The organism is Streptomyces sp. NPDC089424 (assembly GCF_044749345.1).
Lineage (GTDB): Bacteria > Actinomycetota > Actinomycetes > Streptomycetales > Streptomycetaceae > Streptomyces.
Map to the genome: position 1 here is coordinate 575,101 of NZ_JBIVHU010000002.1, position 57,671 is coordinate 632,771.

At 71.8% G+C, this 57,671-nt stretch carries 47 protein-coding genes (2 of these 47 only partly in view); 26 read left to right on the forward strand and 21 right to left on the reverse strand.

Annotation, left to right across the window (positions count from 1 at the left end; genetic code table 11):
• The 7 genes from ACIP2X_RS10225 to ACIP2X_RS10255 all read right to left on the reverse strand — a co-directional run.
• Positions 1 to 95 carry the start of a GNAT family N-acetyltransferase gene (locus tag ACIP2X_RS10225; protein ID WP_401670035.1) on the reverse strand. The gene continues 388 nt to the left of window position 1, outside the view, so the window shows 95 of its 483 coding nt (coding positions 1–95); the start codon lies at positions 93 to 95; the stop codon falls past the left edge of the window.
• Positions 96 to 147: 52 nt separating this feature from the next.
• Positions 148 to 840: an ABC transporter ATP-binding protein gene (locus ACIP2X_RS10230; protein ID WP_401670037.1), complete on the reverse strand. Its 693-nt coding sequence runs from the start codon at positions 838 to 840 to the stop codon at positions 148 to 150.
• Between the two features lie 44 nt (positions 841 to 884).
• Entirely contained in the window at positions 885 to 1,214 is a 330-nt protein-coding gene (locus ACIP2X_RS10235) for an STAS domain-containing protein (protein ID WP_401670040.1), read from the reverse strand.
• Positions 1,215 to 1,249: 35 nt separating this feature from the next.
• Positions 1,250 to 2,341, reverse strand: a complete 1,092-nt coding sequence (locus ACIP2X_RS10240) for a B12-binding domain-containing protein (RefSeq protein WP_401670043.1) — start codon at positions 2,339 to 2,341, stop codon at positions 1,250 to 1,252.
• The gene (locus tag ACIP2X_RS10245; RefSeq protein WP_401670045.1) at positions 2,338 to 4,008 is read right to left on the reverse strand and encodes a PP2C family protein-serine/threonine phosphatase; all 1,671 of its coding nucleotides are present in this window, start codon (positions 4,006 to 4,008) and stop codon (positions 2,338 to 2,340) included. The genes ACIP2X_RS10240 and ACIP2X_RS10245 overlap by 4 nt, the downstream gene beginning before the upstream one ends.
• Positions 4,009 to 4,171: 163 nt before the next feature.
• Positions 4,172 to 5,296 carry a spore photoproduct lyase family protein gene (locus ACIP2X_RS10250; protein ID WP_401672278.1) on the reverse strand — a complete coding sequence of 375 codons (1,125 nt, stop codon included), beginning with the start codon at positions 5,294 to 5,296 and terminating at the stop codon, positions 4,172 to 4,174.
• A gap of 77 nt (positions 5,297 to 5,373) precedes the next feature.
• Positions 5,374 to 6,885 carry a cryptochrome/photolyase family protein gene (locus tag ACIP2X_RS10255; RefSeq protein ID WP_401670047.1) on the reverse strand — a complete coding sequence of 504 codons (1,512 nt, stop codon included), beginning with the start codon at positions 6,883 to 6,885 and terminating at the stop codon, positions 5,374 to 5,376.
• 194 nt (positions 6,886 to 7,079) lie between these two features.
• Between ACIP2X_RS10255 and ACIP2X_RS10260 the strand changes: the two genes are divergently transcribed.
• The 3 genes from ACIP2X_RS10260 (at position 7,080) to ACIP2X_RS10270 (ending at position 10,641) form a co-directional block, all read left to right on the forward strand.
• A complete protein-coding gene (locus ACIP2X_RS10260) occupies positions 7,080 to 7,517 on the forward strand; it encodes an ATP-binding protein (protein ID WP_401670049.1) in 438 nt (145 codons plus the stop codon).
• Positions 7,518 to 7,709: 192 nt separating this feature from the next.
• Complete coding sequence (locus tag ACIP2X_RS10265) at positions 7,710 to 9,764, forward strand: SpoIIE family protein phosphatase (RefSeq protein ID WP_401670051.1); 2,055 nt, start codon at positions 7,710 to 7,712, stop codon at positions 9,762 to 9,764.
• Positions 9,765 to 9,945: 181 nt separating this feature from the next.
• Complete coding sequence (locus ACIP2X_RS10270) at positions 9,946 to 10,641, forward strand: YoaK family protein (RefSeq protein ID WP_401670054.1); 696 nt, start codon at positions 9,946 to 9,948, stop codon at positions 10,639 to 10,641.
• Positions 10,642 to 10,752: 111 nt separating this feature from the next.
• On the opposite strand, the gene ACIP2X_RS10275 is transcribed toward ACIP2X_RS10270, so the two are convergent.
• Positions 10,753 to 10,971: a hypothetical protein gene (locus tag ACIP2X_RS10275; protein ID WP_401670056.1), complete on the reverse strand. Its 219-nt coding sequence runs from the start codon at positions 10,969 to 10,971 to the stop codon at positions 10,753 to 10,755.
• A gap of 233 nt (positions 10,972 to 11,204) precedes the next feature.
• Between ACIP2X_RS10275 and ACIP2X_RS10280 the strand changes: the two genes are divergently transcribed.
• The 3 genes from ACIP2X_RS10280 to ACIP2X_RS10290 all read left to right on the forward strand — a co-directional run bounded on the left by ACIP2X_RS10280 (position 11,205) and on the right by ACIP2X_RS10290 (position 15,147).
• Positions 11,205 to 11,870 (forward strand): CBS domain-containing protein, encoded by a 666-nt coding sequence (locus tag ACIP2X_RS10280; protein ID WP_401670058.1) that lies wholly within the window; start codon positions 11,205 to 11,207, stop codon positions 11,868 to 11,870.
• A 135-nt stretch (positions 11,871 to 12,005) separates the two neighbouring features.
• Positions 12,006 to 12,614: a DJ-1/PfpI family protein gene (locus ACIP2X_RS10285; protein ID WP_401670060.1), complete on the forward strand. Its 609-nt coding sequence runs from the start codon at positions 12,006 to 12,008 to the stop codon at positions 12,612 to 12,614.
• Between the two features lie 142 nt (positions 12,615 to 12,756).
• Positions 12,757 to 15,147: a beta-L-arabinofuranosidase domain-containing protein gene (locus ACIP2X_RS10290; RefSeq protein WP_401670062.1), complete on the forward strand. Its 2,391-nt coding sequence runs from the start codon at positions 12,757 to 12,759 to the stop codon at positions 15,145 to 15,147.
• 15 nt (positions 15,148 to 15,162) lie between these two features.
• Here ACIP2X_RS10290 and ACIP2X_RS10295 read toward each other — a convergent pair whose 3' ends face one another.
• Positions 15,163 to 15,945 (reverse strand): NIPSNAP family protein, encoded by a 783-nt coding sequence (locus tag ACIP2X_RS10295; protein ID WP_401670065.1) that lies wholly within the window; start codon positions 15,943 to 15,945, stop codon positions 15,163 to 15,165.
• 134 nt (positions 15,946 to 16,079) lie between these two features.
• Between ACIP2X_RS10295 and ACIP2X_RS10300 the strand changes: the two genes are divergently transcribed.
• Positions 16,080 to 17,057, forward strand: coding sequence for a helix-turn-helix transcriptional regulator (locus tag ACIP2X_RS10300; protein ID WP_401670067.1), 978 nt, complete (start codon positions 16,080 to 16,082; stop codon positions 17,055 to 17,057).
• Here the strand turns inward: ACIP2X_RS10300 and ACIP2X_RS10305 are convergent, their stop codons facing one another.
• A complete protein-coding gene (locus tag ACIP2X_RS10305; RefSeq protein WP_401670070.1) occupies positions 17,058 to 17,837 on the reverse strand; it encodes an SDR family NAD(P)-dependent oxidoreductase in 780 nt (259 codons plus the stop codon). It lies immediately after the preceding gene.
• Between the two features lie 23 nt (positions 17,838 to 17,860).
• The gene (locus tag ACIP2X_RS10310; protein ID WP_401670073.1) at positions 17,861 to 20,041 is read right to left on the reverse strand and encodes a SpoIIE family protein phosphatase; all 2,181 of its coding nucleotides are present in this window, start codon (positions 20,039 to 20,041) and stop codon (positions 17,861 to 17,863) included.
• A 71-nt stretch (positions 20,042 to 20,112) separates the two neighbouring features.
• Between ACIP2X_RS10310 and ACIP2X_RS10315 the strand changes: the two genes are divergently transcribed.
• Positions 20,113 to 21,159, forward strand: a complete 1,047-nt coding sequence (locus ACIP2X_RS10315) for an AraC family transcriptional regulator (protein WP_401670075.1) — start codon at positions 20,113 to 20,115, stop codon at positions 21,157 to 21,159.
• Positions 21,160 to 21,686: 527 nt separating this feature from the next.
• Positions 21,687 to 22,997 (forward strand): MFS transporter, encoded by a 1,311-nt coding sequence (locus ACIP2X_RS10320; protein ID WP_401670078.1) that lies wholly within the window; start codon positions 21,687 to 21,689, stop codon positions 22,995 to 22,997.
• 9 nt (positions 22,998 to 23,006) lie between these two features.
• On the opposite strand, the gene ACIP2X_RS10325 is transcribed toward ACIP2X_RS10320, so the two are convergent.
• The 3 genes from ACIP2X_RS10325 to ACIP2X_RS10335 all read right to left on the reverse strand — a co-directional run bounded on the left by ACIP2X_RS10325 (position 23,007) and on the right by ACIP2X_RS10335 (position 26,064).
• Positions 23,007 to 24,170, reverse strand: coding sequence for a PP2C family protein-serine/threonine phosphatase (locus ACIP2X_RS10325; protein ID WP_401670081.1), 1,164 nt, complete (start codon positions 24,168 to 24,170; stop codon positions 23,007 to 23,009).
• Positions 24,171 to 24,647: 477 nt separating this feature from the next.
• Positions 24,648 to 25,346: a TIGR04222 domain-containing membrane protein gene (locus tag ACIP2X_RS10330; protein ID WP_401670083.1), complete on the reverse strand. Its 699-nt coding sequence runs from the start codon at positions 25,344 to 25,346 to the stop codon at positions 24,648 to 24,650.
• Between the two features lie 106 nt (positions 25,347 to 25,452).
• Complete coding sequence (locus ACIP2X_RS10335) at positions 25,453 to 26,064, reverse strand: MarR family winged helix-turn-helix transcriptional regulator (protein WP_401670086.1); 612 nt, start codon at positions 26,062 to 26,064, stop codon at positions 25,453 to 25,455.
• Between the two features lie 105 nt (positions 26,065 to 26,169).
• On the opposite strand from ACIP2X_RS10335, the gene ACIP2X_RS10340 reads away from it, so the two are divergent.
• From ACIP2X_RS10340 to ACIP2X_RS10350, 3 genes are all read left to right on the forward strand, one after another.
• The gene (locus tag ACIP2X_RS10340) at positions 26,170 to 26,712 is read left to right on the forward strand and encodes a carboxymuconolactone decarboxylase family protein (protein WP_401670089.1); all 543 of its coding nucleotides are present in this window, start codon (positions 26,170 to 26,172) and stop codon (positions 26,710 to 26,712) included.
• A gap of 164 nt (positions 26,713 to 26,876) precedes the next feature.
• Positions 26,877 to 27,554: a type 1 glutamine amidotransferase gene (locus tag ACIP2X_RS10345; protein ID WP_401670091.1), complete on the forward strand. Its 678-nt coding sequence runs from the start codon at positions 26,877 to 26,879 to the stop codon at positions 27,552 to 27,554.
• A gap of 164 nt (positions 27,555 to 27,718) precedes the next feature.
• Positions 27,719 to 31,468 carry a S8 family serine peptidase gene (locus ACIP2X_RS10350; protein ID WP_401670093.1) on the forward strand — a complete coding sequence of 1,250 codons (3,750 nt, stop codon included), beginning with the start codon at positions 27,719 to 27,721 and terminating at the stop codon, positions 31,466 to 31,468.
• A gap of 105 nt (positions 31,469 to 31,573) precedes the next feature.
• On the opposite strand, the gene ACIP2X_RS10355 is transcribed toward ACIP2X_RS10350, so the two are convergent.
• Positions 31,574 to 31,978 carry a PPOX class F420-dependent oxidoreductase gene (locus ACIP2X_RS10355; RefSeq protein WP_401670095.1) on the reverse strand — a complete coding sequence of 135 codons (405 nt, stop codon included), beginning with the start codon at positions 31,976 to 31,978 and terminating at the stop codon, positions 31,574 to 31,576.
• A gap of 216 nt (positions 31,979 to 32,194) precedes the next feature.
• Between ACIP2X_RS10355 and ACIP2X_RS10360 the strand changes: the two genes are divergently transcribed.
• On the forward strand, positions 32,195 to 32,821 hold the full coding sequence (locus ACIP2X_RS10360) for a hypothetical protein (RefSeq protein ID WP_401670098.1): 627 nt from the start codon (positions 32,195 to 32,197) through the stop codon (positions 32,819 to 32,821).
• Between the two features lie 62 nt (positions 32,822 to 32,883).
• Here the strand turns inward: ACIP2X_RS10360 and ACIP2X_RS10365 are convergent, their stop codons facing one another.
• Positions 32,884 to 34,557 (reverse strand): hypothetical protein, encoded by a 1,674-nt coding sequence (locus ACIP2X_RS10365; protein ID WP_401670101.1) that lies wholly within the window; start codon positions 34,555 to 34,557, stop codon positions 32,884 to 32,886.
• A 500-nt stretch (positions 34,558 to 35,057) separates the two neighbouring features.
• On the opposite strand from ACIP2X_RS10365, the gene ACIP2X_RS10370 reads away from it, so the two are divergent.
• Complete coding sequence (locus ACIP2X_RS10370; protein WP_401670103.1) at positions 35,058 to 37,163, forward strand: SpoIIE family protein phosphatase; 2,106 nt, start codon at positions 35,058 to 35,060, stop codon at positions 37,161 to 37,163.
• A 96-nt stretch (positions 37,164 to 37,259) separates the two neighbouring features.
• On the opposite strand, the gene ACIP2X_RS10375 is transcribed toward ACIP2X_RS10370, so the two are convergent.
• Both ACIP2X_RS10375 and ACIP2X_RS10380 read right to left on the reverse strand, forming a co-directional pair.
• Positions 37,260 to 37,751 carry a lamin tail domain-containing protein gene (locus ACIP2X_RS10375; RefSeq protein WP_401670105.1) on the reverse strand — a complete coding sequence of 164 codons (492 nt, stop codon included), beginning with the start codon at positions 37,749 to 37,751 and terminating at the stop codon, positions 37,260 to 37,262.
• 336 nt (positions 37,752 to 38,087) lie between these two features.
• Entirely contained in the window at positions 38,088 to 38,408 is a 321-nt protein-coding gene (locus ACIP2X_RS10380) for a cupin domain-containing protein (protein WP_401670107.1), read from the reverse strand.
• Between the two features lie 71 nt (positions 38,409 to 38,479).
• Here ACIP2X_RS10380 and ACIP2X_RS10385 point away from each other — a divergent pair, with 71 nt between their 5' ends.
• From ACIP2X_RS10385 to ACIP2X_RS10410, 6 genes are all read left to right on the forward strand, one after another.
• Complete coding sequence (locus tag ACIP2X_RS10385; RefSeq protein ID WP_401670109.1) at positions 38,480 to 39,451, forward strand: helix-turn-helix domain-containing protein; 972 nt, start codon at positions 38,480 to 38,482, stop codon at positions 39,449 to 39,451.
• Positions 39,452 to 39,793: 342 nt separating this feature from the next.
• Entirely contained in the window at positions 39,794 to 41,527 is a 1,734-nt protein-coding gene (locus ACIP2X_RS10390) for a sensor histidine kinase (protein ID WP_401670111.1), read from the forward strand.
• A 125-nt stretch (positions 41,528 to 41,652) separates the two neighbouring features.
• Complete coding sequence (locus tag ACIP2X_RS10395; RefSeq protein WP_401670113.1) at positions 41,653 to 42,072, forward strand: roadblock/LC7 domain-containing protein; 420 nt, start codon at positions 41,653 to 41,655, stop codon at positions 42,070 to 42,072.
• A complete protein-coding gene (locus ACIP2X_RS10400) occupies positions 42,069 to 42,425 on the forward strand; it encodes a DUF742 domain-containing protein (protein WP_401670116.1) in 357 nt (118 codons plus the stop codon). Before ACIP2X_RS10395 ends, ACIP2X_RS10400 begins: the two co-directional genes overlap by 4 nt.
• The gene (locus ACIP2X_RS10405; RefSeq protein WP_401670118.1) at positions 42,406 to 43,023 is read left to right on the forward strand and encodes a GTP-binding protein; all 618 of its coding nucleotides are present in this window, start codon (positions 42,406 to 42,408) and stop codon (positions 43,021 to 43,023) included. The genes ACIP2X_RS10400 and ACIP2X_RS10405 overlap by 20 nt, the downstream gene beginning before the upstream one ends.
• A complete protein-coding gene (locus ACIP2X_RS10410; protein WP_401670121.1) occupies positions 43,020 to 44,282 on the forward strand; it encodes a cytochrome P450 in 1,263 nt (420 codons plus the stop codon). The genes ACIP2X_RS10405 and ACIP2X_RS10410 overlap by 4 nt, the downstream gene beginning before the upstream one ends.
• A 77-nt stretch (positions 44,283 to 44,359) precedes the next feature.
• On the opposite strand, the gene ACIP2X_RS10415 is transcribed toward ACIP2X_RS10410, so the two are convergent.
• A complete protein-coding gene (locus ACIP2X_RS10415; protein ID WP_401670124.1) occupies positions 44,360 to 45,586 on the reverse strand; it encodes a cytochrome P450 in 1,227 nt (408 codons plus the stop codon).
• A gap of 251 nt (positions 45,587 to 45,837) precedes the next feature.
• Between ACIP2X_RS10415 and ACIP2X_RS10420 the strand changes: the two genes are divergently transcribed.
• Complete coding sequence (locus tag ACIP2X_RS10420) at positions 45,838 to 46,443, forward strand: hypothetical protein (protein ID WP_401670127.1); 606 nt, start codon at positions 45,838 to 45,840, stop codon at positions 46,441 to 46,443.
• A 15-nt stretch (positions 46,444 to 46,458) separates the two neighbouring features.
• Here ACIP2X_RS10420 and ACIP2X_RS10425 read toward each other — a convergent pair whose 3' ends face one another.
• Positions 46,459 to 51,675: a CHAT domain-containing protein gene (locus ACIP2X_RS10425; RefSeq protein ID WP_401670129.1), complete on the reverse strand. Its 5,217-nt coding sequence runs from the start codon at positions 51,673 to 51,675 to the stop codon at positions 46,459 to 46,461.
• 203 nt (positions 51,676 to 51,878) lie between these two features.
• Here ACIP2X_RS10425 and ACIP2X_RS10430 point away from each other — a divergent pair, with 203 nt between their 5' ends.
• From ACIP2X_RS10430 to ACIP2X_RS10450, 5 genes are all read left to right on the forward strand, one after another.
• Entirely contained in the window at positions 51,879 to 52,556 is a 678-nt protein-coding gene (locus tag ACIP2X_RS10430; RefSeq protein WP_401670132.1) for a DUF3168 domain-containing protein, read from the forward strand.
• Position 52,557: 1 nt separating this feature from the next.
• Positions 52,558 to 53,235, forward strand: a complete 678-nt coding sequence (locus ACIP2X_RS10435) for an RES family NAD+ phosphorylase (RefSeq protein WP_401670135.1) — start codon at positions 52,558 to 52,560, stop codon at positions 53,233 to 53,235.
• A 343-nt stretch (positions 53,236 to 53,578) separates the two neighbouring features.
• On the forward strand, positions 53,579 to 54,271 hold the full coding sequence (locus tag ACIP2X_RS10440; protein ID WP_401670137.1) for a VWA domain-containing protein: 693 nt from the start codon (positions 53,579 to 53,581) through the stop codon (positions 54,269 to 54,271).
• 338 nt (positions 54,272 to 54,609) lie between these two features.
• Positions 54,610 to 55,440, forward strand: a complete 831-nt coding sequence (locus tag ACIP2X_RS10445) for a protein phosphatase 2C domain-containing protein (protein WP_401670140.1) — start codon at positions 54,610 to 54,612, stop codon at positions 55,438 to 55,440.
• A 3-nt stretch (positions 55,441 to 55,443) separates the two neighbouring features.
• Entirely contained in the window at positions 55,444 to 57,120 is a 1,677-nt protein-coding gene (locus ACIP2X_RS10450; protein WP_401670142.1) for a hypothetical protein, read from the forward strand.
• Between the two features lie 191 nt (positions 57,121 to 57,311).
• On the opposite strand, the gene ACIP2X_RS10455 is transcribed toward ACIP2X_RS10450, so the two are convergent.
• Positions 57,312 to 57,671: the 3' portion of a VOC family protein gene (locus ACIP2X_RS10455; RefSeq protein WP_401670145.1), read on the reverse strand. It continues 69 nt past the right edge of the window; the window shows 360 of its 429 coding nt (coding positions 70–429); its start codon lies off the right edge, out of view; its stop codon occupies positions 57,312 to 57,314.

Sequence of the window (57,671 nt, forward strand, 5' to 3'; positions counted from 1 at the left end):
CAGGTGTCGATCGTGCGACGCGCGAGAGCCTGGAGCTCGTCCAGGTCGGCCCCGGTGGCGGGGCGGATGGTGGCGGGGTGCTGTCCGGTCGGCACGGTGATGTCCGATTCTTTCCGTGGTGAGGGCGGCTCCGGCTCTCCGTGCGCCCTAGGACTCGGCGATCTCGCCGTCCCGCAACTCCAGTACGCGGTCGGCCAGGTCGAGGAGTGTCGGGTCGTGGGTGGCGACGAGAGCGGTGATCTGCTCGCTGCGGACGACTGCGCGCAGCAGTTCCATCACCGAGTGCCCGGTCTCCGCGTCCAACTGGCCGGTCGGCTCGTCGGCGATCAGGATCGAGGGACTGTTGGCCAGGGCCCGGGCGATCGCGACGCGCTGGCGCTGGCCGCCCGACAACTCGCCGGGGCGCTGGGCGGCATGGTCGGCGAGTCCGACGAGTGCCAACAGCAGTTCGACGCGTTCACGCCGCTCGCGGGGGTCCGCCCTGCGAAGCCGCAGCGGGACGCCCACGTTCTCGGCCGCCGTGAGGATGGGGATGAGCCCGAAGGACTGGAAGACGAAGCCGATGCGCTCCCGGCGCAGCCCGAGGAGGGCGTCCTCGTCCTGGTCCTGGAGGCGCAGCCCGTCGACGGTGACGCGTCCGCTGTCCGGCTCGTCCAGCCCGCCGACGATGTTGAGCAGGGTGGTCTTGCCCGAGCCCGAGCGTCCCTTCAGAGCGACGAGTTCACCCCGGGGAACCTCGAAGGAGACGCCGCGCAGGGCGTGAACGGCCCCGGCGCCCCGCCCGTAGGACTTGTGCACGTCCGCAACCTGCAGCATGGCTCCGGCCACGGCCTGGCCCATCGCACCCCTCGTACGCTCCGGTGATCTCGCGGCGCGTCAGTATCTCACCCGGTCGCACCACCGACAACGCCTCGGGATTCCGGGGCCGCGGTGAGGTGCTCCAGGACATTGGTCATACGGAGCATCCGCTCCAGGACGTCCGGCCGGTTGTCGAGATGGAGCCGGGCGCCGAGGGCGCTGGTACGGCGGTGGACCATCAGCAGCGCGGACAGGCCTGTGGAGTCGAGCCAGGTCAGATCTCTGAAGTCGAGGCGTACGTCGCGCACGGGCCCGGCCTCGGCCAGCTGCTCGGCGACGGCCTCGGTCAGGTCACCGCTCGTGTCGTAGTCGAGTTCGCCGGCCACGCGCACGGTCAGGGTGTGCGGTGCGCGCACGACGCTGAGGGTGAATTCGGTGGGATGCAGGGAGGTCATACGCCGGTGCCGATGTCGTGAACGGGAGCCACGGTGTCAAGGCTCAGGAGAGCCCGGGCGCCCTCGTGGAGCAGGCGCTGGGTGCGGGGGAAGTCACGCAACTGGCCGCCGAGCGTTTCGAGACCGGTGAGCAACGACCGGGCCGGGACGTCGCGGGCCTGGAGGATCCCGGCGGTCCAGGTGAGGAACTGCGTGAAGAGGTCGGGGTCGTCGACGTAGAGGGCGGTGGCGAGGAAGTCGACGATGTGCGCGAGGTCCTCCGCGGTGCGCTCGCGCTGGTCCTCGCCGTAGTCGCGCATCCCAGGGAAACGGTCCTCCAGATCCACCAGGCTCTGCTTGACGATCTGCGGACGGGACTGGACGACCAGGGTGTACTCCTGGTCCTCCAGGTGGGGAAGGTCGTCCACCGCCTGCCGGACCGCCGAGGCGTCCGGTCGCGGGATGCCTTCCGCCAGCACGGCGGCCGCGGCGCGTGCGTCCCCCGCCCACCGGTCGGCCCCCAGGGCACGGGCGTAGCGGCCGTCGGGGCCGAAGGTACGGCCGCCGGCCAGGACGGGAACCCCTATGGCCTGGCAGGCCGTGATGGCGGCGTGCGCGGTGGGCAGATGGGTGGGGATCGATCCGGACAGCAGGACGGCGTCGGGGTTGGTGCGGTGCAGGTGGGCGATCAGATGCGAGGTGGGGACCTGGGCCCCGAGGTGGTCGACCTGCCAGCCGCGCAGGCGGAGCACCTCGGAGACCAGCCGGGCGGGCAGGGCGTGCCACTCGCCGTCGACGCAGCTGACGGTCACTCGCCCGCGGTCGGGTCGCCGGCGCTCGCCCGCCCGCCCGCGATGGGCGAGTGAGGCGATGACGCGCTCGTTGATGGCGGTGGCGGCATGTTCCTGGGCGACGGTGATGCGGTCGGCCGCCCACTCGGCGCCGATCCTCTCCTGGACGGGCGCGATCACGTCCAGGAGGAGTGTCTCCTCGTCGACCCCCTCGGCCAGTGCCGTGTGCAGGATGTCGGCGGCCCCGAATTCGTCGCCGTCGGCCACCGCGTGCCACAGCTGTTCGGGCAGCGGGGCCGTCGCGGCGGTGTGCGTCACGTGGTCCTCCCGCTGCGCCGGCCGCCTCGGTCGCCGTCGGGGGTCGCCTGGTGGCTCGCCCTGGGCGCGCTGATGGCGACCGCGGCCATGTCGTCGTGCCGGCCCGTGCCGAGCCACTGGGCGGCCAGCATCTGGATGCGCTCCACGACCGCCTCCGCGGGCATGCCGGCGCACTCGGCGAGTGCCCGCCTGAGGCGGCGTTCGCCGAAGAACTCGTCGCCCAGCGGGCCGCCACGGGCTTCGGTGATGCCGTCGGTGTAGAGCAGGCACGTCTCGCCGGGCGCCAGCACCGTGTGCGCCGTCCGCGCCGTGACGGCCGGCAGCGCGCCCACCAGGGTGCCGTTCGTGGGCGCCTCCTCCACCGTGCCGTCGGCGCGGACGATCAGCGGTGGCATGTGTCCGGCGCTGGTCAGCCGCAGATGGACTGCGCCGTCCCGGCGGCGCACGGAGGCCAGGACGAGGGTGGCGAAGCGTGCGTGGTGCGAGTTCAGCAGGGCGCCGTTGAGCAGGTTGAGGATCCGCTCGTGGTCCTCGGCGAGCGGCAGCAGCGCGTGCAGCGTGTTGCGGATCTTGCCGGTCAGGACCGCCGCGTCCAGGCCCTTGCCCGCGACGTCCCCGAGGACGACGAGGGTCTCGTCGGCGGAGTTCGCGCCGGGGTGGACGTCGTAGAAGTCGCCGCCGATGCGCTCGTGGTCCTTGGCCGCGCGGTAGCTGCCGGCGTACTCGACGCCTTGGACGTTGCGCAGTGCGGGCGGCAGCAGTTCGCGCATCAACGTGGCGGTGATGGCGGCCTGTTCCGTGTAGAGGCGGGCGGCGGACAGCGCGGCCCCGGCGCGGGCGGCGAACAGGCGGGCGAAGATCTCCTCACCCGGCGTGAACGCCTGCTCGGTGCTGGACAGCAGCAGGATGAGGGCTCCCGCGGGCACCCCGTGGCCGGGCAGGGGCGTGACGATCACCGAGCCGACCGGCCCGGCGAAGCCCTCCGGGATCAGCCAGTCGGGAATGGCGGCCGGGTCGATCCAGCGGGCCGGCACGGGCGGATAGCCCTGCAGTGCCTCGGCCAGACCGGGCACGGCCGCGACGTCGACCTTCCGGGTCGTCTGCGTCACGGGTCCGCCCTGACGGGCGTAGGTGATCTGGTGGCCGCGCCCCTGGGGCGGGGCGACGAGGACGGCGGCCTCGGCGAGATGCTCCGCGGCCATGGAGGCGGCCACCTCCATGCAGCGCGGCACGTTCAGCGTGGACAGCAGGGCGCTGGAGGCCTTCGAGAGGACCTCCGAGCGCTGCTGCGCGGTCCTCAGCGCCGACTCGGCCAGGCGCCGGTTCGTCTCGTCGACCAGCCACCACACCACGTCGCCGTCGTCCGCGAGGGTGGGATGCGCCTCGAAGTGCCGGTCGTCGATGGCGCCGCTCGGCGGGATCACGGAGACGGGGGGCGCGTCGTGGCCGAGGTGCTGGTGGGCTTCCGCGAGCCAGGACGGTACCGCCTCGACCAGGGGGGCTCCGCCGGCCGCCGCGGGCAGGAGTGCGCGGGCGGCTTCGTTGATCCGCGCCAAGCCGCCGTGCCGGTCGACGACCAGCACGGGAAAGGGCGCCTCGGTCCAGGACGCGTCGCCCCGGGGGGCGGCGTCGGCCGGACGGGCGGGAAACCCGCGGGATGCATTCACAAATGGAGGCACGCGCGGTGCGCACCTCACCACCTTCCTGCCGTGGACAACAGATGTCGTCCGGCAACAGTCCCGTACCTGCTCCGCCGTTGCAAGCCACCCCGGGAAGCCACACCCAAACCACACAACTCGGACCGATCGGCCGGGTGTGCGCTGTCTCACCTCAAAAGGCGTACCTGATCCGGAGCCACGGCGCGTGCTCCGCCAGCAGTCCCCGGACGGTCGTCAGGGCCCGCTGCTTGGTCTCGAGTGCGTACCGGACGTTGAGGGCTCCGTTCTGCGACCGCTTGGTCTCCTGGATGTCGGGCCGCCACAGCATCTCCTCGGCGCGAGGGTGCCATCCCAGGTTGACCTCGTGCAGGGACTGGTTGTGGGTGAGCATGATGATCTCGGCCGCCGCCTGATCCTTGACCCGGGCGGGCAGGACGTCGTCGAGCCGTGCGAACAGATCGGCCCAGTCCCGCTCCCATCCCGGGCGCAGCACGACGGGTGAGAGGTTGAAGTGGACCTCGTAACCGGCGTCCAGGAAGTCGGCCGCGGCGGCGATCCGCTCGTCGACGGGGCTGGCGCGGAGGTCGAGGAGGCGGGCGTCGTCCGCCGGCATGAGGGAGAAGCGCACCCGGGTGCGCCCTTGCGGGTCGAGTGCGAGCAGGTCGGGATTGACGAACTTGGTCGCGAAGGAGGCCTTCGCGGTGGGCAGCGACCGGAAGGCGGCGACGAGATCCGCCGTGTTGTCGCACACCAGGGCGTCCACGGAGCAGTCGCCGTTCTCACCGATGTCGTAGACCCAGGCCTCGGGGTCGCACTGGTTGGGTCGCGTCTTGGGCCCTTGGGCCCGTACGTGCCGGCGGACATGGGCGATGATCGCTTCGATGTTGGTGAACACCGTGATGGGGTTGGCGTACCCCTTGCGGCGGGGGACGTAGCAGTAGGCGCAGGCCATCGCGCATCCGTTGGAGGGGCCCGGCGCGATCCAGTCGGCCGACCTTCCGTTGGGGCGCGTCGTGAGGGTGCGCTTGACCCCGAGGACGAGCGTCTCGGTCTTGATGCGGACCCACCGGCCGACGTTGCCCTCGTTGCCGTGCAGGGACGGGATGCGCCAGTGGCCGGCGACCTCGGTCACCCGCACGCCCGGCAGCCGTGCCATGATCTCCCGGCCGCGCGGGGAGGCGAGGGCCGCCGGTTCCGCGTAGACCTCCCGCACCTGGAGGATCCGGCGTGCCGCCGGGCCGTCCCGGAACGGCGCGTGCCCCGTGCGTCCAGGTGCCGCCCCCGGCCAGTCGAACAGCGCCTGCTGCTCGGGTTCCTCCGACGCGGCGTCTCCCGTGCTCCGCTCCACGTGCCGTTCCTCTCGGGCCAGGTGCCTCAGTAGCGGCGGTCGCGCTCCTGCTCCAGCAGTTCCTCGAGATCCGGGAGGCGATCCAGCCCTCGTACCACCTGTGTCATGCGGGCGTTGTGCGCGAACCGCTCGCGGTGCCGGTGCAGGAGGTTCCAGTACCCGGCGGTGAAGGGGCAGGCGTCCTCGCCGACCCGTACGGAGGGCTTGTAGCGGCACGGCCCGCACAGATCGCTCATGCGGTCGATGTACGCGCCCGCGGAGGTGTACGGCTTGGTCGTCATGCGGCCGCCGTCGGCGTACTGCGACATGCCGACCACGTTCGGCACCATGACCCAGTCGTAGCCGTCGACGAAGCTGCGGTGGAACCAGTCGGTGACGGCTCGAGGGTCCCACCCCCGTTGCAGGGCGAAACTGCCCAGGATCATCAGACGTGGAATGTGATGGGTCCAGCCCGTCGCCCTGACCTGCCCGAGGACCTGGGTGAGGCAGTTCGCCCCGATGGCGTCCGGGGACAACTCCGTGAACCAGTCGGGCAGTGGCTCGCGGTGGCGCAGGGCGTTGCTCTCGCGGTAGCGCGGACCGAAGTACCAGTAGACGTGCCACACGAATTCGCGCCACCCGGCGATCTGCCGCACGAAGCCCTCGGTGCTGTTGAGCGGCGCGCCGCCCGACCGCCAGCGGGCCTCGGCCCGTTCGACGCATTCGGCGGGGTCCAGCAGCCCGAGGTTGAGCGAGGAGGAGAGCAGGCTGTGGCTCATCGTCGCGTCCTTCGCGAGCACCGCGTCCTCGTACGGGCCGAACATGGCGAGCCGGTGCTCGACGAAGCGGCGGAGCGCGGCGAGGGCCTCCCGTCGCGTGGCGGGAAAGGCCCGAGGGGCGTCCTCACCGACGAACGCGACGTCGCCGTCGCGCGACCAGCGGTCGAGGTCGGCGCGCACCTCGGCGTCGATGTCGCTCTCCCGAGGGCGGTAGGGAGCCGGAACGCCCAGTTCGGTGGCGCCGCGCGGCGGCGGCTGCCGGTTGTCGTGGTCCAGGTTCCAGCGGCCACCGACGGGGCTGTCGCCCTCCATCAGGAAGTCGTGCGTCCGGCGGACCCAGCGGTAGAAGTCCTCCTGGCGCAGGTGTTTCGTGCCGCGGTCGTCCGCCCATCGCCTGAACTCGTCGTGCGTCACGAGAAAGCCGCTCGCCGGCAGGACGCGTACGGAGGTCAGCGCGCGGACGAAGGCGAGGGCCGCGTGGGAGGTGGGGTGGCGCACGGTGACGGCGCCCTCCCCCACCGCCTCGCGCAGTCCCTCGCGGTAGGTGTCGGCCTTGACGTAGCGCACGCGGTCGCCGAGTTCGGCCGCCCGATGCCGCATCGCCGAGAGGATCAGGTGGGCCTTGGCGCGATGGAACCGCCGTCGCCGCAGGACGCTGCGGGCCTCGATCATCACGACCGGCGCGTCCCGGTGCGGGCCGCCGCGTGCCGGGTCGAGGAAGTGCGGGCCGAGCTGATCGCCGAACAGCCAATGGGGGATGCCGGACTCTTCCTCAACCATGCCGAGCGCTCCATCGACGTTCCGTCGTCCCGTCGGCGCCCCGCGTGGCGCGACGCCTTCCTACGCCGATCAAAGCGCACGACGGCCCGGACGGGACGTGGCACACGCCGGGACGACGTCGGCGCGGGGGCACGTTGGGTCCGTGGATTACCGGGAACACGAGGTGAGTACCGTGACTGGCCGAAGGAGAGACAGTGGCGCAGGACTCATCGCTGAGGGCCGTGGGCTGGGCGCGTTCGCTGCCTGTGAGCAGCGGGGTGAAGGCGGCCAGGGACTGGACGCGGGCGCATCTGGCGGCGCTCGACTGGGAACGGACCGCACCGGATCTGGTGGACTCGGTCGTGCTGGCGGTGTCGGAGCTGGTGACCAACGCGCATGTGCATGCCCGCAGCGCGGCGCAGCTCATCCTCACGTGGGACACGGAGTGCCTGCATGTGACCGTGCACGACGCGTCCAGCCGCCTCCCCGAGCAACGCGGTGCCGACGACACGGCCCTCGGGGGCCGGGGGCTGCTCCTGGTCGACGCCCTCGCCGACGACGTGCAGACCCACCCCTGCCCGCGCGGCAAGGACGTCACGGCCTGCTTCCAGCCGCCCCCGAGGGTCCGGACCAGCACGGACGGCGAGAGCTGAGGGGCGCTCCGATGACGAGGACGTAGCGGCTCGCGCCGATCGGGGACGCGCGCACGGGGTGTGCGGCCGGCGTCCTCCTGCTCGACGGTGGCCCCGGTGGCGCGGCGGGGTGGTCGGTGGGTTAACTGGCCTATGTCGAGGAGAAATGAGGTGGATCATGCCTCATGCGCAACGACATCGGGTGGCCGGACCATGACCGGCACCGACGTGCCCGACCCCGCGGACGACTTCGAGGTGGCGCTGTTCCGTCAGGCCCGCGCCGGCCTGGAGATCTACGACCTGGACCTGCGCGTGCTGCGCTCCAACGCGGCGGCCCTGGCCATGCGCGGTCAACCGGAGGAAGAGGTGGTCGGGGCGGAGTTGAAGAGCCTCGACACCGGTATCCCGGTCTGGCCGATCATGAGCGAGGTCGTGCGCGACGGCCACCCGGTCCTCGACCAGCGGGTGCCCGCCCGCCCGAGCGACGACCCCCACCACCGGCACGTGTACGCCGTCAGCGGCTTCCTCCTGTGCGGCGGGGACCGGGCGATCGGCGCGGCCGCCATGGTCCACGACATCACCGAACCGGTCCGCAAGCAGAACGAACTCGATCTCCTGAACGTCGCGCGTTCGCAGATCGGCACCTCCCTGGACGCGCTGCGCACGGCGCAGGAGCTCGCCGACATGGCGGTCCCCCGCTTCGCCGACGCCGTGGCGGTCGACCTGCTGGAATCGGTTCTCAGCGGCGACGCGCCGATCGGTCCGGTGAGCAGCCGGCTGCCCATGCGGCGCGCGGCGTTCCGGGCCATCGACGGCGGGTACGGCGCCTACCCGGTGGGCAGCGCCAGCTCCTTCGCCTTTCCCACCCCCTACACGCAGGCGCTGGCCGATCTGCGCCCCCGGCTGGTGAACTCCGTCCGGCCGGCCGACGGCTGGCTGGACCACGACCAACTGCGCGCCGAGTTCTTCAGCCGCGCGGGCGTCCACTCACTGATCGTGGCACCGCTCACCGTGCACGGACTGCTCCTCGGCCTGGTGAGCTTCTACCGGAAGGAATCACGTTCCGAGACCTTCGACGAGGAGGACCTGACGCTGGCCTCCCAGCTGACGGCGTGCACCGCCCTGTGCGTCGACAACGCCCGTCGCTTCACGCGCGAGCGCACGGTCAACACCGCGCTCCAGCGCAGCCTCCTGCCGCGCACCCCGCCCGAGGTGTCGGCGGTGGAGCCCGCCCACTGCTACCTGCCCGGACGCTACGGGGCGCACTGGTACGACGTCCTGGACCTGTCCAGCTGCCGGGTGGGCCTGGTCATCGGATACGTTCCCGGCGAGGATCTCCAGGCCTCCACCGCCATGGGCCGGCTGCGCACCGCCGTCTCCACGCTGGCCGAGATGGACCTGCCGCCCGACGAACTGCTGGCGCACCTCGACGACGCCGCCCAGCGCCTGGGCCGCGAACAGGACGACGACCCGGTGACACTCCACCGGGGGCGGCCGCCCTTCAGCGCCACGTGTGCCTACCTGGTCTACGACCCGGTCACGCGGCAGTGCACGGCGGCGTCGGCGGGTCACCCGGCCCCGCTGATCACCAGTCCCGAGGGCGTCGTCAGCCGGCTCGGCGTGCCCGTCGGACCGGCACTCGGCCGCGGAACTCCCTACGAGTCGTCCACCACGGAACTCGGGGTCGGCAGCCTGCTCTCCCTCTACTCGGACGGCAGCGCGGACCGCCACCCGGCCGAGGCCGACGAGCGGCTGCGCAGGCTGTGGGAGACGCTGGCCGACGTCGCGGCCCGCCCCACGGACATCTGCGACGCGGCCTCGTACAAGGTGCTGCGCACCATCCCGCAGGACGGGGCGGCGCTCCTCGTGGCCAGGACCCGGCACCTGGATCCCGGGCACGTCGTGGACTGGACCTTCCCCCCGCAGCCCGCCTCCGTGGGTGAGGCGAGGCGCGCGGCCCGGAAGTGGCTGTCCCGCTGGGGGCTGGAGGAGGAGGCCGCCGTGATGGAACTCGTGGTCAGCGAGCTGACGACCAACGTCATCACGCACGCCGAGGGGCCCATCCGGCTACGGCTGATCCTGGACCGGACGCTGACCATCGAGGTGTCCGACGACGCGGACACCGCGCCGCACCTGCGGCATGCCCGGGTGCAGGACGAAGGCGGACGGGGCCTGTTCCTCGTCGCCTCCCTGGCCGGCCGCTGGGGCACGCGCTACGGCGAGAACGGCAAGACGATCTGGGCCGAGCAGAAACTGGTGGAGCCGTAGCGTGCCGTCCCGGCACCGTCGGGAGGCTGATGGTCACGGCGTGTTGCGGGTTCGCCTGCGGTGCGTGCCGCGTTCGCGGTGAGAGCCTGGTCGTTCCGCATGTGAGAGCCGCCTCGGGCGGTCCCCCCACTGCCTGCCCTGCGGGAGAACGCACCATGACCAGTCGCGCACGGACGTGCCGATGACCACGTCCCGCGGCCCGGCTCCGGGCCAGGGGCTGGACCTCGCGGGGCAGGCGCTGCTCACCATGACGGCCGGATGTGTCAACACCGTCGGCTACCTGGCCCTCGGGGGCGTCTTCACCAGCGTGATGACCGCCAACCTGGCCCTGCTGGGCCTCGCGTCGGGCGTCGGCGACCCCTCTGTCGCGCGGCTCGCGGCCGTGGCGATCCTCGCGTACTGGGCCGGCTCGGCCGTGGGCAGCAAGGTCGCCGTCAGCTCCCTGCGCCGGCGCCCGGACGCGGTGGGCCTGAAGGGCGCGCTGGCCGTGGAGATCCTGGTGCTCTGGTCGGTGTCCGCGATCTGGATGACCGTGGACGGCAGGCCCGGGAGCGTCCAGCAGGCACTTCTGCTCGCCGCCAGCGCCCTGGCCATGGGTTGTCAGGGCGGTGGGGTCCGGGCGGCGACCAGCGGCGCCACGAGCACCTCGTACCTGACCGGCGCGATGACCGGCGTCATCGCGGAGCTGGTGCAGAACCGGCGATTCGACGCGAGGGTCACGCTGATCATCGTCTGCATGCCCGTCGGTGCCGCACTCGGGGGCCTCGCCATACGGTGGGCCCGCTTCGCCGCGCCAGGCATCGCGGCCCTGCTGGCCACGGTCGTGCTTCTCCTCGTGGTGCGCCGCTCGGGAGGCCGCCCCGCCCGTCGTCGCTGACCACGGCGACCCGGGCGCAGACCCCCGCATGGGGGTGTGCGCCCGGGGCCGGGAAGGTCGCCTACGCGGTCGCTCAGGCCGAGTCGGTCCCTGAAGAGGCGCGGCGCCAGGTCACTCGTCCTCGCCGCCGTGGTGCTCGCCGCCGTGCTTCTCCTCCTCGGGGTCGATGACGAAGTCGCCACCGACGGCCGTGGCGTCGGCCGACGAGTGGGCCTCGGCGATGACCGGCGGGGCACCCTCTTCCTCGCCGGCGAAGCCGACCCCGGCACCGAAGGTGGAGAGCCCCGCGACCGCCACGGCTACGACCGCCGCACGCATGATCTTGCGCATGATGCAAACCCTTTCTCGTCCAGGCAGGACGCCTGGCTCGACTACGGAGTGTGATCATATACACACAAAACCTGACAGTTAGGACACCACGCCTCGGGTGTCGTGTCGGGCGGGCCACGATCACTCGTCGCCGGTGGACGGCGCGTCCGGCACAGTGGAGGTATGCGAGTCGGACGCATCACCCAGGCACCACTGGACGCTTCCCGCGACGGTCGGAAGAAGGACGGGCCCGAATGAACCACCTGCTGGTCCGCGACCTGATGAGCGCCGCCGTCGTGCGCGTGCAGGGCGGCACGCCGTTCAAGGAGATCGCCCATCTGCTGCAGGAGTACGACATCACCGCGGTGCCGGTGGTGGACGACGAGGACCGCCCGGTGGGAGTGGTCTCGGAGGCCGACCTGCTGCACAAGATATGGGGCGGCCACGACGACGACGCGGCGGCGCCGGGCGTCCCCCCGCGGCCGGACAAGGCGCTGGCGACCGACGCCGCGGGGCTGATGACGTCACCCGCCCTGTGCGCGCGTGCGGACTGGAGCGTCGTGGAGGCCGCCCGGGTCATGGCACGGCACGGCATCAAGCGGCTGCTGGTGGTCGACGACGACCGGCGGCTGATCGGCGTGGTGAGCCGCAGCGACCTGCTCCGGGTCTTCCTGCGCAAGGATCAGGCGATCCGTACCGAGATCGTCGAGGAGGTCCTGGTCAAGACGCTGGGACAGGCCCCCTCGGCGGTCCAGGTGGACGTGACGCACGGACACGTCATCCTCACCGGACGGCTCTCACCACAACTGACGGTGCCCGCCCTGGAGGACCTGTGCCGCACGGTCGACGGCGTCGTCGCCGTGGAGTTCCGGCCCCTTCGCGAGCCCGACACCGACCCCGCGGCACCTCTCAGCACCTGACACGCCCGGTCCACAGCGCCGCTCACCACCCGACATGACACTTGCCTTTTGCAAGTGGACCGGTCAAGGTGGGCGGAGAAGGGCCGGGCCCCCAAGGCGGAGAAGCGGGCGAAAGACGCAGGCGAGGGAGTTGTGATGCAGGTAGCGGTGGTCACCTTCGACGGGTTCAACGAGCTCGACAGCTTCATCACCTCCGCCTTGATCAACCGGTGCCGCAAGGACGGCCTGGAGGCCTTCATCACGACTCCCACGCCGGTCGTCACATCGATGAACGGCGTCGAGGTCACCGGGCAGCGCCCGATGGAGTTCCTGCCCGAGGCCGACGTGGTGCTGATCGGCAGCGGCGTCAAGGCGCGGGACGTCGTCGCCGACGACGAGCTGATCTCCCGGCTGCGACTCGACCCCACGCGCCAGCTGGTCGGCGCCCAGTGCAGCGGAGCGCTGGTGCTCGCCCGGCTCGGATTCCTCGAGGACATGCCCGCCTGCACGGACATCAAGACCCGGCCCTTCGTCGAGGCCCGTGGCGTCACCGTGCTGGACACGCCGTTCCACAGCGAGGGCAACATCGCCACGGCGGGCGGGTGCCTGGCCTCGCAGTACCTCGCCACCTGGGTGATCACCCGCACCCTCGGGGAGGACGCCGCGCGCGGTGTCCTCGACTATGTCGCCCCGGTCGGTGAGAACGAGGAGACGGTCGCGCGCGCCCTGCGCGCCGTTCACACGGGCGAGGCCGCACTGCGCTGACACGGCGCCGCCCCGGTCCGCCGTCTGGACGTGACCCCGCTCCAGGTGTTGTCATGTCAGCAACCAATCTTTACAACGATATACAGAGCCTGGAACGACCGTGGCACGCTCCCCTCTCCTCCGCCCGGACAGGAGCTCCCCCATGACCGTCGACCGTCGCGCCTTCCTCACCGCGAGCGCCCTCGCGCTGGGTGCCGTCACGCTCAACGTCCGCCTCGCGCCGACGGCTTCGGCCGCCGCGCCGCTCGCGGCCGAGAACGCCTTCCGCAAGTTGCCGGCCGGCAGCGTCACCGCGCGCGGCTGGCTGGCCGGCCAGCTCCGACTGCTGCTGACCGGCCTCTTCGGCCGCTACGAGCAGCGCTCGCACTTCCTGGACTTCGCGAGCACCGGCTGGGTGAACCCGGACAAGCAGGGCTGGGAGGAAGTCACCTACTGGTTACGCGGATACGTTCCCCTCGCCGTGGCGACCCGGGACGCGGCCGCCCTGGCGAACGCCCGCCGCTGGGTCGACGCCGTCGTGGCCACGCAGGCGGGCGACGGGTTCTTCGGCCCGCGCGCCCTGCGCACCTCGCTGGGCGGCGGTCCCGACTTCTGGCCCTTCCTGCCGCTGCTGATGGCACTGCGCACCTGGGAGGAGTACTCGGGCGACACCAGGATCGTGCCCTTCGTCACCCGATTCCTGCGCTTCATGAACGCGCAGGGCAAGTCGGCGTTCGACTCCAGCTGGGTCTCCTACCGCTGGGGTGACGGGATGGACATCGCGCACTGGCTCCACCGGCGCACGGGAGAGGCGTTCCTGGTGGAGCTCGCCGCCAAGATGCACACCTGGGGCGCCAACTGGACGGGGGCGAGCCCCAGCGCGCACAACGTCAACATCGCCCAGGGTTTTCGTGAACCGGCCCAGTACGCGCAGTTCGACGGCTCCGCCGAACTCACCCGCGCCACGTACCGGGCCTACGAGGACGTGCTGCGCGCCTACGGGCAGTTCCCGGGCGGCGGCTTCGCCGGGGACGAGAACTGCCGGCCGGACTTCGGGGACCCCCGGCAGGGCTTCGAGACCTGCGGCATCGTCGAGTTCATGGCCAGCCACGAACTGCTGACCCGCATCACCGGTGATCCCGTGTGGGCCGACCGGTGCGAGGACCTCGCGTTCAACATGCTGCCGGCCGCGCTCGATCCGCAGGGCAAGGCCGTCCACTACGTCACCAGCGCCAACAGCGTCGACCTCGACAACCGCGCGAAGACCCAGGGGCAGTTCCAGAACGGCTTCGCCATGCAGGCGTTCCAGCCGGGCGTCGACAACTACCGCTGCTGCCCGCACAACTACGGGATGGGCTGGCCCTACTTCACCGAGGAGCTGTGGCTGGGCAGTCCCGACAACGGCCTGGTCGCCGCCATGTACGCGCCCAGCCAGGTGCGCGCCGCGGTCGGGGCGTCGGACACGACCGTCACGCTCACCACGGCGACGGACTACCCCTTCGGCGAGACCGTCACGATCACCGTCGCCACCCCGGCACCCGTGGCCTTCCCGCTGCGGCTGCGGGTGCCCGGCTGGTGCCGCGGCCCGCGTCTCACGGTGAACGGGCAGCGGGTCACCGCACCGGACGGCCCTGCCTTCGCCCTGGTGGACCGGACCTGGCGCGACGGCGACACCGTCACGCTCCAACTGCCCCAGCGCACCACCCTGCGGACCTGGCCCGGCAACCACGGCGCGGTCAGCGTCGACCACGGGCCGCTGACGTACTCGCTGCTGATCGGCGAGCGGTACGTGCGGTATGCCGGCACCGACGCCTTCCCGGAGTACGAGGTGCACGCCACGACCCCGTGGAACTACGGTCTGGCCTCCGACATCCGGGCGACCGTGACGCGTACCGGCGGGCCCGTCCCCGACAACCCGTTCACCCACGAGACGGTGCCCGTGCGGATCACCGCCGACGCCCGCCGGATCCCGGAATGGATCGCCGACGGTGAGAACGTCGTCGCCCCGTTGCAGGACGGCCCGGCCCGCTCGACCGCCGCCGTCGAACGGGTCACCCTCATCCCGATGGGCGCCGCCCGGCTACGGATCACGGCCTTCCCCCTGGCGTCCGCGCAGGGCCGGCCGTGGACCCCCGAACCGCCGTTCCGCCGCATCCAGAACAAACACAGCGGCAAGGTCCTCGCCGTGGACGGCATGTCGCTCGCCGACAGCGCCCGCGTGGTGCAGTTCGCCCACACCGGGACGGCGGATCACGCCTGGCAGTTCGTGGACCGGGGCGAGGGCTGGTTCCTCGTCCGCAACGGGAACAGCGGCAAGGTCCTCGGGGTGGACGGCATGTCCACCGCCGACAGCGCGATCGTCGTCCAGTTCGCGGACAACGGCACCGCCGACCACCTGTGGACCCGCGTCGACAACGGCGACGGCTGGTTCCGGCTGCGCAACAAGCACAGCGGCAAGGTCCTCGGCGTGGACCGGATGTCCACCGCCGACAGTGCCCAGGTGGTGCAGTTCGCGGACAACGGCACCGCCGACCATCTCTGGCGGCTCCTGTGAGCCGTGAACGCGCTGTCAGGTGAGGAGCGAGCGGCCCGTCGGCGCCAGCCTGAGAGTCCGAGGTGGCGCCGTCTGTTCGCGCGCGACGCGCGGCAGGATTTCGTCCTGCGCGCGGGGATGTGCCCGCACGGCGGCGAGGTGCCGCAGGCGGGCGCTCTCGTCCGGGTACGAGGTGATGACCACGGCGACGTTCTCGCCGGTCCGGACCGGCAGCCTGGCGAAGGTGTTGAGTGCGGGCTCCGTGCCGAGGACGGCGAGCGGTGCGGGGCCCGTCTCGCGGATCACGGGCAGGAGACCGTTCCGGAGCAGCGCCACGCCGTCGGGACGTCCGGGACGGAACGACCACACGGTGGCGGCGACGAGTCGCTCCGGCGCGGCCGCGCCGACGGGGGGACGCTCGCCCGGTGGAAGGGCGAGGCCGGAGGGGCCGGGCAGGGGTCGCAGCAGCAGGACGTCGTCCGAATCCACCATGGTGGCGTTGGCCCGCGGGCCGTGCTCGGCCCAGACGGGGCCGCCGTAGAAGGCGGTCAGCGCGTGGTGCCGTGCCGTCATGTCCGCAAAGCCCCGTAGCCAGACGAAGCGGTCCGGGTCGTCGAGATCGCGGAACTGACCGAGGACGAGCATCCCGGCCTCTTCCTGGGTTTCCACGAACTCCTGGTCGAACAGCTCGACGAGTTCGTCGCGCCGGCCGGGACGCAGCGTGTACTGGCGCAGCTCGATCACGGCGGGACCGCCCGCGCCGTGCTGAGGAGGCACGGCAGGGGCAGGGGCGGGCACGGCGGCGTCCTGGGAAGGCACGGCGGGCTCCTGTTCGTCTGTCATCCGGGGGCAGGGGCACGGGAGTTCCCGGGCCTCGTTCGGTGCGGGGCGTGGACAGACGCTAGAGCAGCCGTGTGTCAGGGGCTGTCAGGGTTTTCGGGGAGAATGCGGGCATGTCTGCCGGCCGGCTCGTCTCGGTGCTGTTGTTGCTGCAATCCCGTGGCCGCGTGTCCGCCCGCGGGATCGCCGACGAACTGGGGGTGTCGGTCCGGACCGCCTACCGTGACCTGGCACGTCTGCAGGACGCCGGGATCCCGGTCCGTGCGGAGCCGGGACGCGGAGGCGGCTACCGACTGCTCGACGGGTACCGCACCCGCCTGACCGGGATGAGCCGGGGAGAGGCGCGGGCACTGTTCCTCGCAGGGCTGCCCGGCCCCGCAGCCGATCTGGGGTTCTCGGCGGAGGTGACGGCGGCTCGGCTCAAGCTGCTGGCCGCGCTGCCGGCGGGGCTGCGGGACGAGGCGGCGCGCACCGCGGAGGTGTTCCACCTGGACGCCCCGGCCTGGTACCGGGAGCCCGAACCGACGCCGTATCTGCCGCTGTTCGTCGATGCCGTGCTCTCCGGTCGCGCGGTGGACGTGCGCTACCGCCGTTGGCGCGAGCCGCAGGAGGTGGACCGCCGCCTGCGCCCGTACGGCCTGGTGCTCAAGTCCGGTGTCTGGTACCTCGTGGCCGCGTCGGAGAGGCGGATCGCGACCTACCGCGTCACCCAGGTACTCGACGCGGGGCCGAGCGACGAGCGGTTCGAGCGACCGCGGGACTTCGACCTGGGCGCGCACTGGACCGCGTACCTCGACGAGTTCCGGTCGCGTCGCTTCACCGGCACGGCCACCATCCGCCTGTCCCCCCGAGGACGCCGGCGCCTGCCCGACAACCTTCCCCCGGAGGTGGTGCGGGCGGTCGAGTCCACCGCGACGGCCGCCGGGGACGACGGATGGGTCGAGGCGGTCATCCCGACGGAGAGCACCGAGCACGCCCGCGGCGAGTTGCTGCGCCTCGGTGCCGACGTCGAGGTCGTCGCGCCCGCGGAACTGCGCCGGTGCATGGCCGACGCCGTCGGTGCGCTGGCCGTCGCGTACGGCGTCGCCTGACTACAGCCGGGCGGTCATGCCGCCGTCGATCGTCAGCGCGGCGCCCGTGATGAAGCCGGCTTCGTCGCTCAGCAGGAACGCCGCGAAGGCGGCGACCTCGCAGGGCTGGGCCATCCTCCCGAGGGGGTGCATCGCGATGGCCGCGCGCCAGGCGTCCTGCGGTGCCAGGCCCGGCTGGTCCTGCGCCAGCGATCGCGACAGCGGGGTGTCGACACCGCCGGTGACCAGTGCGTTGATCCGGATGCCGGCGTCGGCCGTCTCCAGCGCCGCCGACCGGCTGAGGCCGATCACGCCGTGCTTGGCGGCGTTGTAGGAAGCCCGCCGAAGTTGCGCGCCGACGCCGCACACGGATGCGTTGTTCACGATCGCGCCGCCGCCGCTGCTCCGGATGGCGGGGATCTCGTGCTTGAGGCCGTAGAAGACGCTGTCGAGGTTCAGCTCCAGGTCCGCCCGCCAGGCCGCGGCCTCGATCCCGGTCAGCGGGCCTTCGGCCGTGGGCGCTCCGACGTTGTTGAAGGCGCCGTCGAGCCTGCCGTAGCGGCGCACCGCTTCCCGGACCAGTTCCGCGACCTCGGATTCGACGGTCACGTCCACGCGTACGAAGGTGGCCTCGCCTCCTACGGTGCGCAGGCCGGACGCGAGTGCCTCACCGGCCTCCTGTCCGCGGGCCGCCAGGACGACCTTCGCGCCCTCGCCCGCCAGGCGGCGCGCCGCCGCGCGCCCTATCCCGGAGGTGGCCCCCGTGACGAGGACGACCTTGTGCGCGAAGCGTCGGGACACGGAACCTCCCAGGGCCGGGTCGGTCAGCCGCCGCAGGGCCGGGTCCTGGCGAGCAGCAGGGTGATGTCGTCGTCGACCGGTCCCTCCGGCGCCAAGGCGTCGACGACCGACACGCACACGTCGTCCAGGGCGTCGTGGCCGGGGCGGGCCAGCACGGTCCTCAGCCGGTGCAGCCCTCGGTCGATGTCGTGGTCGACGCCCTCGACGAGACCGTCGCTGTACAGGGCGAGCGCGGTGCCCTCCTCCAGCGTCACCGCGACGGATGTGAACGAGCCCAGTCCCACCCCGACGGGCGCCCCCGGCGGCACGTCGGCGAAGGCCACCGATCCGTCCGGCGCAATGATCGCGGGCGGCGGGTGGCCGGCACTCGCCATCACGCAGCGCCGCGACGTCGCGTCGTACACCGCGTAGAGACACGTCGCTGCGACCGTCGTCGGTACGGGGGTGCCGTCGTCCCGGTCGCGGGCGAGGTCGACGACGAGTTCGTCGAGGAGCCTGAGGAGTTCGTCGGGCGGCACGTCCAGCTTGCTGAGTGCGCGGACCATGGCGCGCAGCCGCCCCATGGTCACGGCGGCGTCGATGCCGTGTCCGAACACGTCTCCCAGCACCAGTGCCACGCGGCACTCGGACAGCGGGATGACGTCGAACCAGTCGCCGCCGACGCCGCCGTGCGTGTCGGCGGGCAGATAGCGGGAGGCGACCTCGACGGTGCTGCCGCCCGACAGGCGCTGGGGCATCAGATCGCGTTGCATCACGAGTGCCGCGGTGCGCTCGCGCGCGTACCGCAGGGCGTTGTCGAGGCTCAGCGAGACCCGCGTCGCGAGGCCCTCGGCGAGTGCCAGGTCCGCCCTGCTGAAGGGCGCCGGGTTCCGGCTGCGGGCGAGGACGGCGACACCGAGCACGGATCCGCGGGCCCGCAGCGGGACGATCATGAGGGAGTGCATGCCGGCCCGGTCGATGATCCGGGCCCGTTCCGGGTCGCTGTCCAGCCGGCGGCCGGGAGAGCGGTCGAGGACGGGCTCGAAGTGGGACCGTCCGCTGTTCAGCACGGCGGTCAGAGGGGACGCCGGGGGGATGTAGACCGGCGTCCCGGGTGCGGGCAGTGCCGCGCGCAGCGCGTCGTGGACGGAGGCGACGCCGGCGCGGTAGAAGCCCGGGATGCCGGTGCCGGAGGGCTTGAGGTGCTGCAGGGGCTCCCTGCCGAACGGCACCGCCTCGACGAGGTCGACGGTGATGAAGTCGGCCAGCTCGGGCAACGCCGTCTCCGCCAGCTCCTGGCTGGTGACCAGCGGGTCCAGGTCGGTGCCGATGCGGCTCTCCGCCTCGCACAGGAGTTTGTGGCGCCCGCCGTCGTGCTCGGCGCTCACCCGCGTGGCGATGGAGCAGACGCCGAGCGGCCTGCCGTCCGGTCCGTCGAGCGGGACCAGGGAGACGCGGAAGTAGTGGGAGCGGACCTCGGCCGGGTCCGCCAGGACGGGCCACAGTTCGTATCCGAGCAGCGGCACACCGCTGTCGAGGACCTGCGCCATGGCGCGTTCCAGGAACTCGGGGTGCCGGACGTGGACCAGGTCGGTCACGTGGCCGCCCGGCTCGGGGCCGCGGTGGTAGATCTCCTTGTCGTGCACGCTGTCGTTGAACCACACGCAGCGCAGTGCGCGGTCCCAGACGGCCATGCTGAGGGACGAGTCGTGGAACAGCGCGCGCACGGCGGCCGCCCCCGGGCCGGTCCCGTGCGGCGGTGTGCCGGGGACCGTCGTGCGGGCGGCCGGCTCGGCGGTCCGGTTCCACTCCTCGGGCGGGCGGGAACTCGCGCCGGGGCGCGGGGCGGAGGGGTGCGGGAGGGCGGGGTCCGCGCCGGAGTCGACGATGATCGTCCGTGCGGTGACGACGAGCCGGCCCGCGTCCGTGCGGATCTCCACCCGTTTCTCGCCGACGAAGCGTGCGTGCCCCCGGATCACCGTCACCTCGCTCGCGTCGGCGGGGATGTTCAGGGGACGCCGGGCCGGTGGCACGCGTGGTGGTGCGGGCGGCGGGCCGGGCGGCGGACCGGGCGGATCGGGCGGGTCGGGCCGCGGGCTGCCGTCCGTCCGGGGGACCTGTTCGACGAGGACCACTCGGCACCCGGCGGCGCTCATCCGCTCGGCGAGCGCCCTGCCGCCCGGGCTGTTGCCGATGACGAGGAGTTCCACGTGCAAGGTGTCCATGACTTCGACCTTGCCTCCGCCGTCCGGACAGGCCAAGGTTGAAATGTCGCATTTTCTGTCGAGAACGTTTCATGGACGCACTGAGCCGCCTGATCCGGCTGGCGCGCCTGCAGGGCCACATCGACGTCCGATGCCTGCTCGCGGGCCGCTACACCCTGGACAACGACGCGGCCGAGGAGGGCCGGGCCCCCTTCCACCTGCTGCTGAGAGGTGCGTGCGACCTGGAACTCCCCGACCGGGTGATCGAGCTGGTGTCGGGCGACATGGTGCTGCTCCCTCGCGGCACGGCGCACCGGATGCACGTCCGCGGGCGTCGCGCGGCCGTGGGCGTCGAGAGGCGGGAGACGGGGCCGTACGAACTGATCGGCAACGCGACGGCCGAGGACGCGGATCACGCGACGGATGCCGCGCGGGGAGGGGAGGAGGCGCCCGTCGACCTGTTCTGCGGTCACTACCTCTGGGAGCCCGGCCCGGCACAGATCCTGATGGACATGCTTCCCGAGGTGGTCCATGTGCCGCTGGGGGCGACCGCCCGCGTCGATCCCCCATCCGCCGGGCGGCTCGGACCGATCGGTCCGCTCAGCGAGTTCATGCGGGGAGAGGCTCGGCATGCCGACCCGGGTGTCGACGCGATCCTGAACGCCTTGTGCGACGTCCTGCTGACGATGGCCCTGCGCGGCACGCGGGGACTGGGGCAGGCGGTGTGGCTCGCCTCGGCGGAGGAGTCGGTGCGGACCGTGACCGAGGCGGTGCTCCGGGATCCCTCGTACGACTGGAGCATCGAGAAGTTCGCCGCCCTCGGTTCCATGTCCCGGGCGACGTTCATCCGGCACTTCACGCGGGAGACCGGAATGAACCCCGGTGACTTCCTCACGCGGCTGCGCATGCTCCTCGCGGCCGACCTGCTCGCGAACACCGACCGTCCCGTGGGTTCCATCGCCACCGCCGTCGGATACGCCTCGGGTTCCGCCTTCGGCCGCGCCTTCCGGCTGGCGACCGGGAGCGCCCCCGGACAACTGCGCAGCAAGGGGCGGGAGCAGCGGCATCGCGACAGCCGCCTGGCGGGGGAACCGCTCCCGGCGGGAGCAGGGCAACTGCCCGGCCGCGACCGGCGGTGAATCCGCCCGACTCCGTGCTCAGCAGCGCGAACCACGTGGCCGCCTGCGTCTCGCTGATGTTCCTGTCCCGCTCCGCCCGGCGCGCGGGCACGCCACGGCAGGCGCCGGTCCCGCTGCCCCGGTCCGCAGCGACGCGGTCCGCGACGCCCACGACGTCCACCGCTCAGGATCGCGAGCCGTCGCGGATGCGTGATGACCGGGCGTCGCGCCACGGCGCACCGCGCGACTGAGCCCTGCTCGCGTTCGGCCTCGTCCGGGAAGCGCCGGTGCGCCGGCGCTTCCCGGACGCGCGTAAATCCCTTTCGCGCCCGGCCGGCGAACGTTAAAGTCCCGGTGCGGCTGGTCGAACCCCGAGGAGTTGCAGGTGCCCGGTCTTTCGAGCGCGCGTTGACGTCGTAGGCCCCTCGGCCCGTCATCGCGTGCTGCCCCTGATGTCGCGGCACAGCGAGCCTTCTCCTGCCTGAACCGTCGGCGCACCCGCCGGGTGCCCGGTGGCGGGCTTCGTCGTCGCGACCCCGGGAATCCCTGTGCCGACCGCTTCCCGCCCCCGTTCCCCTTCCTCCGGTGACCCCGTCCCGTCCGGACCGTGGCGTGACCGCGACTTCCGCAGACTCTGGCTGGGGCAGACCGCCTCCCAACTCGGCGAGCACACGGCTCTGGTGGTCCTCCCGCTGTTCGCCGTCCTGACGCTCGACGCCGACGGCAACGAGCTGGGCGTCCTGCGCGCCGTGGGTCAGGCGCCGGTACTGCTGCTCTCGCTCCTCGTCGGCGCGTGGGTGGACGGATGGCGCACTCGTACGGTGATGGTGCTGGCGGACGTCGCCCGGACCGTCGCCCTGGCGGCCGCCGCCGTGGCCGGCCTGTGCGGGCGGCTCGGTCTGTCCGCGCTGTTCCTGACCGCCTTCGTCGTCGGGTCCCTCTCCGTGTTCTTCGACGTGGCGTACCAGGCCTTCCTCGTACGGCTGGTGCGACGCGACCAGCTCGTGCGGGGCAACAGCGCGCTGGAAGGCAGCCGGTCCGCGGCTCAGATCGGCGGGCCCGCACTGGGCGGTGCCCTGGTGTCCCTGCTGTCGGCGCCGGTCGCCGCCGCCTCCAGCGCCCTGTTCTTCACGCTGTCGTTCCTGTCGATCCGCCGGATCCGCCGCGTCGAACCGGTCCCCGAACGCCCGGTGCGGCCGTGCGGGATCTGGCGGCGGATCCACCAGGGTCTCCGTTTCGTCGTCGGTGACACCGCGCTGCGGACCGTGTGCCTTGCCTCGGCCGCCTTCCAGTTGTCCTTCGCGGCCGTGATGACCGTCTATCTCCTCTTCCTGCCGCGGGAACTGCACCTGTCCGGCGCCGCCGTCGGCCTGGCGCTCGCTGCGACGGGGCCGGGCGCGCTGCTCGGCTCGGTGCTGGCGGCCCGGCTGCCGCCTCGGTTCGGGTACGGCCCCGTCCTCGTGGCCGCGGCGGCACTCGGCGACGGCGTGTTCCTGTGCGTGCCCGCGCTGCACGGTTCCACCGCGGTGACGGTTGCCGCGCTCCTCGCGATCAGCTTCGTGTTCGGAGCGGGCGGTCAGCTCGTGAACGTGGCGCTCATGGCCGTACGACAGACGGTCACCCCGGACGGGATGCAGGGCCGGGCGACCGCGACGATCACGTGTGTCGGCATGGGGCTGGCCCCGCTCGGCTCCCTGCTCGGCGGGTTCCTCGCCGAGCAATGGGGGTTGCGCGCCAGTCTCCTCGCGGCCGCCGCGGGCATGCTGCTGTCCCCCGTGGTGATCGCTTCGTCCCCGCTGGCCCGCCTGGGACGGACGCTGCCGGCCGCGCCGAGTGCGCCGCCGACGGGTGAGCGATGACGGGCCGCGTCACCGGCCCCGGTCGGCCGGCACCGGGTCCGGGCCCCGCTGCGCCACGACGAGGGCCATGTCGTCCACCAGCCGGCCCCCGGCGTGCTCGCACAGGTCGGCCGTGATGGCCTCGACGAGCGGTCCGGGTTGGTGGTCCGCCCGCTTGGCGACGCGTTCGGCCAGCGGGTAGAAGCTGCCGGCCGGGTCGCGGGCCTCGGTGACCCCGTCGGTGTAGAGGACCAGGCGGTCACCGTCACGGAAGGGGAAGGTGGCCGGGACGTACGAGAGCGGGGACGCCGGTCCGACGGCCAGACCGAGCGGCGGCGCGATCTCCGCCGCCTGCAACGTCGTCACGATGCCGTTCGACCCGCACACCAGCAGGGGCGGCGGATGCCCGCAACTGACCAGATGCAGGACCTGCTCGTCGTCGGGGATGTCCACGAGTACGGCGGTCACGAACCGCTCGGCGAGTTCCGTCGCGGACGAGGAGAACTCGGCCAGTCCCCAGCGGATCGCGTCCTCGACGTAGGAGACCAGCTCCGCCAGCGGGATCTCACGGTGGGCGGCGGCACGGAAGGCTCCCAGCACGATCGCCGTGTCGCTGATCGAGGCGAGTCCCTTGCCGCGGACATCGCCGATGATCAACCTGGTGGATCCCGCGGTGCGGGCGGAGGCGTACAGGTCGCCGCCGACCTGGGTGTCGGCGTCGGCACTGCGGTACTGCGAGGCGAGCCGCAACGGTCCCGCCCGGTCCGGGAGCGGACGCAGCACCACGCGCTGGGCCGTGTCGGACACCGAGCGTGCCCGCCGTAGCGCCTGCTCGTGCCGGTTCCGCAGATGCGCGAACGCCACCAGGATGGCGGAGACGGCGAACAGCGCGCACCACTCGACCACCACGCTCTCACTCGTCAGGGCGTGCCGCTCCAGCCCGGCCGCGGTGAGCGCCAGGAGCGCGGCCAGGCCCACCGCGGCCGTGGCGCGGGGTCCGGCACCGACGGCCGTGACCGCGGTGGCGACGGTGAGCAGGTGGGCCAGGTGGATGTCGGGGGGAAGGAAGGCGTCCGCCACCGGGATGGCCACGATCACCACGAGGGGGCCCAGCAGCCACGGAGGGTGCGGCATCAGCCGCCGCAGGACGCGAAGCAGCGGGGCCGGGGAGGTCGCGGTGGTGGCAGTGCTCACTTCGGTGCTCCAGCGGGGGTCCTGTGCGGTGCGGCTACCGGCGGGGCGCCGCCCCTGACGAGTGGAGTGAACGTGCGTGCGGCAGGACGTGTTCCGCCGGGGTGGGGAGCCGGGGGCGACCGGAACGCCGTGGAGCGCCGAGCTCGGCGGCGGGGCGTCGGAGCGGCACGGGACGGCCGGAACGCCGTGCGCGGGGCCGCTCGGCAACCGCGCACGGACCGCCTCCGTGGGGCACCACCGCGGTCGGAGGAAGGTCTCCGTCGCTGGAGAGCCGGCGCATGTCAGGCGCTCTTCCGTTCACCCAGTCGACGATAACGCGGCATCGCCCGATCTTCGCCGTCGCCGGATTCCTGGGCTTCACGTGGCCATGCCGACGCCCACCTGGCCGCCTCGCCCCCGTGGCGCGCACGCCGTTCCCGCGAACGTCGGCGCCGTTCGGGGGCCAGTCCCGGCGAAGGCGGGCACGTCCCGACGCGCTCAGTCCCCGCCGCCTCCCCCGCCGCCACCGCTCCCGCAGGTGAAGTAGCCTCCGTTGCCGCCGTAGGTGCTTCCACGCGGCGAGTTGCGGAACTGGTCCTTGGCCGTGATCCGGACCCGGTCGGTCAGACCGGCCCGGAAGGCGAAACGCGGCACCAGCACGCGCAGAGCCGGCTCACCGTGCAGGGCCACGGCGAGCAGCTTGTCGTCGTACGACGAGCCGAGTCGGCTCTCCGGCGGCGGGTGCGCCTTCCGCAGCAGCCTCATCCGCTGCCTGGCGGCCCTGGTCGGACCGAGCAGCGGATAGCGCAGCAGCCCCGCCTCCGCGAGGCCGACCCGCACCTCCGCCAGCGCCCAGCGGACATCCACGTGCCGGACCAACTCCCGTATCTCGCACGGCTCGTGCAGGCAGTGGTACACCGCGCTCTCCAGGTACGACGCGCGCACCGCGCCCGTGACGACGGCCGGCTGCCCGCCTTCGGGGTCCGCCGACCCGTCCAGGAACCGGCCCGGTTCGGGGAGCGCGGGCAGGGCGCGGCCCGCCTCGCCCTCGATCGCCCGGAGCGTGCCCGGCGCTCCGGCCTCCACCGCGCCCCGCAGATGCAGGGCCACGACGGCCACGGTGACCGCGGCGCGCGAGCCGCCGGCCAACAGCGCGATCTCGTGCGGCGTCTCCTGGACACTCCCCGTTCCGGTCATGGCACGGCACCCCCTCGGCCGGAGTCCGCCCGCCCCGTACCGGCGCACCCCATGTGCCGGGAGTGTGCCCGCCGACCGGGGTGCTCGAAGCCTCTGCTCGGCCCCGTCAGTGCCCCGATCCGGTGGCGTCCGCGTGATCGGGGCAGTCCAGACGCAGTTCCCCGTCGCCGAAGGCGTTGTCCACGAAGGCGCAGTGATGGGGCCGGTCCGTGCCCGGATGCGCTTGTGGCCGGAAGTGGTCGCAGGTCAGACACATCCGTGACACGGGGATCGCCTTGTGGTCCTGGAGCGACCTGATCATGCTGCTGGCGCCGCGCAACATGGCCGCGAGGTCGTCCGGGGTCAGGGTGTCCATGGCCGTGGCGAACTCGTCGGGCAGGCGGACCAGCCGCTCGGCCTCGGCGCGCCCCGCGTCGGTGAGGGTCAGGAAGACCGCCCGGGCGTCTGCCGGGTCGCGCTGTCGTTCCACGAGCTCCTTCGTGGTGAGCGTCTTGACGGCGTCGCTGATGGTGGGGGCGGTGGAGGCCAGGGTGTGGGTCAGTTCACCGGGACGGCGCGGCCTGGGGTCCCCGGCGAGCAGCGTGAGGATGTCCGCCTGCAGCGGCGAGAGCCGGTACGGGCCGGCGTTGCGATAGCTGCTGATGCGCAGCGCCTGACCGAGCCGCGCGAGGCCCACCATCAGCTGCTCGTGGGGCGGCATGCCCGGCACGTCCGTCATGGACCCTCCTGGAGATCGGTCCTTGCAATTGTAGGCACTGCCAATCTAAGTTGGCAGTGCCAAATAAACGCGTGTGTGCCGCACACTCCGTGAAAGGACACCCCCATGCCCCGACTCTCCGTCGTCGATCCCGCCACCGCCGGCCCCGAGGCCAAGACACTGCTCGCCAAGGTCGACCGGGCGCTCGGCGTGACGCCGAACATGATGCGCGCGATGGCCGTCTCACCCGCCGTGCTCGACGCGTACCTGTCCTTCAGCGGGTCGCTGTCCAAGGGCTCCCTGTCGGGTGCGGCCCGCGAGCAGATCGCGCTGGTCGCCGCCACCGAGAACTCCTGCGAGTACTGCTACGCGGCGCACCACGTGCTCGGCGAGCGGGCAGGCGTGAGCGCCACGGACCTGCGGACCGCGGGCGAGGCCGAGGCGTCCGACCCGAAGACCGCGGCGGCGCTGAAGTTCGCCCGTACGGTGTTGGAGACCCGCGGTTTCGTCGGCGACGAGGACCTCGAAGCGGTCCGCGCCGCGGGTCACGGCGACGGGGAGATCGGCGAGATCGTCGCCAACGTGGCCCTGAACGTGTTCACCAACTACTTCAACTCCGTCGGCCGCACGGAGGTCGACTTCCCGCCGGTCCCCCTGCCCGTCAAGTAGCCGTCCGGCCCTTCAAGCAGTCCCCCTGCCCGTAGAGCAGCGCGGGCGGTCCGGCGACCCCGGACCGAGCGGCACCCGGCCCCCTCACCCCCGTACCGGCCGGGTGCCGCTCCCCCGGCCCCACCCGCCCGACCGAGCTCGCCGCCCCACCCGAGGTGACCCGCATGTCCGACCGTCCGTGGCACGTCCTGCAGCACGTCCCGTTCGAGGGTCCCGCCGGCCTCACCGGCGCCGCCGCCGAGGCCGGCGCGGAGCTGACGGTGCATCACCTGTGGGACGGCGATCCCGTGCCCGGCCTGCGCGGGGCCGGCGGACTCGTGGTCCTCGGAGGGCCGATGAACGCCCTGGACGACCGCCGCCACCCGCACCTCGCCGCCGAACGCCACCTGCTCCGCCGGGCCCTGCGCGAGGGGGTGCCGGTGCTCGGGGTGTGCCTCGGGGCACAACTGCTGGCCGCGGCGGCGGGCGGGCGGGTGTCCCCGGGGCCCGAGCCGGAGATCGGCGCCGGAACGGTCACGCTCGAACCGGCCGCCGAGAACGACCCCCTGCTCCAGGGGCTCGACCGGCGGACGCCGGTCTTCCACTGGCACCAGGACACCTTCACCCTTCCCGTGGGAGCCGTGCTCCTCGCCTCCAGCGACCGGTACCGGCATCAGGCGTTCCGGCTCGGCCCCCGGGCGTGGGGCCTGCAGTTCCACATCGAGGTCGACGCGGCGGCCGTCGAGGGCTTCGCCCACCTGTTGCCGGAGGGCGCCCGCCCCCGCGAAGAGGACATCGCCGCGATCGCCGCCGTCGGCCGCGTCGTCCTGCCCCGGCTGTTCCGCTCCGCCGGGCCTTCCTGAAGCACCACCCGGCCGGGCGGTGCCCGATCTCCCGGCTTCCTCAACTCCCCTGTGTCGCCACCCCATTGCCGTGAGGCTCCCCACGTTCCCGGGTCTTCCCGAGGTGCCGTACGAAGGCATAGATTCCCGTCGACCTGTACACCCATTCAAGTCGAAGGACTCCGTTGGCACACCACTCGTCCGGAAGAGGGCGCCGCCTGCTCGTCGTCGCGGCCGTCCTCCTGGCCACAGCGGCGACCCCGCTCGTGCCCGCCTCCGCGGACATCCCGTCGGCCGCACACTCGGCCGGTCCCTCCATCCCTTCTGACAACGTTGCCACCATCACCCTGGTGACCGGTGACGAGGTCACCGTCACCCCGGGCGCCGGCAGCGGCCCCGGCACCCTCAGCGTCCAAGGCCCGGACGGCGAGCCCGTCGGCGCCCGGGTGCTGACCGTGGGAGGTGACACCTACGTCTATCCCGACTCCGCGCGCGCCTATCTGGCGTCAGGGGCGCTCGACGACCAACTCTTCAACGTCACCCGCCTGATGGAGGAGGGCTACGACGACGACTCCCTCCCCCGACTGCCGCTGATCATCACCTACGGGGGCGGGGACGCATCCGCCTCGGCACTGCGCGGGCGCGCCCGCTCCCTCCCCGCCGATGTCACCGGCGTCCGGCCCCTCACCAGCGTCAACGGCGTGGCTCTCGCCGCCGACCGCGACGACACCGACGGCCTGTGGAAGGCGCTGACCGGTGCCGAGGCGGGCCTCGACGCCACGACTTCCGGCGACGGCGGCGCGCTGCGCGGGGGCGTCGCCAAGGTGTGGCTCGACGGCCGCGCCGAGGCCACCCTCAGCGACTCGGTCGCGCAGATCGGCGCACCCGAGGTGTGGGCCGGCGGGAACACCGGTGCCGGGACCGACGTCGCCGTCCTCGACTCCGGTTACGACCCCGAGCACCCCGACCTGCGGGACGCCGTGGCCGACTCCGTCAGCTTCGTCCCCGGCGAGACGATCGTCGACCGCCACGGCCACGGCACGCACGTCGCCTCCACGATCGCCGGCAGCGGCGCCGCCTCCGACGGCAAGGAGAAGGGTGTCGCGCCCGGCGTGGACCTGCACGTCGGCAAGGTCCTGTCCGACCAGGGCTTCGGCTACGACTCCTGGATCGTGGCGGGCATGGAGTGGGCCGCCAGGGACGCCCACGCCCGGGTCGTCAGCATGAGCCTGGGCAGCAGCGAGAACGCCGACGGCGAGACGGTGCTCGCCCGGGCCGTGAACGAGTTGAGCGCCGAGACCGGCGCCCTGTTCACCATCGCGGCCGGCAACGACGGTCCCGGCGCCCGGACCGTCAGGTCGCCGGGCACCGCCGACGCGGCGCTGACCGTCGGCGCCGTGGACTCCGCCGACGCCATCGCCGACTTCTCCAGCCGGGGCCCCCGCTACGGCGACGACGCCCTCAAGCCCGAGATCACCGCCCCCGGCGTCGACATCCTGGCGGCGAGATCGCACTACATCGGTTCGGGCACCGGCTCCTACATGAGCGCCAGCGGCACGTCCATGGCCACCCCGCACGTGGCCGGTGTCGCCGCGCTCGTCGCCGCCGCCCACCCCGGCTGGACCGGCGAGCAGATCAAGGACGCGCTGATCAGCACCGCGAAACCGACACCGGCCATCGGTGCCGACGACGGCGGCAACGGCCGGGTGAGGGCCGCCTCGGCGACGGCACGGGTCACCGCGACGGGGAAGCTCGACGCGGGTATCCACCCGGCGGGAACCGGCGAGGGCACGGTGAAGTCCAAGGCCACCTTCACCAACACCGGCACCGAGCCCGTCACGCTGGACCTCACCGTGGACGCGGAGGGCGTGCCCGCGGGCGTCTTCACCGTCGCTCCCGGCCGGGTCGAGGTGCCCGCCGGTTCGACCGCCACCGCGACGGTCACCACGGACCTCGGCAAGGCCGGCACCGGACAGCGCTGGACGGGGCACCTGACGGCGTCCAGCGGCGGGACCGCGCTGACCCGCACCCTGCTCGGCGTCAGCACGGGGCAGCGGCACTTCCACGTGCGCACGAAGATCACCGGCCGTTCCGGCGAGCCCACCGACGGAACGCTGACCTTCTACCGCAAGGGCGACGAGTACGCGGGCACCTTCCTCTACGGCGGCGGCGAGTCCGACGAGATCCTGCCCCCGGGCCGCTACACCGTCTACGCCGACTTCCGCGTGGAGGGCACGCACGGTGCGGCGTCCGCGGGATACGCACGCATGATCATCCCTCAGGTCGAGGTGACCGGCCCCACCGATCTCGTGCTGGACGGCACCCGGCTCCGCCGGATCACGCCGGTCACACCCCGGCGGACGGAGACCTTCACACAGCGCCTGGACTACCACCGCGGCTTCCAGGACGGCTCCTCGGTCACCGACAGCACCCTGATCGGCGACGGCTACGACAGCGTCTGGACCGCCCCGACCGCACCCGGCGGTGACGGGAAGCAGTACCTCACCACGCGCTGGCGCAATCAGGAGCCGCTGCTGTCCGTCACCTCTGGCAACCAGGAGTTCGACGACCTCTGGCTCCTGCCCGGTTCCACGAAACTGCCCAAGGGCGATCACGACCTCGACGTCATCCACCCCGGCGCCGGCCTCGGTGCGGACTACGAGGGCGTCGACGCCGCGGGCAGGGCGGCCGTGGTGCGCTGGAACTCCGACGACGAGGACCTCGCGGACGACCAGATCAGGGCCGCGCAGGCCGCGGGCGTCCGGCTTCTGCTGTTCGTCAACGACCTGGACGGCCGCCTGCGTGTGCCCGTCGTCAAGTCGTCCCTCGCGGTCGCCGGGCTCTCCCGCACGGAGGGCGAGAAGCTCATCGCCCGGGTGGACGCCGCCACCACGGGGAGCGTGCCCCTGCGGGCCGTCTCGCGCCCGGACACGTCGTACCTCTACGACCTGGTCCGCACGTGGACCGGCCGTATCCCGGCGGACCTCGTCTACGCCCCGGGCTCCCACCAGTTGGCCCGGGTCGAGACCTCCTTCCGCAACCCCGGCGGACGCGAGGTGTACGAGAACCGTTACGACGTCCACCCCTGGACCACCTACCGTGTCGGCTCGAACAGGCTGAGCACCGCCGGAGCGCACCGCACCGACTACGTCAGCACCGGCGGCGGCTTCTCCTGGACCGAGGAGGCCGAACTCCAGTCCCTCGCCTACAGCGCGTCAGGTCCGGTCACCTACCCGGCGGGCAGGACGACGGACGTCGCATGGTTCGGGCCCGTGGTGCGTCCCCGCATCACCAGCGGTGGCCAACTGCCGGTGCGTACCGGGAACGAGGTCGACATCGCCGTGCCCTCCTGGGGGGACTCCGGCGGCGACCACGCCAACTACGTGCCCTTCGGCAGCGCCGAGACCCAGCAGGAGACCACCCTCTACCAGGGCGACACGGTGATCGCCCAGGGAGCCGGCGGGATCTGGGGAACCCTCCCGGCGAAGAAGGGCACGTACCGGCTGGTGCACACCGCGGACCGCACGGCGACGGAGGCCTTCCCGTACTCGACCGCCACCCGCACCGAGTGGACCTTCACGTCCGCGCCGCCGAGGAGCACGGAGGGTACCGAGCAACTCCCCCTGGTGCAGCTGGACTACGCCGTGCCGACGTCCGACGACGGTAGGGCGGCCCGCGACTCCGCACTGCTCGTCACCCCCGTCCATCTGGAAGGCGGGCCGCACGCGGCCGTGCACACAAAGAAGGTGGAGGTGTCCTACGACGACGGCGCCCACTGGACGACGGCGCGCCTCAGCGGCAAGGGCGACGGCAGGGTGAGCGTGACGCTGCGTGCCCCCGCCGCGGCCCGGTTCCTGACCCTGCGGGTCCACGCGGGTGACAGCCGGGGCAACACCGTCACGCAGACGATCGTTCGCGCGGCCGGCCTCCGGTAGTCCCGGGCACGCGAGCGGCCGCCCGGCGGACCGAGCAGGGTTCGCCGGGCGGCACGCGGCCGTCGCGCGAGGTGGCCGCACCGGGCTGCACGATGGGCGGCCGCGTCACCCGAGGCGGGGGCTGCTGATGCGTTCCGGTTCGATGACGAGCATCACCCGGACCTGGTCGCGGCCGCCGAACCAGGGGTACGGCCCGCCGAGGTACTTCCGCGCGAGCGACTCGATGTGCTCGACCGCCCCTTCGGTGGTCACGCGCACCACGCGGCCACGGATCTGGACGTAGGAGTTCGGCCGGGTCGGATCGGAGACCGCGACCGCCACGCGCGGGTCACGCGCGACGTTGCGCGTCTTCTGGTGCGACGCGACGCTGTTGATCAGGACGTGCTCGCCGTCGGTGTCGACCCAGGTCTGGGTGAGCTGGGGCGAGCCGTCGGGCATCGTCGTGGCGAGGTAGCAGGTACTGGGGCGGCGCAGCAGCGCGACGACGTCCTCACCGAGGGATACGGGCACCGGTTACTCCTCCAGGCGGGCGGTTCGGCGGGGGACCCGCTGCCGACGGCCGGAGCCGTCGACGGACTCACAGCGGTCGCGGCCCGTCAAGTCCCGACCTCTCGTGTCACGTAAAGCAGGGGCATGACGTGCCGTTGCCCGCCAGGCCTAATCGAAACACGGGTCACGCGAACGTCCCCGGAAAGACTCCACCCCCTCACGAAGGATCTGATCTTCATGGCTCGCCGTTCCCTGACACAGCGCCTCGTCCTGCTCTTGGCTCCGACCGCCCTGGCGGCGGGAGGCGTGCTGATGCCCTCCAGCGCTCTCGCCGCTCCGGCGCCACCACACCTCGACGGAGCGACCGCGACCGTGGCCCCGCTCAGCGACCACGGGGACCGCGGCACCGCGCCCGCCGCCGTGAACTGGGTGCGGGCCGTCGACTCCTCCAGTGGCATCTCCTTCGCACTGCCCGGGAAGTCCACGCCGAAGCAACTGGAGGCCGGCGGTCTGCACGGACGTGTACACACGGCGCCGACCTCCGACGGCTTCGTGTACTTCCTCGTCGTCGACGTGAAGGGAGCCGGGCCCGCCGAACTGGAGGCGGTCGTCGAGGGGACCCGCGAGGGACTCGCCGAGGAGTACGGCGACACCACCTTCACCGGTCAGAAGCCCGGCACGAGGGACGGCCGCCCCAGCCTGGACGCGCATCTGACCAACGCCCGGAACCACCTCTCGGTCGAGACCACGCAAACCCTGACCGACGACCACGTCGTCCAGGTCGTCACCGTCGGCTCCCAGGCGGACGAGAAGGCCGTGACCAGGACGCACGAGCAGGCCGTGGACAGCCTGCGCATCCCGTGACACGGCAGGGGTGCGGCCGTCGGGCGGGGCGGCCGCACCCCTGCGGGCGATGCGGAGCGGCGTCAGAGCGCGGACCGGCGGCGCAGGACGACCACGACCGCCGCGCCCAGCCCCAGCGCCAGGAGGGCGCCGCCCCCGACGAGGAGCGTGCCGCCGACGCCGGTCGACGCGAGTCCGCCGCCGGAGGAACCGCCGGAGGAACCGCCGGAGGAGGAGGTCGAGCCGCCACCGCCGGTCGTCCCGGTGGAGCCCGTCGTGCCGCCGCTGCCGGAGGAACTGGGGCTCGGACCGGACGAGGGGCCGCCGGAGGACCCCTGCGTGCTCCCGCCGTCAGCGGTGGGGTTCAGGACGATCCATGCCGCGTTGTTCTCGTGGTTGGGCTCGTCCGGGTAGTCGAAGGGCTGCATCTGGATCTTGCCCTTGGCGTCCTTCACGACCTTGTCGATGCGCAGCTCGAACGGCCAGGTCAGGTTCACGTCCTCCCGGACCGGCGCGTGCGCCCAGCATCCGTAGAGCCCCTCGGTGTGGGGGTCGGGCCAGCAGTCCTCGGGAATCCTCGTCGCCGTGGCGCCCGGCGGAACGGTGACGTACGTGAGCATCGGGTCGTCGTCCGGCGGTTCGAGCCCGCGCACCCAGGCCGGGCCGAGGTTGCGGAAGCCGACGTCCACCGTCACCGTCTCCCCGACGGCGCCGCGCGCGGAGTCACCGGTGATCAGGATGTCGTAGGAGTTGTCGAACGGCAGCCACGCCGAGCCCTCGGTCCAGTAGGAGGACGGAGGAGCGTCGGGGACCTTCTCCAAGGTCAGCGGTGCGCCGGTGCCCGGCGTGTAACCGTCCGTCGCCAGCAGGGCCTTGGCCTTCTCGGCGTCGGCCGGAGCGAAGCTGTAGATGAACCTGTCGTTCAACGCGAACGGGAGGGGCTTCACCTTGAGGGGCTCGGCCACCGCGTAGGCCGCGCCCGCCTCGACGACGTCGCTGAAGGCGCAGATCGCGTCGGTGCCCTGACCCTGCAGGTCACCGTCCGTGGTGTCGCGGTAGACGCAGTTGCCGTGACGGTCCAGGAAGCTCAGCCCGCGGGTGCCGCGGAAGCGCAGCACCACGCCGTCGGCGGGTGCGCCGCCGGCGTTGCGCAGGCCCAGCGGCGCGTTCCAGGTATGCCCCACGCCGACACCGGGCGGTGAGAGCCGGCGGCTCACGATCCGCGAGTCGCTCACCACGACCTCGATGTGCAGGGGCGTGAACTCGACGCCCTCCCCCTCGCCCCTGACCGTGATCTCACCCAGTCGCCGCGGTGACCCGTTCGCGGGGACGTCGAGGCGGATACCGCCGATCACGTTGGCCTTCTCGCCCGCGCGGATCCGGTCGCCCTCGCAGGTGGCACCCCAGGGGCCCGGGCCGCAGGGGAGCTTCGCCTCCGCGACCTGCGCGAGACCCCCCACCTCGATCTCGATCTTGTAGTCGCCCTGGTGGACGACGGGCACCTCACCGTCCTCGCCGGGCTCCTCACTGCCGGGAGCCGCGAGCCGCAGCATGATCTGCGGCTCGGCCGGATCACCGTTGTCGCCCTGGAGCGAGAGATCCACGCGGCTCTCGCCGGTGATCCGCACCGGCAGGGGCGCCGGCTCACGCTCGGCGGCCAGCACGGGCGCACCGGAACCGGAGCCGGCCGCCACCACGGCGGCCGTCACCAGCCCCAGCATCGTCCGGACGAGGGATCTGCGGACGGGACGTCTCATCAACGCCTCCTTGTCGCACGTAGGACACCCAGAGGGGATGCTCTTCACCGAGCACTCACCTGTCCGACACCCGACGGACACCCTTCGTTGCCCCCTTGCGCATCACAGACCCGTCACGGCAGCCCTCAACGGTCGGCCCCCACCTGTCGCCTGACGTGTCGTCATCTGCGTCCCGGTACACCGCGCCGAGCACTCCGAGGATCGTCGCCCGGACGAACCCTCCGAGCAGCGCCCACCTCATGGGCACCCCGTCCGCATGGGGCGAGATGCACGCGGGTACATGATCAGCCCCCCCAGCCGCCGGCCGCCGAGGCGGCAACGCGGTGCACCTGTCCGGTCACGGCACCGGGGTGTCGATCATGTCCTGGTCGCGTCCGACCGCGACGGTCCACGCGAGGGGCTGGGCGGCGTGGACTGCAACGATGGCCAGACCAGCCCGGTGGGCACAGTATGGCTGGATACGCCGGTGGAACGGGTCGGCGGGCGGAAGGATGAGTGCGATGAGCCCAGCGCGGCGCCTGGACCACGCCGATCGTCCGGAGGACGGCGCGTCGGACCCGAGTGCGCTGATGGATCTGCTGGGTGTCGCCGCGGTGCTGGTGAAGGCCAACGGCCGGATCGACATGTGGAGCCCGCAGGCCGACGAACTGTTCGGTTACACCCGAGGTGAGGCGCTCGGACAGTACGCGGCGCAGCTGCTCCTCCACCCCGAGCACCGGGACGCGGCGATCGGGCTGTTCGCCGAGGTGATGATGACGGGCCAGTCCTGGGCCGGACCGTTCCCCATCCGGCACAAGGACGGCAGCACCCGGGTCGTGGAGTTCCGCAACATGCGGCTGACGGACAACCAGGGCGAGCACTACGCGCTGGGGCTGGCCACGGACCGGTCCACGCTGCTGCAGGTGGAGCGCAAGCTGGCGCTGTCCGACCGGCTGGTCGCGCAGGCGCCGATCGGGCTGTCCGTCCTGGACACCGACCTGCGGTACCTGGCCGTCAACCCCGCCCTCGCGTCGATGCACGGCTTGTCCGAGGCCGAACACATCGGCAGGAGGTTCCGGGAGGTCCTGCCCGGTGAGTCGTTCCTGAGCGCGGAGTCCTGCATGCGCGAGGTCCTCGACACCGGCGTCCCGGTGGTCGACCGGCAGCTCGTGGCCCGCATCGGGGCGGAGCCGCAGCAGGAACACGCCTGGACCATGTCGCTGTACCGGCTGGAGGACCACCGCGGGCACGTGCTGGGCATCGCCAACGTGGTGGTGGACATCACCGACCGGTACCAGGCGGCCAGGCAGGCGGACCGGGCGCAGCAGCGCCTTCGCATGATGGCCGACGGCTCGGCCCGCATCGGCACGACCCTGGAGGTGGAGCGGACGGCCCGGGAACTGGCCGACGTCGTCGTCCCCGACCTGGCCGACCTGGTCGCGGTGGACCTGCTGGATTCCGTCCTGCAGACGGGGCGGACGGATTTCGGCGACGGCCCGGCCCTGTTCCGGGCGCTGGCGGTGAAGACCGCCTACCCCACGGACGCCGCCGAGGCGGTCGTCGCTCCCGGGCGCCTCACGACGTACCACACCGAACACCCGGCGGCGCACTGCGTCCGCACCCGCAAGCCGGTCCTGATCACGCATCTGAACAGCGAGGACGTCCCGCGCATCGCCGAGAACGACCACGCCGCCCAGCTGCTCGCCCAGGCGGGTGTGCACACCGACATGGCGGTCCCGCTGATCGCCCGCGGACAGATCATCGGCGTCATGGGGATGGCCCGCGCGCGCAACCCGCAGCCCTTCGACAAGGACGACCTCACCCTCGCCTGCGAACTCGCCTCGTCCGCCGCGCTCAGCATCGACAACGCCGTCCTGCACCAGCACATCCGCAGCGCCGCCGAGACACTGCAGCGCAGTCTGCTGCCCCAGCTGTCGCCGCGCCATCCCGGGCTGGAGGTCGCCGCCCGGTACCGGCCCGCACTGGCCTTCAGCGAGGTGGGCGGCGACTGGTTCGACGTGATCCCCCTCGACGGCGACCGCACCGCCCTCGCGGTGGGTGATGTCATGGGCAGCGGCATCCCGGCGGCCACCACCATGGGCCGGCTGCGCACCGCCACCTCGACGCTCGCGGACCTGGACCTGGAGCCGGCCCGGATCCTCACCCACCTCGACAAGATCACCCAAGGGCTGGACCCGTACCTCGCCACCTGCGTCTACGCGGTCTACGACCCGCACGACTGCCGCCTGCACGTGGCCTCCGCGGGCCATCTGCCCCCGGTCCTGATGCGTGCCGGCCGGCCGCCCGAGCTGCTCGACCTGCCCACGGGCACGCCGCTGGGGGTCGGCGGCGTCCCGTTCGAGACCACCACACTCGACCTGCGACCCGGCGATCAGCTGGTCCTGTACACCGACGGGCTGGTCGAGACCCGTTTCGACCCGATCGACGAGCGCCTGAACGATCTCGTGAGCCTTCTGTCGTCACCGCACAACTCGATCGAGGAGACCTGCGACGAACTGCTCCAACGGCTCCGGGCCCCGGCCAGCCACGACGACGTGGCCCTGCTCATCGCCCGCACCCAGGCGCTGCCCGACGACTGCCGACCGGGGTCCCTCCGCCCGCTGTAGGCGGCGGGGAGGAGCCCTTGGAACGCGGGTGTCCTGCCACGGCGCCGTGGCAGGACTCCCGGTCATGGTGCGATCGCCCCTCGCGCGGGTCGGGCGTCAGCGGCGGTGGTGGTATCCGCGACCACCCCAGGACTCGCTGTCGATCTCACGGCCCCGCTCGTTGGACAGGATCACCGTGTCGAAGCGGTCGTCCCACACGTAGCGGCGACGGTCCTGGAAGACGTCGGTGCGGCTGTCGCGGCCGGTGCCGGTGTGGACGCGGACCGAGGACCGGCCGTCGAGACGGAAACGGTCGAACTCGTAGGTCCGGCCGTCCCGGTCGGACAGCGTCCAGCCGTCCAGGTCCACGCTGCGCCGACCGGTGTTGGTGATCTCCACCCACTCCCTGTTCAGGGAACGGTTGGAGCGGTCGTCACGTCCCGGCGGGTCGTACTGCACGGCGCTGATGACGACCTGGTTCCGGTCGCCGTGGCGGTCGCCGCGGCGGTCGCCGTGGTCGGCGGAGGCCGGCAGCGCGGTCACCGCCGCGAGGGCCCCGGCGGCGAGTGCGGCGGCCGTCAGACGGCGAGCGGTCAGGGAAGCAGACACAAGATCCCCTTCGGATCAGGACCCGTGGCCTTCTCCGGTGATCCGGGAGAGACCAGGGTGCGGGCTTCTCGGCCGGCGTCGGCCGAGGACCCACACCTTGCCGCGCGCACCCGCCCCGCCCAGGAAGCGCCGACCCGTGTTGCCAAATGCGGACATTTCAGCAACAGTCGGCTGTTTACTACACGGATCTGTACGAATCTTGTCCGTGCACTCATGGCCCCTGCACCGAAGCTTGCGCCGACCGGGCCAGGAGCCCGCGGGGCGCCGCACACTCCCCGGCCCTGCCCGTGGGCGTTCACCCGAAAGTGAGCAACAGCCCGGCACGGTTCCGGCCGGTCAGCCGAGGAGCGTGATCCCGATCATGCGCGCGCCGGTCTCCGTGCGCGGGCGATGCGCACTGCCCGGCGCGAACACCACGTAGCTGCCCGCCCCGAGACGCCGGCCACGGTCGACGAACTCCCCCGACACCACGTAGTAGCGCTCCTCGCTGTCGTGCACGTCCACGTCGGGCCACTCCGCGCCCGGAGCGAAGTCGTACATCCACCCCCGCGCCCGTGCCGTGGCCGGCAGCCGTCTGCGGACGATGCCGGGAGCGACCTCGGTCGGGTCGACCTCGTCGACGTGGACGATCTGCATGTCATCGGAGTCATGGCTCATGGAGATCATGGTCGCGGACGAGGTGCCCCGCCCCCAGGGTCAGAAATGACGCCCAGGGGTACTTTCCTGCCATGGGCCTTCACCGGGTGGTCTCTCTCTTACTGCCACCGCAGTCGACGTTCGAGCTGGCGTGCGCCGCCGAGGTCTTCGGCGTGAACCGGCCTGGCCTGCCCGCCCGTTACACGTTCGAGGTCTGCGCCGAACACCCCGGCCCGCTGCCCACACAGGCCGGTTACGACATGACGGTCCCTCACGGGCTGTCGGCACTGGAGCGTGCGCAGACCGTGATCGTCCCCGGCTGGCAGCGGCGTGCAGACGCCGCCCCGCCGGCCGTCGTCGACGCGATACGGCAGGCACATCGCCGCGGGGCCCGCATCGTCGCGATCTGCTCGGCGGCCTTCCTCCTCGCGCAGGCCGGACTGCTGAGCGGCCGCCGGGCGACCACCCATTGGCGCATGGCCGGCGAACTCGCCGCCCGGCACCCGGAGATCCAGGTGGAGCCGGACGTCCTCTACGTCGACCTGGGCGACGTCGCCACCAGCGCGGGCACGGCAGCGGGCGTCGACCTCTGTCTGCACCTGGTCCGCGAGGACCAGGGCGCCGCCTACGCGGCCCAGGTCGCCCGGCACATGGTGATGCCCCCGCACCGCGAGGGCGGGCAGCTCCAGTACGCCACGCCCCCGGCCCCCGACCGCGCGCCGGACACCCTGGCGCCCCTCCTCGACTGGGCCGTCGAGCGCCTGCACCAGTCACTGACCGTCGACGACCTCGCCTCCCGGGCGGCCGTCTCCACCCGCACGCTCGCCCGCAGGTTCGCCGAGCAGCTCGGTACCAGTCCCGGTCACTGGCTGCTTGGGCAGCGGGTGATGGCGGCCCGTGCCCTCCTGGAGGAGACGGATCTACCCGTCGAGGCGATCGCGGCCAGGACCGGGCTGTCCTCGGCCGCCAACCTCCGGCGTCGTTTTCAGTCCCTGGTGCACACGACACCCGCCGCCTACCGCCGGTCCTTCCGCCCTCGGACAGGTGGGGTCAACCGGCCTTGACGGTCGGTAGTTGGCGAGAAATCGACCCTCCCTTCCCAGCCACGGCACCGATTTCGTAACGGCGAGTGGGGCGCAAATCCTGCGAAACGGTCAACCGCTCGCCGGAGAGGGCTGGTTGCGCGCCGTGGGCGCACAGATATCACACCCGTGAGGAACGATGTTGATTTCTCGACGAAGTGAACTTGCCCCTGGGCTGGTCCCCTTGCCGGGGCCAACACACCAGATGCGGTGGCTAGCATGAGGCGCGCGCTTGAACCGGAGGGCGATCTACCGCCTCCCATGTTCTCGGTGATGCGCCAGTCGTGGACGTACTCCTGCTCTCACAGACCGAGGGATCGCGGAATGTCAGTGCCTGCTCGCCCCCGCCAGCGCCGTTCCGCGCCGGCGAAGCGCTCCTCAGGGGCCGTGATCCCCGCGGTCCTGGTCGTCACGGCCGCGGGTGCCGCCGCGGCCGCCGTCCTGGCTCCCGAGAGAGCGCGCACATGGGTGGCGGGCACCGCGGTCGTCGCCTGGGTCTGTCTCGCGGTCGTCGGCGTCACCAACTCCCTCGGCATGCGCCGGGCCCAGCGCCGGGCCGACGCTCTCGGCAGCGAGCTGGAGACCGCCAGGAGCACCTGGATGCGGGACGGCGCCGAAACGGATCAGCTGGTCAACACGACCCTGCCGACGATCGCCCGGCAGCTGAAAAGCGGCGCGAGCGTCGACGACGTGCTCTCCGGATCGCCCACGCCGTCCGACCCCTACATGCGGCGGATGCTGCACGTCTACGCCACCGAGCTCTCCGAGGCGGTGCGCCGGGCCGAGGACGCGCGGTCCGACCTCGAAGGGCTGCGGCGTGAAGTGGCCGCGTGGACGCGGGAACTCCAGCACGTCACCGGAAAGACCCTGCCCGCCGCGGTGGCCCTGCTGCGGGAGGGCAGCTCCGCCGAGACCGTCCTCGCCAAGCTCGAATGGCCGACCGACCCCCTGCTGAAGGCACCCGCCGAATCGTTCGTCCGCGAACTCGCCTACAGCGAACGCCGTTCCGCCGCCGCCCAGGCCGCCTCGGCCAAGGCGCTCAGCCGGGTCCAGGCCAAGACCGTCAGCATGCTCGCCGACCTGCGCGACATGCAGGAGCGGCACGGCGCGGACGTCTTCGGCGACCTGCTGCGCCTGGACCACAGCACCTCCCAGCTCGGTCTGATGACCGACCGGCTGGCACTGCTGATGGGGGGCCGTCCCAGCCGCGTCTGGAACAAGCCGATCGTCATGGAGAGCATCCTGCGCGGAGCGGTCGGACGCATCGCGGCCTACCAGCGGGTGCGACTGCACAACTCCAGCAGGGCCGCCCTCGCCGGCTTCGCGGCGGAGGGGGTCATGCACCTGCTCGCCGAACTGATTGACAACGCTGCCAACTTCTCGCCGCCCATCGACGAGGTCCACGTGTACGTGGAGGAACGCAGCGCCGGTCTCGTCGTCACCATCGAGGACAGCGGTCTGAAGATGTCCGACGCCGCCATGCGCCGCGCGGAGGAGTCGGTCTCGGGCCGGATCACCGACCTCGCCTCGCTCCAGGGCACCCGGCTCGGACTGGGTGTCGTGGGCCGGCTGGCCGCCAAGTACGGCATAAGCGTCAACTACCGGCCGTCCTCCCGCGGGGGCACGGGTGTCGTGGTCCTGCTGCCGCCCCAGCTGGTGGCCCAGCAGCGCGAGCCGGTCACCACGGAACAGCCGCGTCGCGAGGCCGGCCCGGCCGAGACCGCCCCGCCCGCCCCGCCCGTGGAGGTGCCGGCCCAGCGCCCCCAGGTGGTCGCGCCGGCGGACGTGGCGCCGGAGGCGGAGATCCCGCACAGCCGGGGCACTGCCACCCCGAACGGGCTGCCCGTACGCGCGCCAGGCCGCACCATGGCCGAGGCGGACCTCGCGCGGCCACGGACGCCGGCCGGGCAGGAGCGCGCGCACACCGCGGACTCCGGTCCGGCGCGCGACGCCGGGAGCCGGTTCGGCGCCTTCCACCGCGGCCGCCAGGCGGGAGGCTCCGGGGACGACCCCGCCGCCTCCTCCGGCCCCGACCCGCTTGCCGAGGCGGATGACTAGTCCCGGTCCTCCGCACCGCCCGGGGCACCTCTGCCCGCCTTCCCCGCACTGATTCGCCGCACCCCGTTTGATTGGAGGAACGGGTCGGGTGACCGTACCAGCGGTCAAGTCCCGCCCCGCCCGTCATGGAGACCACCGACAACAGCCTCACCTGGCTCTTGATGAACCTCTTGGAGCGCACGCCGGGCACCCGTCACGCCCTCGTGCTGTCCCGGGACGGCCTGAAACTGTGCTGGACGGAACATCTGACCATGGACCAGGCCGACCAACTGGCGGCCATCTGCTCCGGCATGCAGGCCCTCGCACAAGGCGCCTCCGTGGAGTTCGGCGACGGGTCCGGCGGCGTACGGCACTCCATGACCGAGTTCCACGGAGGCCTGCTCTTCATCGTCGACGCCGGTGAGGGCGCGCACCTCGCCGTCCTCGCCGACGACGACGCGGACCCGGGTGTGGTCGGCCACCAGATGACGGAGCTCGTGGACCAGATCGGCGACCACCTGCGGGCCGAGCCGCGCACGACCGTCACACGGAGTGCCTCCGCGTGACGCGCAAGCCCGTGGACATCGGCGTCCCCGACCGGCTCCACACGGTCACGGGCGGTCGCAGCGAGGCCGACGACTCGTTCGACCTGGTGACGCTGATCGTCAGTGAGTGCGAGCCCACGCCGGGGATGCAGTCCGAGCACGCGCGGATCCTCGAGCTGTGCCGGCACCCGACGGCGCTCGTCGAGCTCGCGGCCGAGCTGAAGCTGCCCATCACCGTCGTACGGATCCTCCTCGGTGACCTGCATGACATGGGCAAGGTGAGTGCTCGTCACCCCCGCGCGGCCGAGTCCGTCGCGGCTCTCCCCGAAACCGCCCTGCTCCAGGAGGTGCTCCATGGGCTCCGCAACCTCTGAGCTGCCCTCGCAGCGCACGCCGCTGGCCGATGCGGCCGAGACCGGATTGAAGATCGTCGTCGTGGGGGGTTTCGGCGTCGGGAAGACGACCCTGGTCCGCTCGGTGAGCGAGATCCGGCCGCTGAACACCGAGGAGGTGATGACGCAGGCGGGTCAGGGCGTGGACGAGACGGCCGGGGTGGAGCGCAAGACCACGACGACGGTCGCGTTCGACTTCGGGCGCATCACCCTGAACGAGCGGATGGTGCTGTACCTGTTCGGCGCGCCGGGCCAGGAGCGCTTCTGGTTCCTGTGGGACCGGCTGTTCTCCGGCACGCTGGGCGCGGTGGTCCTGGTCGACACCCGGCGCATGGCGGACTCCTGGTACGCCATCGACCGGCTGGAGCACCACAAGACGCCCTTCGTGGTCGCCGTCAACCGGTTCGACAGCGACGCCAGCCGGTTCTCGCTCGACGAGATACGCCAGGCGCTCGCCCTCGGTGACCACGTGCCCATGGTCGACTGCGACGCACGGGTCAGATCCTCGGGCAAGGAAGTGCTGATCACCCTCGTCGACCACCTCTACACACTCGCACTCTCCCGTGAGGGGACATCGTGAGCGACGACACCGGCGCCCCGTCCACGAGCACACCGCCACCGGGCTGCCCCGCACACGCCTCCGCCGTCCAGCTGGGCGGTCTGGAGTACCAGCAGACGCCCTCCCAGCTGTATCGCGCCATGCGCAAGGAACACGGGGCGGTCGCGCCGGTGCTCCTGGACGGCGGCATCCCCGCCTGGCTCGTGCTGGGGTATCCCGAGGTCAGCTACGTCACCAGCCACGACGAGTTGTTCGCCCGGGACTCCCGGCGCTGGAACCAGTGGCCGAACATCCCCGACGACTGGCCCCTGCTGCCCTTCGTCGGCTACCAGCCGTCGGTGCTGTTCACCGAGGCCCAGGAGCACCAGCGCCGGGCCGGTGTGATCACGCAGGCGCTGGAGGGCATCGACCAGTTCGAACTGGCCCGTGAATGCCAGGCGATCGCCGAGCAGTTGATCACGGCGTTCGCCGGCAGCGGCCAGGCCGAGCTCATGGGCGCGTACGCGCACGCCCTGCCCGCCCGCGCGGTGCTGTGGATGTGCGGAATGCCGCAGGGAGGGGCGGACACCGAGCAGCTCGTCGACGATCTGCGGATCTCCCTCGACGCCGGTGAGGGCGACGACCCGGTGGCCGCGTACATGCGCGTCGGGGCGCGCATCGCGCAGCTGGTCAAGGAGAAGCGGGAGAGCCCCGGTCCCGACGTCACCTCGCGGATGATCCTCGACCCGGCGGGTCTCACCGACGAGGAGATCGTCCAGGACCTGATCTCCGTCATCGCGGCGGCGCAGCAGCCGACGGCCAACTGGATCTGCAACACCCTGCGGCTGCTGCTGACCGACGAGCGGTTCGCGGTGAACGTCTCCGGAGGCCGGGTCAGCGTCGGTGACGCGCTCAACGAGGTGCTGTGGCTGGACACTCCGACGCAGAACTTCATCGGCCGCTGGGCGGTACGCGACACGCAGCTCGGCGGTCGGCTCATCCGGGAGGGCGACTGCCTCGTCCTCGGGCTCGCGGCGGCCAACACGGACCCGCAGATCTGGCCGGAGGCGCATGTCGGCGCGGAGAACTCCGCGCACCTGTCGTTCAGCAACGGCGAGCACCGCTGCCCGTATCCGGCGCCGCTCCTGGCGGACGTGATGGCCCGTACCGCGGTGGAGACACTGGTGGAGCGCCTGCCCGATCTCGTACTGGCCGTGGAGCCCGAGCAGTTGACGTGGCGGCCGTCGATCTGGATGCGCGGGCTGACGTCCCTGCCGGTGCAGTTCACGCCGGCGCTGTGACAGCCCCTCCGCGGGCCGGTGGATCCTGGCGGATCTCCGGCCCGCGGAGGGCGCTGGTGCCGCCGCCGGGCCCGCGGTCAGCCCGCTACCGGGGTGAAGCGGACCGGCAGCGACTGCGGTCCGCGGGTGAAGACCCCCTGCTCGGACGGGTCGAACCCGTCGGCGAGACGAAGGTCGGGCATGGCGTCCAGCAGGTCGTTCAGGCCGGTCTCGACCTCCGCCTTGGCCAGCAGCGCACCGACGCAGAAGTGCCTCCCGAGGGCGAAGGCGAGGTGGTCGGCGGCGGCCGAGAACGCGGACGTGGTCGTGAGGTCGTCGCGGAAGATGTCGAACCGGTCGGGCTCGCGGAAGCGACGCTCGTCCCGGTTGGCCGCACCGATGAGACAGGTCACCGTGGAGCCCTGCGGGATGGTGCCCCCGGAGACCTCGACGTCGGTGGCGGCCTGCCGCATGATCATGTGCACCGGCGGGGTGAAGCGCAGCGTCTCCGCGAAGGCGGCCGATATGAGGCTGCGGTCCTCGCGGACGGCGGCCAACTGGTCGGGGTGCGTCAGCAGGTTGGCCAGGATGCTGGCGATGGCCTTGTCGGTGGTCTCGCCGCCGGCGGCCAGCAGGAGGCTGCAGAAGGCCTTGATGTCCTCGTCGCTCATCCGTACGCCGTCCACCTCGGCGGCACACAGCGCGGACAGCAGGTCGTCGCCGAGGTTCTCGCGCCGCTCCTGGATGATCGGAATCATGTACTCGGCGAACTCAACCCGCGTGCGCTCGCCGGCGGCGGTCACCTCGGCGTCCCCGGACAGGTTGCCGAGGAACGCGATCACCGCGGTGTACCAGCGGTGGAAGCGGGCGTGGTCGGCCTTGTCCAGGCCCAGCATGTCCGCGATCACGTTGACCGGGAACCGGGTCGCGTAGTCGCTGACGATGTCCGCGGACCCCGATCGCCGGAAGGCGTCGATCAGCTCACGGGAGTTCCGCTCGATGACCGGCAGGAACTTCTCCTGGAGGTCGCTGCCGCGGAACGCCGGTGCGACGAGGGCGCGCCGCACCGCATGTTCCCGGCCACTGAGCTGGAGGATCGTCTTGCCGTGGACCGGCTCCAGCTGCCAGTTGTAGTTGTCGGTCGTGAACTCGGACTTCTTGTCCTTGAAGACGCGTTCGACGTCGTCGTAGCGGGAGATGATCCAGCTCTGGGTGGCTTCGTGCCAGATCAGCGGTTCTTTCTCCCGCATGACCGCGTACGCGGGGTAGGGATCCGCGGCGAACTCGGGCGAGAGGATGTCGGGTACGTGCTGGGCCGTGGACATGGAACTCCTCGAAGTAGATGCATGCCGTCGCACAGCAGATTATTGATCTTTCCTTGGCTCAAACAGGCTACTCCTGGCCGTAGTTGAAATCGTGACCGATCTTCGTGAGGGCCCCCGGGTCGGCGGGCGGCATGGTGTCAGCCGTCAGCGGGGAGGAACAGAGGCCAGGGACGACCTCCGCGCCTTCCGGGGTGAGCGGTCGCGGAGAGCACCCTCAGTGACCAGGCTCATGGAAAGCAGGGGGAAGCGTCGTGGCGCAGACTTGGTTGCCCCTTCTGGTGGCGATCGTCGGCGTGCTGGGCACTCTGTGCGCCGCACTTGTCACCCAGGTCAGGGCTGACCGCGTCAAGCGGCTGGAGATCGACGCACTGCGCGGGCAGCACGCCGAGGATCGGGCACACGACGAACGGATGCGCGCACTGGAGCTGGCGGACGCCCGTGAGCAGCGGGCCGAGGCGCACCGGGCTGAGGCGCGCGCCCGGCTGCGCGCCTGCTACGTCACCTTCAACACCGCGGCCCGGCAGTACCAGACCGCACAGATCAGCTTGCTCCACGGACTGCGCGCAGGTGCGGGTGTCGATGAGCACGTCGAAGCGCTGGAGGAGGCCCGCACGCTCTTCCGCGCGAGCTACGCAGAAGCGCAGATGCTCCTGCCCGGCCCGGTACTGGACAATGCCTCGACAGCGAGCCGCAAGCTCAACGACGGCTACGGCGCGCTGAAGCGGTCACTTGCCCAGACGCCGCGCACGCCGGTTTCCTCCGAATGCGAGCAGCAGGTCCAGTCGGCCTGGGTGGTGCTGGCCGAGCTCCGGCGGACGATGCGCCGCGACCTCGGTGCCGACGACACGCCACTCTGATTCCGCCCGGCGCGGCTAGTGACCGTGATGCGCGAAGGCGGACCACACCTCCAGTTCATCCATGCCGCGGCGCTCCGCCTCCTTGAACACGTCGTCGAACTCCGCGAGTTCGCCCGGCACCGCCCGATGCGGGTCCAGCATCCACAGCTGTGCGGCCCGCAACGCCTCGCCGGCCGCGTCTCCTGCGCGTAACCGGTGGTGAAGGACGAGCATCAGTGCGGTGGTACGAGGATCGTCGGCCACGTCCCAGCGCGATCCGACCACCGCGGTGGTGCCGGAGCTGAGGAAGGCCGTGGCCAGTGTGAGCGCCTCGTCATGGTCACTCACCGTAAGGTCACTGGTGCAGTTGGCGAGAACGACAGTTCCCCCAGGCGTCCTGGGATCGCGATCGGCAGCCTTCGCGAGCACGTCCGCGACCGTGACGTGTCTCCCGGCACTGAGCCGGAGCACCGAGTCCGCGGGCGAAGGCCCGGTGTCCGCGTGACAGTTGACATGGAGGAGAGCCACCGAGGACCGGCCACCGGGCAGAAGGGCGTGCAGGGACTCCGGCACGGGAGGCAGCGGGGGCGGCGCATCGGCGGGTGCGTGCGAGCCGATACCTCCCACGAATGTCGTGCCCTCGTAGAGCGAGCCGATCAACGCCGCCTCCCGGTGCATCCGCCAGGAGCCATGCGGGTCGGCGACCACGGCCACCGACCCCTCGCCGACCCGGGCGCGCGGCCGGTCGACCACCTCCATGAGCTGACGAGCGGTGGCACTGTAATGGACTGCAGCCTGCTGACACGCGAAAGCCGCACCGGCCGCACCGGCCGGGCAGCGGGCCGCGTGCCACGGCACCGCACCGAGTGCCCCCACCGGCGCCAGCACCAGCCGGGGCGTCCCGCCCACCCAGCCGCGGGCTGCGCACAGCACGGGACCCATCGCCACTTCTCCCGCCCAGGAGCAGAGCGCGTCGAGCGCGTCCCGCCACCGCTGCTCCAGTCGCACAAGTCGGCGTTCGTAATTGGCGTGCATGACCTCCGGATCGCCCGGAGCGGGGCGGTCGTCTGCCCGGCCGGCGCTACGGAACGCTTCGGCGGCACGGCCATACGCGCCGAGCGGGCCTTCCGCGGAGATGACGAGTCCGGGCAGCGGGAGGGCTTTCACCACTCCCGTGGCACCGATGACCACCGCGTGCCCGGTAGTGCCTGCGCCATCGGTGCCGTCGCCCGCTTCCGCGCATTCGCCGGATACGAGGTACACCAGCGCGTCACGCCCGAGTCGGCGTAGCGCCTGCCCGACCCTGCCTGGGCTCGGAGCGGAGACGAGGCGCTTCTCGGCGGCGCTGCCGGCGAAGGCCTCCAGTACCTGGCGGCGCAACCCATCGGGCACGGTGTGCCGTTCGGCGCCGCTCGCCGCGTCCTCCCAGTGCCGGGCCAGCTCGGCGTGCCCGCCCTCACGCAGCAGCTCGGGGACCGTGACGCCGACCGTGGCGGCGTTGAGGACCAGTCCGCGCCCGAGTTCGAGCGCCTCGTACGCCGTCCGTGGCTCCTCATCCTCCAGACTCCAGCGCACGAGGCGGAGCATGTCCGAGGCGACCGCGCGGGCGGCCTCGAGGGCGTGCCCTGTGCCCGACTGGAGCAGTACCGCGCGGCCGTGTGCGTGGAGCAGCGAGCGGGCTCTGTCCCGGGCGTCCCGGCGCTGGCCGGCGTCACTGGCGCCGAGCGCACGGTGGGCGTCGGCCAGCGCCCGGAGGACCGCCCGGGCGAGCGGGTCGCCGGGGGCGGTGTGCAGCACCGCCCACCGATCGCGCAGCAATCGCAGTGCCCGGTCGAGGTCCGCGGCGTCACCGGTGCGCCCATGCCGGGTCAGCAGCAGGATGCCCAGGCCGTAGGCACTACGGCTGCGGGAGCCGTGGTATTCGTGCGAGCCGTGCTCGGTTTCGTTGCCGAGCACGGTGACGGCGCGGTCGAGCAGGGCGTCGACAGCTCGCTCGTGGCTGCCGACCGGATCGTCGGCACCAGTCCCGCGCGCGCCACCGATGCCGTACAGCTCGCGCAACGTCGCCGCGGCCCTGAGCAGGAGGCTCGGGCGTTGCATACCGTCCTGCGGGCAGGCGGCGGCGACGTCGAGGAGTTCCTCGGCGGCAGCCCTTGCGGTTGGCAGGTCGCTCATGGCGACAGCCCCTTCCCACCTGCGTCGCAGGAGCTCTGCGCGCAGGGCCGGGCGCCTGGGGTGCCCGTCCGGGAGCACGCTGAGCGCGGCCGCGGCGTCGTCGACCGAGGATCCTGAGCCGTTCAGCACGCGACCCGCCACCGGTCCCGTGAAGACGACGGCGAGCAGTTCCGCACGGAAGGAGGCCGTCCACTGCGCGGGCACCGGCCGGAAGAGGCGCGCGGGCACCCGTGGATCACCCGACGCGGCGAGTAGTTCGCACAGCGGAGGCAACGCCACGTCCGACGAAGACCGTTCCAGCAGGTCACCGTACGCGAGGGCGGCGGCGTCGAGGTCGGTACGGTCGCCGAGAAGGAGATGCCGGTCCAGCAGCAACCGTGCCAGGAACTCGGAGCATCGGTCCGCGAGGGCTGCATGTGCCGAGACAGGGTCGCCGATCGTGCCGAGGACGGTCACCGCCCTGCGCGCGAGAGAGACGGCGCTCTCGAGGTCCTCGCCGTCGCGGTTTCGCAGCCAGAGGTGATGGTGCAGCACGGCCAGGGTCGCGGCTGCGGCCGCGCTCATCGGCTCACCGGCCCCGACCAGTTCGGCCACTCGGGTGGCCGGTACGGCGAAGGGGTCAGGCGTGCCGTCGCCGAGCAGAACGGCCGCGTCGAGGTCGAGCACAGGGGCTGCGTGAAATGTCGTCGGACCGCTGGACGGAGCGGGGCCGGCGCCGTGCGCCGGATCTCCACCGTGCGGCCCGGGCGGGTTTGCTGCCCGAGGCGAACCTCCGGTCGTCGCCGCGGCCCCCCGTACGCCCTCCCCCGGTCCCCGATCCCCTGCTTCCGGTTCGCCCCACGATGTAGCGCCGAGGAAGAGCCCGAGCAACCGCCGTACGTCGCCCGCGCCGAACCGATGCAGAGCAGCTTGCACCGGTGGGCGCAGCGGCGAGTTCGGCGGGAGGAGGGCGAGCGCTTCGCTGAGCGCCGCCCGCGCGGACTTCCGCTCCGCCTCGGTGGCCTCGCCCGCTTCCTCGACAAGGAGCCCCAGGACGCCCGCGACCCCCAGCATGATCACCCGTAGCCCCAGCGCCTCGGGCTCCAGCCCGGGGATGGCTCGACGCAGCCGTTCCGACCAGGCCCTGGAATCCGCCACGGAGGGCGGACCACTCGGGGAGCGCAACAGCCGCACCATGACGAAGAGAAAGACGAACAAGGGCTCCTCCCCGTCCTGCGAGGAGCCGAGTAGCGCGTCGAGCAACAGCATGTCGTCCTCGACGGTCGGGAACCCGGACACATCCGGCACCAAGGGGCCGTTGCGGTCGCTCGAGGCGCGCAAGAAGGGTTCGGTGTACCAGACCCGGTACATCAGCGCGATGAGGAAGGCACCCTTGAAGTCGGCGTCCCCCAGCCCGTCGCTCTCGGGCAGACGTTCCAGCGCCACTCGCATGCAGCGCAGCGCCTCGCGCAGCGCAGCGGGTTCGACCACGGGGAGCCGGCAGGCGAAGTCCAGCAACAGCGCGACACCGAGGAATCCCTGGGCGTAGAGGTGGAGTTCGTCGTCGTGTGGGTAGAGTCCCGTGCCCGTGCGCAGCAGGTCGACAGCTTCGCGGATGTCCGCCACCACCTGCGGCGCGGTGCGCTCGAGCGCCATTGCGGGGTTCGGCCGCCCGCTCGTGACGGCGTGGTCGGCGACACCGTAGGCCAACGGAAGCCCACGTCGCACGGCACGTTGCCCGAGGACGATCGCGGCCTTGAGCACGGCCGCGGCCCGGTCGTCGTCCTCCGGCCCGATCAGCGGTACGAGCTGCCGCGCGCACACCGCGAGCCGGTCGTGCCCCCGGTCACCCAGGACGCCTTCCGACAGGTCCAGCCAGAGCAGTTCGACCAGCGTGTCGAAGTGCGCCACGAACTCCTCGTCCACCGGTGCACCGGGAATTGCGCCATCCCCGGCCACACCGCCGACGCGCATTCCGGAGAGGGGCGGTTCCACCGGCATCGCAGCGCGATGGGTCGCCAGCACCTGCTCCAGCAGTTCGACGGCGGCCGCGCGGTCCTGCGCCGGAGCGGGGTCGCCGGGACGCTGTGCGCGCCGGTTCTCCTCGGAGCGCGAGCACAGGGCGTACACCAAGCTCTTCCTCAACTCGTGCCTGGTCTCGTCCGGCAGTCCCGGGAGAGAGAGCACCGCCCGGTACCAGTCGATGACGCGGCCCTGGTGCCGCTGCGAGGTGGAGAGTTCGAGCAGCAGGTCACAGACCATCCCGCCAAGTTCCGCCGCACTCGCCGAGTCGTCGCCGTCGAGCAGCCCCGGCAGCAGGTCGAGCAGGCCGGCCGCTTCCTCGGCTCCGGCTCGTTGCGTGGCAGGAGAGGGGTCGGCACGTACGCGGTCGTCGAGTTCGAGGAGGGAGAGCTGCACGAAGTCGAAGGTCACGGCAGGCTCCAGCGAGGGATCGAGATCGTCGGCTGCCCGCGCGGCGCCGAGCAGGGCGAGGGCTCTGCCGCGGTCGGCGAGTCGTTCAGGACTGCGGTGTTCCGCGCAGCGCGACCTGTCCGACAGCACGAGGCCGAGGACGGCCTGGCACCGAGCTGGTTCAGCGACGACCCCGTGGTCCGGTCCGTCCAGGAGGCTGCCCAGCAGGCGGACGATCCGGTCCGCGTACCGCTCCCGAATCGGGTCTGACGGGGCACGGCTCCACAGGTCGGCGACCTGGAAGGCCCACTCGCAGGTCAGATCGACCTTCGCGAGCTGCCCGGGTTCCGGGCCGCCCTCACCACACAGGTCGGCAGCGAGCGTACACAGCGTGGCGAACCGCTCCTGCATGCCGTCGAGTCGGAACCCGGCAGGTGCGAGCGCGCAGCGGATCGCCGCGACGGCCAGAGACATCTCGTACAGCAGGTGTCGCTCATCAGCGTCCGTCACCGTGTCGGACAGCGCGGCGAGCAGGACTTCGGCTTCGCCGAGTTCCCAGGGATCCGGTCCCGTGCCCGGCTCCTGTCCGGCCCACGCCGCCAAGGAGCGCTCGGCGGCCTCCACCAGCCGGGCGACCCGCTCCAGCGGCTCATCCCGGCCGGAACCGCCCACTGTCTTCTCCACCATTCCCCCGATTCGCCCCGCACCCGCACCCGCACACGCACACGCCGCACTCCCGGATTCGCACCGGGCGCCGCGTGCTGACGTAATTCCCCCCGGCCAGACTCGGCTAATGCTATACACCCACGCAATTCCCAAGTCCGGCCAATTGTCAAAAGAACCGTACCTCACTACCGTACGGGTCCATCCGGATTCCGGAAGGGGGAAGCATGGACGAGTACGAGGAACGACTCCTCATGGCGCTGACAAGAGATCGACAAGAGATACGAGGAAAAATCAGCCCGGAGAACCGGAACCAACTCGACGCATTGCTGGACCTGGCGGCCGAAGGGGGCGAGGAACGCCGCCAGAGGGCAGTCGCCGTTGCCGTCGCGGCGCATCTGCGCGCCGCCCTGCCCGAGCAGGAGGTCCTGGCAGTCCACCGGCGGTTCTCGGACACGGTGACAGCCCCGCCGCATGAACTGCTGGCCAGGCTGACCTCGTTCAGCGGCCGCTCAGCAGCTCTGCACGGAGCCGGATCGGCCGCGGCGGACGGGGAGGACGCTCTGCCCTCGCCGTACGAACGGCTGCTCGCCGAGCCCGCACTCTCCGAGGACGATCTACGGGAGAACTTGGGTGTGGAGGCCACGGCGCCCGAGCTGATCCGGCTACGTCGGAGCGATGGCACGGAGACTCTGCCGGCCTTCCAGTTCCACGGCGATGGCCGACCCCGGGACGTGGTCGTCGCCATCAACCGCATGCTGGGCGCACAGGACGATCCCTGGGGAGTGGCCGACTGGTGGCTCGGCCCCAATCCTTGGCTGGCCACGTCCCCGGCTTCCCTGCTCGGTGCCGGCCTGGACGGACAACTGCTCGCCGCGGCGAGCGTGGTGGGAGAGGAGGACTGACATGGCCCGAGGTGCACGACTGCCCGATGTCGGCACGGCTGAACCGAGGCGGGTCGACTGGGAGGCCGGAAGGGTCCTGTACAGGGTGCACTCCCGCAAGCGCGCGGCGGTCGACTTCAACCCCACGCCCCAGGACCACCACTTCGGCGGCGGACGGTTCGACAGCACGCCCAACGATCTCTACTCCTACCTGTACGCGGCACCCGAGCCGACGACGGCGCTGGCCGAAAGGCTGCTGCGCGACATCGCCTTCGACGGCGAGAGTCCCACCCGTGTCCTGCCGCACAAGGAGCTCGAGGGCAAGCGGCTGTCGCAGATCCGGCTGGCTCGAGACGTGGCGCTGGTCTCGATACGGACCCTGTTCGAACTCAACGCCGTCCAACAGGACGACGACTGGCTGGTGCGGTCCAAACCCACGGACTACGCCTTCACACGCCGCTGGGCGCACTGGCTGCGTGCCGAGGCGCCTTGGGCGCAGGGCTTCCTGTACGAGTCGCGGCTCGCCTTCCCGCAGGCGTCGTTGGTGCTGTTCGACCGCTGCGCGCACAGCAGTCTGTTGGAGGCCACCACCGACGAACCCCCGCGCGACCTCGACGAGTCGGACACCGTGCGGTGGGTCGACGAGCAGCTGAGACAGTTCAGGGTCAGGGTCGGACCGCCGGCCGTATCCCACGCCTGACGTCGGCAGGCATCGGGGCCCGGCATCGGCGCCCTCGGGTCCCGCCGAGCCCGGCCGGGCGAAAACCGGGCGCCTTCCGGGCTTTTCCCGGGCGTCTGGACGAAACCGCACTCCGACCGTCCGTCCCCGTGCATAATTTCCTTCCAGTAACTACCCGGGCGGCCCAGCTCCGCCCGGCATCTTCGGTGCGGAATGCACCTGCATTCTCCCGCTCCTCATTCCAGCAATGCATTGACGTGTACAGCCGGGACACTTAAACGGCCATGAGAAATCACAGACTTCTCGCGTACAGCGATGCTTCGATCCTGCACCTATTCGATCACCGGACCCCGTAAGGACAGGCATGTCTGAATTCTCGAACGTCGAGCGGCCCGCTGTGTTTCCCGTGTGCCTCTGCATCGATGTCTCGTACTCGATGGCGGGCTCGCCGATGAGAGCCGTCAACGACGCGCTCCCGGAGATCAAGTCGGCGATCAAGGGTGACCCGGCCACCGGAGAGATCGCACGGCTGGCCGTGGTGACCTTTTCCGACAAGGCCGAGATCGTCCTGCCCCTGACCGACATCGCGTTCGCCGACATGCCCGTGCTGACCCCGCAGGGCGGAACCAACTTCGACGTGGGCCTGCGTGCCTCCGGGGACGCGCTGCGCGACGGCATCAAGGCCCTCGGCAAGGGGAGCGCCTACCACCAGCCGGTGATCTTCTTCATCAGCGACGGCGAGCACAACGCCGGCGTCGACTGGACCCACGCCCAAGGGCAAGTCACCTCCAAGGACGACAAGTACGGGGCGCAGATCGTGAGCTTCGGCTTCGGCCGGGCGAACCGGGAAGCCATCCAACAGATCTCGACGGGCTTCGCCTTCTTCACCGACGAGAGTGACCCGGGAGCGGCCGTGCGCGAGATTCTGCGCACGGTGGTCCGGAGCATCCGGACCACCTCCAGCAGCTTCTCCTCCGCCTCCGGGGGCGCACTCTCGGTGCCGCTCGACGGCACGAAACTGACGCAACTGCCCCTCGCCCAGCGCACGGTGAGCTGAGCATGGGCATGTTCGACCGCCTCCGAGGTCGGCACGCGGCCCCGGAGACGGACGACGGCGGCAGCCGGAGGCCCGGGGCAGGCCGGGGGCCCGCCGTGGCGGACGCAGCCTCCGAATCAGCGGTCACCGCCCCGGCCCCGTCCGACGCGCCCGAGCAACACGCGCCAGGGGCCGGCGTCGTGGGAGGCATCCCCGCCGACGGCGTGATCGGCCCAAGTCCGTCCGACGGCGGGATCGACACCGACGCTCACGGCGGCGAATCCACCGGTGAGGGCACGACGGCCACCGGAGTTCCGTCGGTCTGCTCGCCACGCACCCAGCCCACCGACGCTCCGCGTGTGGGAGAACGCCTGCAACCGCTTCCGCTGCCCCGCCTCGCGCCGACGACGACTTCGCTGCCCGGGATGCGGGCCGACGGGGGATTGCTCGGTGACCGATGGCTGGGCGCGGCGAGTCTCGCTGGGCAGTCGCACCTGAACTGCGGCACCACTGCGCAGGACGCCTACCAGTTCACCCTCTCCGACGACGGCTCGCTGCTGCTCGCGGCGGTCTGCGACGGCCTAGGCTCGCGTCCGCTGACTTCGCAGCTCGGCGCGACGCTCATGGCCTCCCTGCTGTGCGAGGTCGCCCGCACCGTCACCGCCGCGTCCCTCGCGGTCGACCCGCCCGCTGTCCTGGGCCGAGTACTCGAGGCAGCGTGCGCACAGGCGGCGCGGTTGCGCGCGGCCGGGATGCCCGGCCTGACGGACAAGGACCTTTCCTGTACGGCGGCCCTGGTACTGCTGCCGGCCGCTGGCACCGGCTGGGCCGCCCGGGTCGGGGACTGCGCGGTGATGCGACTGGACGGGAAGGAGTGGAACACCGTCTTCCCCCGCGACAACGGACCGGTCAATCGGGTCTCCGCCGCCCTGCCCCACGCCGCCCCCGCGGAGGTCGCCGAGTACGCCTCGCTGGACGAGGAGCACGCCGGTACCTGCCTGATCCTGGCATCCGACGGACTGGCGGAGGACGCCTTCGGCTCACCCGCGGTACGGGCCTGGCTCGCCGAGCGGTGGTCACAGCCATGCGACGCCATGGCAATGGCGGACTCGCTGCGCTACCGGCGCCGCGGCTCGCACGACGACCGGACCGCCCTCGTGGTGTGGCCACGGCAGCTGCGGTGCGGGTGAGCGATGCGCACCGTCACCAGCCGACTCGGCCGCAAGTACCACGTCGAGCCGAGCCCCTTCAACGTCGACGGCGGCCAAGGGCTGCTGTACCACTGCGTGGACGTGGACCGGGTGGACCGTGTCTACAAGGAGTACAAGACACCCGTGTCCGCATCGTCCGAGGTCGACCGGCTGCACCGGCTGGCCCAGAGCGGCTGGGACGCCGTGCGCCGCGCCGAGAACGGCAGTGGACGCACGGTACGAGGCGGGCTCGCCACGACGGCCGAGTCCTCCATCAACTGGCCCATCGACGTGATCCACGGAAGGAGAGGCGGTGTGGCGGGCGTGGTCCTGCCTCTCATTCCGCAGTCCTTCATGTTGACGCAGCCGAACGGCCGCACGACCGCCCGCACGCTTGACTTCCTCTATCTGGCCCGGGCCGAGCCTCCGCCACCGATGGCATGCGTACGCCTGGGGGTGTTGCTCCGCGTGTGCGACATCTTCATGGAGCTTGAGGACCGTCGGCTCACCCACGGGGACCTGTCGGCGAAGAACCTGGTGTGGCGGGAGCGGGACACGCACGCCTACCTGATCGACTGCGACGGGCTGACCTCGTGGAACGATCAGCCGACGCACGGCGTAGCCACGCAGGAGTGGACGGATCCGCGCCGCGTCGCCGGAGTGATTCCGGCGCACGACCGGTTCAGCGACCGGTTCGCGCTTGCCCTGGTGCTCTACCGCTGCCTGTTCCTCAACCCGGGCGGCCCAAGATGGCCCGGGGCGCCCCAGAAGGGGCAATGGATCAAGCCCACGGGGTTCCCCGGCGGGTTGGACCCGGCGCTTCGGCGAATGTTCAGCCGCGCACTCGACGATCCGTTCGCCACGGGCGCACGGCCCTCCGCGGCGGAGTGGCATCACGCCTTGCACACCGTCTTCGTCATCGGTGGCAGCCGACCTTCCTACCGTGAAGACAAGCTGCGTGTCCTGGACGAGTACGCCGCTCAGCATCGACGAGGAATCCAGCACCAGCCCACCGCCCAGCGTCGACCAGCCGTCCAGCATCAGCACGCCGCCCCGCAAACAGGACAGCGTCCCGCCAGCGGCTTTCCGGTGCAGACGCCCCGGCCCCACCCCCAGCGGCAGCCGCAGGTGCGGCCGCAGACGCAGGTCGCCACCACGCGGACCCGCCAGCCCATACCCCAGACAGCACCCCGACAGCGACGGCAGCCTCCGTCGCCGCCGCCTTCCCCGCCCGCTCGCCGGCGTCGGCGCCGGACTCTCGTCGTCCTCGCGATGGTGGTGTCCGCGGCGCTTGCAGGGGCCGGCGTCCATCTGTTCCTGCGTGACTCCGCCGCGCCGCCCGACGCCGGCCCTCTTCGAGCGGGGGCGCCCTGCCCCACAGCCGTGGCGGCCCGCATTCCCGATGGCGCCGGAGCGACCCTGCTGCACGCGTACACGACAGAACTGCACCGCATCACGCTGTGCCGGACCGCGAGGGGAAGGATCTACTACAACGGCTCCTGGCTGGACCCGGACGCCGCTCGGAGGAAGTCCGGACAGATCACCATCCCCGCCGAGCCCACCGCGAACGGCTACCGGGCGCGCAACAAGGATTTCCTCTATGTCATCAGGGACGAGTGGGTGATCGTCCACCCGCCGGACGGCGAGGCAAGGAAGTACCGCCTGACAGAGGTCGGTTGAATGAACCCTCTCGGTTGCGGGTCACCGGACCAAGTGCACGGACCCAACAGGGTCGACTGCGAGGACGACTTCCCTGGTCGGAGGACGGCCTCCGTGCTCGCTCGGGCCGCGAGGCCGTTGCGCGCCCGGCGCCGAGCAGGGGTGGCACGACGGACCGCGGCGGGCGCCTCGCCTCAAGGCCCGCCGAACGCTCAGTCGACGCAGAACTCGTTGCCCTCGATGTCCTGCATCACGATGCACGAATCGGTGCCGTCGTAGAGCAGTTCCACGCGTACCGCCCCCAAGGCGACCAGGCGGGTGCACTCGGCTTCGAGCTTCGCCAGGCGCTCCTCGCCCACCAGTCCCGTACCGACCCGTACGTCGAGGTGCACCCGGTTCTTGACGACCTTGCCTTCGGGGACGCGCTGGAAGAACAGTCGGGGGCCCACACCTGTGGGGTCCGTGCAGGCGAACCACGCGCCCCGCTCCTCCGGAGGCCGGGAGCTGTCGAACTCCGCCCAGGAGGTGAACTCCCCCGGCGGCTTCGCCGGGGCGTACCCCAGCACCTCGCA

Coding starts and splice junctions, on each gene's coding strand:
- ACIP2X_RS10230 (WP_401670037.1), bottom strand. CDS start 840: ATGGGCCAGGCCGTGGCCGGAGCCATGCTGCAGGTTGCGGACGTGCAC.
- ACIP2X_RS10255 (WP_401670047.1), bottom strand. CDS start 6,885: ATGGTTGAGGAAGAGTCCGGCATCCCCCATTGGCTGTTCGGCGATCAG.
- ACIP2X_RS10265 (WP_401670051.1), top strand. CDS start 7,710: ATGACCGGCACCGACGTGCCCGACCCCGCGGACGACTTCGAGGTGGCG.
- ACIP2X_RS10270 (WP_401670054.1), top strand. CDS start 9,946: ATGACCACGTCCCGCGGCCCGGCTCCGGGCCAGGGGCTGGACCTCGCG.
- ACIP2X_RS10275 (WP_401670056.1), bottom strand. CDS start 10,971: ATGCGCAAGATCATGCGTGCGGCGGTCGTAGCCGTGGCGGTCGCGGGG.
- ACIP2X_RS10280 (WP_401670058.1), top strand. CDS start 11,205: ATGAACCACCTGCTGGTCCGCGACCTGATGAGCGCCGCCGTCGTGCGC.
- ACIP2X_RS10285 (WP_401670060.1), top strand. CDS start 12,006: ATGCAGGTAGCGGTGGTCACCTTCGACGGGTTCAACGAGCTCGACAGC.
- ACIP2X_RS10290 (WP_401670062.1), top strand. CDS start 12,757: ATGACCGTCGACCGTCGCGCCTTCCTCACCGCGAGCGCCCTCGCGCTG.
- ACIP2X_RS10300 (WP_401670067.1), top strand. CDS start 16,080: ATGTCTGCCGGCCGGCTCGTCTCGGTGCTGTTGTTGCTGCAATCCCGT.
- ACIP2X_RS10310 (WP_401670073.1), bottom strand. CDS start 20,041: ATGGACACCTTGCACGTGGAACTCCTCGTCATCGGCAACAGCCCGGGC.
- ACIP2X_RS10315 (WP_401670075.1), top strand. CDS start 20,113: ATGGACGCACTGAGCCGCCTGATCCGGCTGGCGCGCCTGCAGGGCCAC.
- ACIP2X_RS10330 (WP_401670083.1), bottom strand. CDS start 25,346: ATGACCGGAACGGGGAGTGTCCAGGAGACGCCGCACGAGATCGCGCTG.
- ACIP2X_RS10335 (WP_401670086.1), bottom strand. CDS start 26,064: ATGACGGACGTGCCGGGCATGCCGCCCCACGAGCAGCTGATGGTGGGC.
- ACIP2X_RS10340 (WP_401670089.1), top strand. CDS start 26,170: ATGCCCCGACTCTCCGTCGTCGATCCCGCCACCGCCGGCCCCGAGGCC.
- ACIP2X_RS10345 (WP_401670091.1), top strand. CDS start 26,877: ATGTCCGACCGTCCGTGGCACGTCCTGCAGCACGTCCCGTTCGAGGGT.
- ACIP2X_RS10360 (WP_401670098.1), top strand. CDS start 32,195: ATGGCTCGCCGTTCCCTGACACAGCGCCTCGTCCTGCTCTTGGCTCCG.
- ACIP2X_RS10365 (WP_401670101.1), bottom strand. CDS start 34,557: ATGAGACGTCCCGTCCGCAGATCCCTCGTCCGGACGATGCTGGGGCTG.
- ACIP2X_RS10370 (WP_401670103.1), top strand. CDS start 35,058: ATGAGCCCAGCGCGGCGCCTGGACCACGCCGATCGTCCGGAGGACGGC.
- ACIP2X_RS10380 (WP_401670107.1), bottom strand. CDS start 38,408: ATGAGCCATGACTCCGATGACATGCAGATCGTCCACGTCGACGAGGTC.
- ACIP2X_RS10385 (WP_401670109.1), top strand. CDS start 38,480: ATGGGCCTTCACCGGGTGGTCTCTCTCTTACTGCCACCGCAGTCGACG.
- ACIP2X_RS10390 (WP_401670111.1), top strand. CDS start 39,794: ATGTCAGTGCCTGCTCGCCCCCGCCAGCGCCGTTCCGCGCCGGCGAAG.
- ACIP2X_RS10395 (WP_401670113.1), top strand. CDS start 41,653: ATGGAGACCACCGACAACAGCCTCACCTGGCTCTTGATGAACCTCTTG.
- ACIP2X_RS10405 (WP_401670118.1), top strand. CDS start 42,406: ATGGGCTCCGCAACCTCTGAGCTGCCCTCGCAGCGCACGCCGCTGGCC.
- ACIP2X_RS10415 (WP_401670124.1), bottom strand. CDS start 45,586: ATGTCCACGGCCCAGCACGTACCCGACATCCTCTCGCCCGAGTTCGCC.
- ACIP2X_RS10425 (WP_401670129.1), bottom strand. CDS start 51,675: ATGGTGGAGAAGACAGTGGGCGGTTCCGGCCGGGATGAGCCGCTGGAG.
- ACIP2X_RS10430 (WP_401670132.1), top strand. CDS start 51,879: ATGGACGAGTACGAGGAACGACTCCTCATGGCGCTGACAAGAGATCGA.
- ACIP2X_RS10435 (WP_401670135.1), top strand. CDS start 52,558: ATGGCCCGAGGTGCACGACTGCCCGATGTCGGCACGGCTGAACCGAGG.
- ACIP2X_RS10440 (WP_401670137.1), top strand. CDS start 53,579: ATGTCTGAATTCTCGAACGTCGAGCGGCCCGCTGTGTTTCCCGTGTGC.
- ACIP2X_RS10450 (WP_401670142.1), top strand. CDS start 55,444: ATGCGCACCGTCACCAGCCGACTCGGCCGCAAGTACCACGTCGAGCCG.